Consider the following 57,671-nt stretch of genomic DNA (forward strand, 5'->3'; position numbering starts at 1 on the left):
CAGAGCCTCCACTAGATTAGGCCGCCGATCTGCTCAAAACCTCTGACGACGGACAGTTCAATCTGGATTTGCGCTTCTTTAAGGCTGTAGAAGGCGGGGAAAGGATGTTCGAGGTAAGCTTGTCGGGCGTCTGCAGTGAGTGCTGTCGTTTCAAGTCGGATGCACCGCAACTTGGATTAGTGGCTGATCATCCAAGGGCGTTTTGATGGAAATGTCTTGCTGCCGTCCGCCTGGTATACCGCACTTGAGCGAAAATTTCCTTTTGATCCAGAACAGCAAGAACAGCCGGCCGGATGACGCTTTCTTGTCTCCCGGTTAACATCCTCACGTTCCTGTTTTGTCGAAAAATTCGGGTTGTGCCGCGAGGTTTCGTTACGTTGATGTGCCTGCCTGTCGCTTGTTGATAGTCCTGACATGTTGGGAGCCTGCAGGATTGCGCGCGGGGCTACGGCCTTGCAGGCCGGGCAACTGATTGGAGCATCATGCTCAGACATGGGACGGCGAGCTGAGATCGGCCCACAGGTTGCGCAAAGATAGTCATAAACGGGCATGGGTTCGTCCTGAACAAACTGATCGCTTGAAGGACCGGAGCAAGCCGGACGACTTGCTCCGGTTTGGTGATGTTGTGACAATCGTCAAAGGTCCGGTGCAAGCGGAACGTCGACCGAACCGTCAAGATACTTGGATGGTCCATCCGCGCCGGGCATCATGTCAAATTCGAAGACATCTGTTGGCAGCCAAAGCGTTGCGCAGGCGTTCGGAATGTCGACGACACCCGAAATATGGCCCTGAACGGGCGCGGTGCCCAGAATTGCGTAAGCCTGGGCGCCGGTGTAGCCGAATTTTTTCATATACTCGATCGCGTTAAGACATGCCATGCGATATGCGATATGGACGTCGAGGTAGTGCTGTGTCCCTGCTTCATCCACCGAGATGCCTTCGAAAATCAAATAGTCATCATATTTCGGCGTAATCGGCGACGGCTTGAAAATCGGATTCTTGACACCGTATTTCGCAACACCGTCCTTGATCAGACTAACGCGGATGTGCAGCCAGCCCGCCATTTCAATAGCGCCACAAAAGGTAATCTCACCATCACCCTGGCTGAAATGAAGATCACCCATCGAAAGACCGGCGCCATCGACATAGACAGGGAAGTAGATCTTTGAGCCACGCGACAGATCCTTGATGTCGCAATTGCCGCCGTGTTCGCGTGGCGGAACGGTACGGGCAGCTTCTGCCGCTGCGGCTTGCTTTGCCTCTCCCTTCAACTGGCCCATATGAGCTGACTGGGTGTTCGGCAGTGCCGCCAGCGCAGGAACGCGGTCAGGATCGGTGTCGAAAAGTGCCTTTTCGCGTGTGTTCCACATGTCCAACATCGATCGATCCGGCAGGCAACCGATCAAACCGGGATGAATAAGGCCCGCATATCTCACGCCAGGTACGTGGCGCGAGCGAGTGAACATGCCTTCTATGTCCCAGATCGATTTCTGCGCCTCCGGAAAGTGTTCAGTCAGAAAACCACCGCCGTTTTGCTTCGAAAAGAAGCCATTGAAGCCCCAGAGCATTTCTTCCTTGGCACCGATGTCCAGAATATCGACCACAAGAAGATCGCCAGGCTCCGCACCCTTTACGCCGATCGGGCCGGAAAGATAATGAACCTGTTCGAGTTCGACATCACGCACGTCTGCGGCGTCGTCGTCATTCTTGATCTGACCTCCCGTCCAGTCGTAGGTCTCAATCCTGAAGTCGTCGCCCGGTTCCACCCAGACCGCAATCGGAATGTCCGGATGCCAGCGATTGTGAACCTTTTCATTTGTATGCGGCGACTCGCTCAAGTCCACCGAGATCAATGTATCTGCCATTGGGCTACTCCTCATTAATGCGTGTGGTATGGGTTTTGTTGATCGTGTATTGGGATCAAACCGACAGGAACGCGGCGACCTTTTCCTCGTCGACGCTTTCTCGCGGCTCATCGTGCACAAGCCGCCCGTTCTCAAGAACGAGCACGCGGTCAGCGACGTCGAGGGCGAAGGACAGAACCTGCTCCGATACGACGATGGAGAGCTCGCGTTCATCGCGGATACGCTTCAGAACGCGGGCCATTTCGCGGATAATCGACGGTTGGATGCCTTCGGTCGGTTCATCGAGCAGCAGCACCTTCGGATTGGTTGCGAGTGCTCGTGCAATGGCGAGCTGTTGTTGCTGTCCCCCTGAGAGGTTGCCGCCACGACGGCTCTTCATGTCGAGCAGCACGGGAAACAACTCGTATATGTCTCCAGGAACTTTGCGTCTGCCGCTGAGGGACAGGCCGGTCTCGATGTTTTCCTGCACGGTCATCGTTGGGAAAATCAATCGACCCTGCGGCACATAAGCGATGCCGTTTGCCACGCGCTCGTAGCTCTTCATCGTCGTGACATCGACACCGTCGACGGCTGCTGCGCCATCCTTGGTCGGAACGATCCCCATCAAGGATTTCATGAGCGTTGTCTTGCCCATGCCATTGCGTCCCATGATGGCGATAATTTCGCCAGGGGCGACTGTGAAGTCGAGGCCATGCAGAACTTCGCTCTGGCCGTAGGCGACGTGGTAGTGCGCAACATTCAGCATTGGAGCCTCCTAGTGGCCGAGATAGACGTCGATGACATTCGGGTCTGCTTGCACCTTGGCCATGGAACCTTCAGAAAGGATCTTTCCCTGGTGTAGAACGGTAACTCGGTGGGCGATGTCTTCGACGAACTTCATGTCGTGCTCAACCACCATCACGGAGCGGCCTTTGGTGATCTCGTTCAAAAGCTTCGCGGTCTGCTTGCGCTCCGAAACGCTCATTCCGGCGACCGGCTCGTCCAGCATTAGAAGCTCAGGGTCCTGGATCAGCAGCATGCCGATCTCCAGCCACTGTTTTTGACCGTGGCTGAGAAGAGCCGCTTGCTTGTCGAGAAGCTCGTTGAGGAAGACCATTTCGGCGATTTCATGAACACGGATCTTTACGTCCTGGTCTCTCTGAAATGTCAGTGCACCCCAGACGCTTCGTCCCCGCGGGAAAGAGAGTTCTAGGTTCTCGAAAACCGTCAAATCTTCATAAATGGACGGATTCTGGAACTTGCGGCCGACCCCTTCGCGAACAATCTCGTGTTCGCGCATACTGGTCAGTTCCTTGTTACGGAATTTGATCGAGCCGTCTGTTGATCTGGTTCTACCGCATATGAGGTCGAGCACAGTGGTTTTGCCGGCCCCGTTCGGGCCGATGATCACATGGATCTCGTTCTCGTCGACGTAAAGGTTGAGATCGTCAACTGCTTTGAAGCCATCGAAGGAGACCGTAAGATTTTCAATCGACAGCAGAAAATCGGTGTTGTTGTTGAGCGTATTCACTTGTACCTCCTATTCTGCAGCTTTTGCAGTCGTTTCGGCACCAAAGCCTGAGGATGGGGGAGGAGCAGCGTCGGTGCGGCTGTTGCGCTTGCCGGCAGAAACGACGCGGTCCACGAGAGGTGCAAGGTAGGACTGGTAGAGACCCGACAAACCATTCGGAAACACCAGCACCACGGCGATGAACAACCCGCCGAGACCGAAGAGCCAAAGTTCCGGGAATGTCTCGGAAAAGGTCGTCTTGGCCCAGTTGACAAGCAATGTCCCGTAGACGGCCCCCAAGATGGACAACCGGCCGCCGACGGCACAGAAAATCACCATTTCGATCGATGGAACGATGCCGACGAAGGACGGTGACATGAAACCGACCTGAAGCGTGAACATCGCTCCGCCAATTGCCGAAAAAACCGCTGCGAAACAGAAGACGAAGATCTTTATGTTGGAAACGTCATAGCCGGAAAAGCGGACGCGATCCTCCTGATCGCGAACTGCCACGAGCAATCGGCCGAGTTTACTCTTGAGCACGATCTGACTGAGCAACAGGACGCCGACCAGCAGAGCACCGTTGACATAGTAGAGGATATACTTCGCGTCATCTGTGCGGATGTCCCACCCCTTGAGTGTTCTGAGGTCGGTAATCCCGTTTACGCCGCCCGTATAGCCTTGTTGACCGATAATCAGGATGGTCAGGATTGCAGCGATCGCCTGGGTGATGATGGCGAAATAGACGCCGCCAACACGCCGTTTGAACATCGCCGCGCCGATGATGAAGGCGAAGACGGCAGGCACAACGATGATTGCAAGCAGCGTGAAAGTCAGGCTGTTAAAGGGCTCCCAGAACCAGGGCAACGCCGTGATCTGGTTCCAGTCCATGAAGTCGGGAATGCCCGGCGTCGACTGGATAGCCGTCGCCTCGGGCGTCGAGGACTCCAGCTTCAGGTACATGGCCATGCAGTAGCCACCTAGTCCGAAGAATACTCCCTGGCCAAGGCTCAAAATTCCGCACTTGCCCCAGCACAATACAAGGCCCACTGCCACAAATGCATATGTGAGATATTTGCCGAACAAGTTCAGCCGAAAGATGTCCATTGCGAGCGGCATAACAATGAAGAGAAGTGCCGAAACGACAAGGATGCCTAGTAGCTCTTGCCGGGACATGAAGGACTTGTTGCTTGTCATCAGAACCTCCTCAGCGACGGATTTTGAGTGAAAACAAACCCTGAGGGCGCAACATCAAGATGCCGACGACAGTCAGGAGGGTCAGGACTTTTGCCATTGAGCCTGACAAGAAAAACTCCATTGTCGACTGCGCTTGGCTGATAGCGAAGGAAGAGGCGATGGTTCCAACCAGGCTGGCGGCTCCACCGAAAACAACAATGAGGAAGGTGTCGACAATGTAGAGCTGGCCGGCTGTTGGTCCTGTGGACCCGATCATTGTGAACGCGCTTCCCGCAATTCCCGCGATGCCGCAACCGAGTGCAAATGTGTTTCGATCAACCTTTTCGGTATTGATACCGACAGCACCCGCCATGACCCGGTTTTGGACAACCGCACGGGTTTGCATGCCCATCCGCGAGCGGAATAAAATGAAATAGACGGCGATGGCGATGACGAAGGTCAGGACCATGACAAAGATGCCGTTGATGGGAATTTCGATAATGTCAGTCAGCGGCACGGAACCAAGCAACCAGTTCGGCAGCGTCACTCCCACCTCGCGTGCGCCAAAGATCGACCGGTAAGCCTGTTGAAGAATGAGGCTCAGGCCCCATGTCGCCAGCAAAGTGTCGAGCGGTCGTTTGTACAAGTGCCGTATGAGCGACCATTCAACGAGCGCACCGAGCGTTCCGGCAGCCAGAAATGCCAGTGCCATGGCGAAGAAGAAATAGATACCAAAGAGGGCTGGAAGGTAGGCTTCAAAAAAATTGGAGCACAAATAGGTAACGTACGCGCCCAGAATCATGAACTCGCCGTGCGCCATGTTGATCACGCCCATCTGTCCGAAAATGATCGCAAGCCCCAGGGCCATCAACACGAATACGGAAAAGAGGATTAGCCCGGCAAATCCCTGCATGGCGAAAATGGACCCGAGTTCTGTCCAGGTATAGTCGGCGAACATTGCGCACGTCTCCATGTTCCGGGGCAACGCGTTAGGCGAAGCTCCCTAAGGATTTGGTGAAGGAAAATGACTGATGCGGCGCTGCGTGTGCTGCTTTCACGCAGCGCCGGTTCGGATTGCTTGTCTAGCCGACAGGCACTCCAGTTCCTCGGGAGAAGCCTGATCGAGGCTTACTGATAGCCTTCCGGGAATGGATCCGGTTCCATCAGCTCAGCTGTCTCGTACACCAGCTCGTATTGACCGTCGGGTTTTGCCAAACCTATCCGCGTCTTGGACCACAAATGATGGTTCTCGTGAACTCGGACATAACCTTCAGGTGCAGTCGTCAGCTCAATGCCAGGCGACGCGAGGCGGACTTTGTCAATGTCGAAACTGCCGGCTTTTTCAACAGCAGCCTTCCAGAGCCAAGGACCAAGATAGGCGGCCTGTGTGACATCGCCGATGACGATATCGTCGCCCCACATTTCCTTGAATGACTTGACGAATTCCATGTTGTTTTCATTGTCGAGCGACTGGAAATATTTCATCGCGGCGTAAGCGCCTTCGATGTTCTCACCACCAATGCCTCGAATTTCGTCCTCGGTCACGGAAATGGTCAGAAGCAGCGGCTTTTCCTTCGTCATGTCGATGCCCGCAGCCTTGAGCTGTTTGTAAAAGGCGACGTTGGAACCGCCGACGACAATCGCGTAGATGACATCGGGCTTTTTGAGCTTGATCTTGTTGATCACCGAATTGAATTGGGTGTGGCCAAGGGGATAATACTCCTCACCGACGACCTTGTGACCGAGTTTTTCAATGTGTTTGCGCGCAATCTTGTTGGATGTCCGCGGCCAGATGTAATCAGAGCCCAGCAGATAGAAGCTTTTGGCACCTTTTTCCTTCGCTACCCAGTCAATCCCGGCGATGATTTGCTGCGTGGCTTCCTGGCCCGTGTAGATAACATTCGGCGATTGCTCGAGACCTTCGTAAAACGTCGGATAATAAAGCATACCGTTATACTGCTCGAAGACTGGCAATACTGCTTTGCGCGAGGCCGAAGTCCAGCAGCCGAATACTGCTGCGACCTTATCATTCACCAGCAATTTCTTGGCTTTTTCTGCGAATGTCGGCCAATCTGAAGCGCCGTCTTCCTGTGTGTATTCTATTTTTCGTCCCAATACGCCGCCCATGGCGTTGATCTGCTCAATTGCCAACTTTTCAGCCTGCACCGATCCCGTTTCGGAGATTGCCATTGTGCCTGTCACGGAATGGAGAATGCCTACCGTGACCGTGTCATCAGTGACGGCAAGTCCTGTGGTATTCACTTCGTCAGCGAATGTGGGGGCGATGGAACTGCTCGCAGCAAGTATTGCCGCAGCCGCCGTCCCGGCAAGGAGTGACCGCCGGGACAACCGGCTTTGAATAACGTCTTTCACGCGTCGCATACTTGGACCCCTGTCTGGTTTGAAGTTGTAGCAGGGCTCCCTCGAGCGCCGCTGCATGGCCTAAATCTCTCCGAAAATTGTGCAGTGCCGCAATGCGTCAGTTGCTGTGGGTCAATTGACTGATTCCCTGATCTGTAAATTCATGTCAGAGTATTTGATTGCCTAGTAGCGTGATAAAATGGAGTATTCTAAAATGAACAAATAAAATACTGTTTTAGATCATGTTTAGTTTTGCCGCTTTCAGGAAAATATTTCAAAATTATAGAACGTAAAAAATATAATTGCCAAAACAGGCATGAAAATTGCAAAAATAAACGGAATACAAAGATATTTGTTTACGTGAGAGCATTTGTTGCTGCGAGATTGAGCGAGGAAGTGCGATCATAAGGTTGCAATGCACAAAATCTGAGCGACAAATTGAACGGCGACAGCAAGGCGGGGGTATATGGCAGGTTATCAACGAGTTGTCCGCTCGCGCAGAACGTATAACCAATGGGTCGCAAACCAGACCTTGGAAGACTATGCCCTGCGCTTTACGGCAAAGAGCGCCAGACGCTGGTCACCCATATGGGTTGCGAACACGGCACTCGGTGCCATTTCGTTTCTCGCTCTCGAGGCGATTGGAGCTGCGATTACATATAACTATGGGTTCTCCAACGCAGTCCCCGCCATACTGTTCGTCGGCTTACTCATTTTCGTGACCGGATTGCCGATATCCTACTATGCAGTAAAGTACGGAGTAGACATTGACCTGCTGACCCGGGGTGCAGGATTTGGGTACATAGGTTCAACTGTTACTTCGCTGATCTATGCAAGCTTTACTTTCATTTTTTTCGCGTTGGAAGCGGCGATCATGGCAACGGCACTCGAGCTGTTCCTGGGGATCCCGCTCAATATCGGTTACCTGATCTGTTCATTGATCGTTATCCCGATGGTGATTTACGGGATCACGCTGATCAGCCGTCTGCAGGTCTATACGCAACCTCTTTGGATCATTCTCCAACTGGTTCCATTTGCGTTCCTGGCATGGCAGGGGGTGGCACCCATTGAGGACTGGCAGCGTTTTTCGGGCCGGTTTGGCAATGAGGATGGCCAGTTCGAGCTCTTCTATTTCGGCGCTGCCAGCGCCGTGCTGTTTTCACTGATCGCCCAGATTGGAGAACAGGTCGACTTCCTTCGATTTCTGCCTCGGCAAAGACAGGGACGTCGTGCCAGTTGGTGGTTCGCGCTTCTAGCGGCGGGTCCAGGCTGGATTGTCGTCGGTATATTCAAATTGCTGATGGGGTCGTTTCTTGTCGTTGTCGCGCTTCAGAGCGGTCTCGAGCCAGACAAGGCCGTTGAACCGACACACATGTATCTGGTCGCCTTCAGCAAGGTAACCACACCCGAAGTCGCGATTGCTCTGACCGGTATTTTTGTTGTCGTGTGTCAGATCAAGATCAACGTCACCAACTCCTATGCCGGTTCGATTGCCTGGTCCAATTTCTTTTCCCGGTTGACACACAGTCACCCGGGCCGGGTTGTCTGGCTCGTTTTCAATGTCGTCATCGCTCTTACTCTGATGGAACTGGGGGTCTACAAGGCCCTCGAGCGGACACTGGGGCTTTATTCGATTGTCGCCGTGGCCTGGATCGGTGCACTGTTCGCCGATCTTGTGATCAACAAGCCCCTGGGCTTGAGCCCGCCTTACATAGAATTCAAGCGAGCCCATCTCTACGATATCAATCCCGTTGGGCTTGGTTCGATGACCGCGGCCAGCGTTATCGCATTTGTTGCCTACTCCGGCTTTTTCGGCCAGACGGCACATGCGCTCGCAAGCTATATCGCTCTGTTCACTGCAATCTTGTTGGCGCCGTTTATCGCCTACGTGACCAAAGGGCGTTTTTACATCGCCCGGGAAGCTGTGGAATTGGTTTCGAAAACCGGCGAGAAGAAGCAGAAGATCCAGTGTTGCATCTGTGAACACACGTTTGAGCACGAGGATATGACTCATTGCCCCGTTTACACGGGTCCAATCTGCTCCCTGTGTTGCTCTTTGGATGCCCGATGTGACGACGATTGTAAGGAAAATGCCCGATGGGGCGACCAGATTTCCTCGTTGCTGCATGCCATGCTGCCTTCCCAGACCGCCGCATGGCTCGGGTCGCGTGTGGGTATTTATCTTGGGGTCATGCTGATCTCAACGGCCTTGCTTGGCGGGATCCTCTATCTCGTTTTTGTGGAAGCGGGGACGCAACCGACATTGGATGGGAAGCAAGGCGTCGCGAGAGCCTTGACCCAGGTATTCTTTATATTGTTGCTGATCTCCGGGGTCATGGCATGGCTTTTCGTTCTGGTTCATGAAAGCCGAAAGTTCGCCAATGAAGAGACCCGGCGTCAGACCGGCCTGTTGATGAAAGAGATCCGGGCGCACAAGCGAACCGACTCCAAACTTCAGAAAGCCAAGGAAGCGGCCGAAGCAGCCAATCAGGCCAAGAGCAGATACGTGGTGGGAATCAGTCACGAATTGCGCTCTCCTCTCAACGCGATCGCGGGCTATGCGCAGCTGTTGCGCAAAGACCCTACGATCCCTGCGCATCGCCGGGATGCGGTCAAAGTCATTCAGCACTCCGCCGACCATCTGGCCGGTCTGATTGAAGGGTTGCTCGACATTTCAAAGATCGAGGCAGGTCACCTGACCATTTATCGGGAACGCTTTAACCTGCATGAGTTTCTCACCCAGATCGTTGACATGTTTCGATTGCAAACCGATGCGAAGGCGCTGAAATTCGCGTTCCTGCCCGCCGATAATCTGCCGCGATTTGTCTTTGGTGACGAAAAGAGGTTACGACAAGTTCTGATAAACCTTTTGTCCAACGCAATAAAATCGACGGAACGCGGGAGCGTAAGCCTTGTTGTGAACTATCACAGCCAGGTCGCCGAATTTTCGATCGTGGATACTGGTATAGGCATTGCCGAGGAAAATATTGATCGCATCTTCAACCCGTTCGAACGGATCGAAGAAGAAGGCAGTGCAAGCGTGCCTGGAACCGGCCTCGGTTTGACGATTACCAAGCTGTTGAGCGAAATCATGGGTGGCGACATTCAGGTCCAGAGCGAAAAAGGAGTGGGCAGTACTTTTAAGGTGCGCATTCTTTTGAGCGCAGCCAATGCTCCCAGGGAAGCCGTGCAGGACGAAAAGCGCGTCAGCGGCTATGAAGGCGCGATCCAGACCGTGATGGTCGTTGACGATGACGCGGCTCAACGGTCTCTTATTCAAGACTTCTTAAATCCGCTTGGTTTCAAGGTTCTGACTGCTGCCAGCGGCCAAGCCTGTCTGGAAAATGTCGAGACTGAAAGACCGAACGTATTTCTCCTAGATATCAGCATGCCAGGCATGAGCGGTTGGGAACTCGCAAGAATGTTGCGTGAAAACGGTCACAGCGATGCGGTGATCATCATGATATCCGCAAATGCGGACGAGAGCGGTCGCGATCCCCTGCATAGGATTTTTCATGATGACTATCTGGTGAAACCCATCCGATTGCAGGATCTCCAGGACAAGCTTCAACAAGGCCTGAAGCTCGTCTGGCGGACGACGCCGTCCAAGGAGCGCGCACAGTTACATTTCCCGACTTTGGCTTCCGGGCAAGTATTCCGTGAAAACGCCCTACCTTCCATAGAAAGCCTGGAAATGCTGAAACAACTGAGCAGCCTCGGATACGTTCGCGGCATTCGCGCCAAACTTGACGACATAGAGGCACATGAACCGAATGCAGCAGACTTTGTTGACCATATGCGCCGATTGATCCGCGAATTCGACCTCACTCAATATGACAAGGTACTGGAAGGGCTTGGACATGATCATGAATGCTCCTAGTCCAAGTGAAACCGTTCTTGTAGTTGACGATGCTCCTGCGTCCCTGGGCATGCTGACCAGTGCATTGGAAGAGGCCGGTTACACAGTGCTGGTGGCTCAGGATGGCCGGAAGGCGATCGACATCGCCACCAAAGTGACGCCAAGCGCAATATTGATGGACGCTGTCATGCCGGAACTCGATGGTTTCGAGACCAGCAAGCAGATAAAGCGGCACGAAGCGCTTCGCGACGTGCCGGTACTCTTTATGACCGGACTAAGTCAGACAGAACATATTGTGCGAGGATTGGAATCTGGCGGAGTAGACTACATTACAAAGCCGGTAGATCCGGAAGAACTGATTGCAAGACTGCGTGTTCACATTGCGAATGCGCGAAATTCACACAGTGCGCATGTGGCACTTGATGCATCCGGGCGTTTCTTGGTTTCAGTCGATCTTTCTGGAGCGATCTGTTGGGCAACCACGCAAGCCATGGCTCTAATCGACGACAGTTGGCGTCAAGGCGAGGTCCCCTCTGGTCAATTGACACAAGACACAGTCGAATGGCTGCGAAATTACCTCATCGAAGCAGGCAGGGGTGCGCATGTCTCCAATGATGTCGTGACCACCATGGGCGGTACAAAACTGCGTTTCAGTTATGCCGGGCAAATCAGTTCCGGCGAACATCTCCTGCGGGTTGCAGAAATGGTCGACGGCCGGCCCTCCGACATCTTGAGAAAGTCATTTGACCTGACCGAGCGTGAGGCCGAGGTCCTGATGTGGATCGCAAACGGAAAGTCCAACAAGGAAATTGCGGCGATACTTGAGATGAGCCCGCGAACGGTGAACAAGCATCTTGATCGGATATTTGGGAAACTTGGCGTGGAAAATCGGACTTCTGCCGCCGTCATCTCGTTAAAGCGTCTTCTGGAGAGTTGAGTTCCTTGCGCGCGACAACTGCTCGAGACCGCTGATGCGTTGAAGACAAGTGATCGCTTTGGCCGTCATCAATTCGTTTCCATTCGGGCGGCAAGCGTTTGTTTGTTGCGATTTGTTGCGTTGTCTGCGCAAGGCCGATGCTTGCGCCACCGGCTGGCATTTCTTGCGGATACCGAATTTCGAAAATGGATGGAATGCTTCTACGGTTAAATTGACGGTGATTGACGCGATTGTTCCGCAAGGGCTGATAGAGTTGAAGTTGCGATGAATCACCCGGGAAGATCTGAACACGACCTTCCAACTCCAGGGCAATGAACCGGAAATTTATGAGAAGGTCATGGTGCCGCTCTGGTTAGGTCGTTGATCTTCTTCGCATTTCAGTCCGACGTGTTCCTGACCAGTCGCAATCTCAATAACCTGCTGATCCAATCCAAAGTGACAGGGATCATTGCACTCGGTTTGGTTTTCGTTCTGCTCACCGCAGAAATTGATCTTTCAGTCGCGGCGATCCCCGGAGCCGCAGCGGTATTCATGGCCAAGATGGTTGTGGATACCGATCTACCGATTCCCCCCTGCCATCCTCCTCGGTGTGGGAATCGGTTTGCTGATCCGTATGCTGCTGGTCGGTTACACGATGGGGATCCGCTCCGAGCGTCGGCTGTGCGACGAAGTCCATCTCAATCTTGGCCTACCGCCGGTTTTGCCGCCTTGATCTGCGCGATCCAATACCGGACCACTCGACTTTCTCGAAGAACCGCCACGGACGGTTCCGGGACAGTGATCTGTTGCGGCATGTCTTTGAAACGGTCGTGGCCCGTTGCATTGAGGAAGGGTTGGTCAGTGGGCAACGACTTGCGGCCGATGCCAGTCTGATCCAGGCAGATGCCAACCGGCAGAATTCCATACCGCAAGCGGACTGGGAGCCTGACAAGATTGATCCTGCCGATGCACCGCGTGCAGTGCGGGAATATCTGGAAACGCTGGATGATGAAGCCTTCGGCGCAGCCAGTCCGGTGGGGCCTAAGTTTACCTCTCATTCCGACCCGGCAACCCAGTGGACCGGCGCACGCGGCGGCCCTGCTTACTTCGTTTATTCCGCAAACTATCTGATCGATACCGATCATTCGATCATTTTGGATGTCGAAGCCACGCGCTCAATCCGGCAAGCCGAACTCGGCGCGGTGCGCACCATGATAGACCGGTGGACGACAGGTTTGATCTGACACCCGAGCGCCTGATCGCTGAACCCGCCGATGGTGCTGGCCACATGCTCGATTGGTTGGAGCGTCAACGCGGGATCGCCCCGCATATCCCGGTTATCGACAAGTCCGCGCGCAACGACGGGACCTCGCCACCGGAACTCAAATGTTCCTTCAAACATGCGAAACACGGGGGTTTTTCAACGGAATTGGCTCGAAGCAGGCTTTCGCTGCAGATGGAACCAACAGCAACAACGCGGACAAATCCGTCGTTCAGTAATCACAAAAATCAAGCCGTTCAGCTGCCCTTCATCATGCCCCATGCATCGCGAGACATTCGATAGCTTGCCCAAGCGGGGTTTAATAATCCCAGTCGCAAGTCATCAACCACCTGAGCCTGAACATCTTCGGATCGCGAAAGTGCTTCGGGTAGCGCTGAAATAAGTTGCGCTACTGCAGTTTCAGGCTCAAGCAAGTCTTCTGCCGCAAGTTGCCCGATCCGTATCGAACATTGCCGGAGAGTCTCGTTGAACTCATCATTTTGGAGCCTTGACGCCCGCCAAAGATCAAAGTCCAGGACCTCCAGCATCCGCTGCTCACCAAATGTATCCCTGAGAGTATGTCGTTCGGCTGGCACGAAACCCAAACGGCGTTGAACTGCATCGCTCGCCGGATTCAGTTTGGGCCAGACACGTGTGTAGATCGCTTCTACGTCAGATTTCTCAAACACTTGTTGGCAAAGCAAGATCGAGGAATCGCCCGAAACGCCATTTCCCCAGTATGCTCGAGCGATTGCAACAAAGGTCGCAACTGAATTTTTTGGAAGTCCCGGTGCGACAAACACACCGCGTATTCCGACAAACTGATTGTCATTGGCTGCGTCGCGGATGGTCCAAAGACCAGTGTACACCGGATTGCCAGAATTGTTTTTCCCGTCAGCTGCAAGATTGTCAATCCATGCGTCCGTCGCAGCCAATGCACCTTCGGGCGACGATACATTGTGGACAAGGGTTTTGGCTACTTCGACGTCTCCAAATATGTGCTCAGCAACCTCCAATCGGTCCTCTGCCAAGCTGGGTCGGATGAGAAATCCTGAACGATGGAGACTGGCTTCCAACTGTTTTCCCCTTTCCAGACCAGTCTGTTGCAAATCAAACTCATGGGTCAAGTTCGAGGAGCAAGAACACCAACAACGGGAGTCCGCTTCGAACTCGAAGCAGGCTTAATGCTGCAATCCGCACAAGGGCTGCACTGCGGACGGAATGCCCCTTCGCTGCGGCTGCGCCAACGGCTGCCTTTGCTCTGCTGCGGAAGAAAGGTCCTCCGCAGCAAATCGAAATCAGGCATTGATAAACGCCAGCAGATCGGCATTAACAAGGTCGGGATGCGTAGCAAAGAAACCGTGTGACAGACCTTCGTAGGTCTTCAGCGTCCCGTTTTTCAGCAACTTGACCGCCTTGTGTGCTGAGTTGGCAATCGGCACAACCTGGTCATATTCGCCGTGCATGACCAGAACAGGCACATCGATTGCTTTGAGGTCCTCTGTCTGATCAGTCTCAGAGAAAACCTCGATACACTGATAATGCGCAGACGCGCTGCCCATCATGCCCTGGCGCCACCAGTTCTGGATCTGGCCCTGACTGACTTCGGCACCGTCGTGGTTGAAGCCAAAGAAGGGACCGGACGACACATCGAGGTAAAATTGCGCACGGTTTGCGATCAGGGCTGACTGGAAGCCGTCGAACACCTCCATCTGAACGCCATCAGGATTGGCGTCCGTTTTCAGCATCAAGGGCGGGATGGCCCCAAGCAAAGCGGCCTTGGCCACCCGTCCCGCTTCGGCGCGCGCTACGTATCTGGCAGCTTCGCCGCCGCCAGTGGAATGGCCGATATGAACCGCATTTCGCAGGTCCAGTTCCTGGATAAGTTCGGCCACATCGGCGGCATAGGTATCCATGTCATGGCCGATATCCGTCTGGTTAGAGCGGCCATGCCCGCGTCGATCATGGGCGATGACGCGGTAGCCCTCGGAGACAAAGAACAGCATCTGGTTGTCCCAGTCATCACTGCTCAGCGGCCAGCCATGGTGGAAAAAGATGGGTTGAGCGTCCTTCGGACCCCAGTCCTTGTAGAAGATTTCAGTGCCGTCGGTTGTTGTGAAGGTCGACATTTCTAGAACTCCTTTGATTTCACGTTGTGTTTGTGCGCACGCGACCGTCGACAGAAAGGTTGCTGTGGAAGCGACTGCACCGGTCAGCAGCACCTCTCGTCGGGTTGGTTCAGGTTAGTTTTGGGTAGGTTTAGCCATCTTGGTGCCTTTCATGAGCTTCGGTCAGGCAGCGACCTGCACCACCATTTCCACCTCTATTTGCAAGTCGGGACCGGCCAGTGCGGCAACGCCGATGCCGGTGAGGCTTGGCTGTGCGCCACGCAGAAAGCGCATGATCTCGGTCATCGCGATCTCTTGCGTCTCGGGCCGTAGGTCGGTCACGTAGATACGCATCTGAACAATGTCGTCCGGCGATGCTTGCAGTGCATCCAGCGCCCCTTGCAGGTTTGCGACCACGACTGCGGTCTGCTCTGCCAGAGATGCGGGCGCGGGCGTCCCATCGGCACTCCAGGCTACTTGGCCAGACACGAACGCCAGAGGCGCAGGATGTGTGATGGAAATCTGGGAATACCCGACATTACCTGCATCAGGCAGGGCGGGCGGGTTCATACGATCAATTGAAGCGGACATGTGTTTCTCCTGTTTTGGCTGTCATGCCCAAAGACATAGATCTGCAGCAGAGCGAACAGGGTTCGCCTCAGTAGCGATCCGTGTGCTACACTTTGGGTCAATGACTGGATCGAAGGTGAACGATATCCTTGTCTTTCTCTCGGTGGTCGAAACCGGGAGTTTCGTTGCTGGCGGCAAGGCATTTGGCCTGACGCGTTCAACTGCAGGGAAAGCGGTCGCCAGACTGGAGGACAGCTATGGGGTCCGGCTGCTGAACCGCACCACGCGCGCGCTCGATCTTACCGAGGAGGGCCGTAGCCTTTATGAGCATGGACAGGCCGTCCGGGCGGCCATCGAGGCCGCCGATGAAAGTGTCGCGGGCAATCCCACCACGCCGCGCGGCACGCTGCGGATCACTGCGCCAGATGGCCTTGGACGTCGCTTGTTGCTTCCAACTGTCTACCGCTACCTGGAGCATTGGCCACAAACGCAAATCGAGATCAGCTTCTCTGACCGCGTCGACAACGTTGTTGAAACCGGCTTCGACCTTTCGATCCGCATTGCGGTGAGTTCGCCCGAACAGGGTTTCGTCGTCCGGACGCTCTTGAGAAGCGAGACGCTGTTTTGTGCCGCTCCGTCCTATTTCGAGACGCGCGAAAGGCCATTGAACGCAGAACAACTGAGCCGCCACGACCTTCTACAGTTTGCAAGCGGACATGAGCGGCAAAGCTGGATATTGCACGAGGAGGACGAGACGGCGTTCCGCGTCCAGGGACGCGTTCGCCTGAGGTGCGACAGCGGCGAAGCCCTTCGAGAAGCGGCACTGGCAGGGCGCGGTATCGCGCTGCTGACGCGGATCATGGTGGGCCAGGACATCGCGGAAGGCCGCCTCGAACATGTTCTGCCGCGCGTGAAGTTCGGCGCGGTTCCTATCGTCGCCCTCTTTCCACACAAGCGTCTTCTCGACGCGCGGGTCCGCCGTTTCATTGACATGCTGAGCGAAGATCTGCGCAAACAAGACGCTGATTAGGGTGCTGACCCATTGTATCGCAGCCCCTGAATCAACAGATCGACCATGCGGCGAATGTGGGCTGCCCCATCCGCGCCAGACGCAACAGAAAGGTTCCCGATGGCGCGAAGCAAGTCGTAGGGCTCAACGTCACCACCGATGTCTCCCGCATCCGCGGCTTGATTGAGCAACGCGGCGAGGGCGGGTTCAAAATTCTCGCGAAAGTAATCCGGCAGCGTCGCAAAGGCCGGGTCACCGGAATGCAGGGCGGACGCGAGCCCCTTCTTCGTCGCGATGAACTGCGTATAGCGATGCAGCCACAAGGACAGAGCGTCGCACGGGGGATGCGTGTTGGCGAGGGTGGTCGCTTCGGCCACGCAAGCGTCAACCTCGCGGCGAAAGACGCCGGCGATCAAATCTGACCGCGTTGGAAAGTTGCGATAGACGGTGCCGATTCCCACGCCTGCCCTCTCGGCAACTTCGCGAACCGGAGCATCAACACCGGATGTCGCAAATACCTTCTTGGCAGCCTCCAATAGGGCGTCTGTGCTGCGCTGTGCATCGGCGCGCACCCTTTTTTCCTTTGTCATCGCGGGCTTTGCGCCATCGGCTGGAATTGTTGTTTCGTCGCTCAATGAATCCTCCAAGAACAATCAAACGGAACGCTGATCCGTTAAATATTGACAATCGGAACATCGTTCCGTATCTGTATACGGAGCGTCGTTCCGTTTATTTACTTCAACACGACGCACTTGACCAGTTTTTTTGCCAGAACGGACAATGAAACCATGAACAACCTCATCACCGACGCCCGTCATATCCCAATCAATGACCCGACGCAGACCATTTCCATCAGCCCCGTGACGTTGGAGGCGCCAGATCGCTGCGTGCCTTTGGAAATGCGCATCACAGCGCCCGCAACGGGGCGCAACCTGCCGATCATCCTGCTGTCGCACGGGCATGGGCCCTCGCTTTATATTCCATCAAAGGACGGCTATGGCCCGCTTGCGAATTTCTATGCCGGGCATGGATTTGTTGTGATCCAGCCAACCCACGTGAATGCAAAGGTCGCCGGACTGCCCTCCGACGCGCCGGGCGGTCCGCTGTTCTGGCGCTCGCGTGTCAAGGACATGTCGATAATCCTGGATCACCTTGATGACATCGAGGCTTTGGTTCCCACCATCGCCGGACGCCTTGATCATAGAAAAGTCGCAGCAGTAGGGCATTCCTTGGGCGGGCAGACCGTTGGTATGCTGCTTGGCGCGCGGCTGACCGACCCAAAAGACCCGGAAGCAACAGACGTCAACATGATCGAGCCGCGGATTACGGCCGGCGTCCTTTTGGCCGCCCCGGGAAACGGTGGTGACAGCCTAAGCGATAACGCAAAGGAAAACTATTCGGCTCTGAACCCGGACTTCTCTCATATGACTACACAAACTCTGGTGGTTGCCGGTGACGCCGACGTGGCCGCACACCTCACGGTGCGTGGCGCGGATTGGTACAAGGATCCCTTCCGCGAGAGTCCCGGCGCGGACGCGATGCTGACCCTGATTGGCGGAAAACACGGGCTCGGTGGCGTTTCAGGCTATGATGCCAAAGAAACAAGTGACGAGGACCCCGACCGCATGGCAGTCGTCCAGCGCATGACATGGGCATACTTGCGTTCAGCGTTTGACGACAAGGACCAATCGTGGGCAGAGGCATGCAGAGCATTGAAACGCCACGCCAGCGCGCACGGCTACGTCGATTTCAAGTAGCCAAAATAGCCCATGGAAATTCGGTTGCGTTTCTCGAACAGGTCCGGAGTACCCCGAATGACACTGCTAGAAGCAAGGCATGTCGGGAAGTAAAAGGGCCCGCAAGTCTGTGGTTTTCCGTGAAGCCGACATCCGTGCATCGCGCAGCATCGGTGACTATGGGCTCGTTTCCGACTTTCCCCGCGATGGATACTAGCGACCGCTCCGGGCCGTGAGCGACCAAATTCACAGGAGGGCGGGGAGCGGACTTTTGCTGTGCGTTGTTGGAATGTCCGAAACTGGACCGCAATCGGATTGGTGATAGAAGGAGCCTTGCATGCCAATGCTGGTTTCTGGAAAGGGTGCTCAGAATAGGCTTAAGTCGTAGTAGAATTTTGGCCTTCTTTTTTTCACTCGATGCGCTTCGGGACAGACCAGCGACAATCTATGAGCTCTCAGATCCAACATTTTTGGATGAAGTCCGATCGACCTCCAAATCGTTGAGTGGCCTCAAATCTGATTTGCCGAGCCAGCCTGTTCACATGCTTGTGCCGCTTTGGCCAGTGCCTCATCGGTCTGCTCAAGATCTTCTTCGGTGAGAGCCAGGTGTGCATAAAGCTTGCTGTCCGGCTTGAGGATGCCATTCGACCTGAGGTTTGTGTTGAATGCCTTCGATTTTGCGGTGTCGTTGTTGAACATGTCCCGGTAACTCCTGACGGGGCGGTCAGTGAAAACCACGTCAAACAGCATCGGTTCACCAACAATCTTATGTGCCACGCCGGCTGCTTCCAGGTGGGTTCTGAAACTCTGCATGAGCCTCTCGCCATTTCGGCGCAGGGTCTCGTATGCACCGGAACGTTTCAGAATTTCCAGTGTTTTGAGGCCGGCAACGCTTGCAACAGGATTCCCGCTGAGCGTTCCGACCTGGAATGTGTACCCCTCCGCTCCGACCAAAGATTTGTCGAAGTGCGCCATTATTTCAGACTTTCCTGCAATCGCGGCCAGGGGAAATCCGCCGCCGATGATCTTCCCAAGCGTACACAGGTCGGGTACCACCCCGTAATATTCCTGGGCACCGCCATACGCAAACCGGAAGCCGGTTACAACCTCGTCAAATACGAGAACGATGCCATGCTTCGTGGCAAGATTGCGCAAGGCCAGCAGAAACCCTTCCTCAGGCGGGATCAGGCGTTGCAAAGGCTCCACGATAATGCAGGCAATCTCGGCGGCGCGTTCCTCGATCAGCGAGGTTGCGAAGGCGACGTCGTTGAACGGGGCAATCAGCATATTGTCGCGAACGCCGTCCGGAATTCCGGCAGAGTCTGGGACCGCCTGCGGAAAATTGACCAGCTGTGTTGGCGCGAGACTCATCAATGCTTCGCCGGACATTCCGTGATAGCCACCTTCGAATTTCAGGATCTTGTCGCGTCCGGTATGCGCCCGCGCAAGGCGCATGGCATACATGTCCGCCTCACCGCCTGTGGAGACATACCGCACCTGATCTGCACATGGCACCGCTTCCACCAGCACCTCCGCCAGCTCGATGCCGCGTGCATTGCTGGTGAAGAACGTCAGGCCCTTGCCCAGCTGCTCCTGAACGGCCTCCAGTACTTCCGGGTGGCCATGGCCCACCAGCATCGGACCCGAGCCGATGAGGTAGTCGATGAACTCGTTTCCGTCCTCATCCCAGACGCGTGATCCTTTGCCTTCGCGAATGATGAGGCCCGGATCGAAATTGCCGAAACCGGCCGCGGGCAACACCTGCGCCGCGCGGTCTTTCCAATCCTGTTGAGAGATCGAGGTTTTCATGGATACGCCCTCCTCAGGCGGCAATGGAAAGAACAGGCACCCCGAGCGCATCCGCATCGGGCCAGACACCGAGGCCAGGTCCGACCGGCGGCGAAATCCGCCCCTTGGAGCGAACGGGAGCATCGGCATCAATACGCGGGCTGACATAGCCCGACAAATCACAAACGTTCATGATGGCTTTCGGCGGTGTAGCGGCCGCAACATGCAGCGCCGCCGCTGTTGCCACATCCGAGCCCCAGGTGTCCTCGATACACATCCGGGCACCAAAATAGAGGCAAAGGTCCCGGGCCCGTCGAAGCTCAGAGATGCCACCGAACTTGCTGAGCTTCAGGGCGACAGCATCCATGCACCCCAGTTCATAGGCCTTCAGGAGCGTTGCCGTGTCGTGAGCATTCTCGTCCAGCTTCATCGGCAGGTTTGTCGCGTGTCTCACGGCCGCGCATTCTTCAAGTGTTGCACAGGGCTGTTCCAGCATGATGTCGAGATCTGAGACAGCACGCCCGACACGGGTGGCATCCAACCGGGACGCACCGCAATTCCAGTCGCCATAGACAAGAGGGCCAGCACCGGCGGCTTCCCGCACAAAACGCAGGCGTGCAACGTCTGCCTCCCAGTTGTCATCAGCTCCGAGCTTGACCTGGATCTGGCGCATGCCGGCAGAGATCGCTTCCTTTGCGATCCGGGCCATCTCCTCCGGCGCGATGCAGGTTATGGAATGATAGAGCGGCAGGTCCTGGTTCTGTTGACCGCCCAGAAGCGTATAGACCGGCACACCGCAGGCTTTTCCCGTCAGGTCCCAAAGCGCAATGTCGATCGCGGACTGCGCGTATGGGTGGCCCAGAAGATGCGACTTGCAGGCCGCCATCAGGGCGTCCACGCCCACGGGGTTGGCACCGATCAGCACCGGCGCCAGTTCCTCCAGAGCCGGAGCGACCCCGTTGGCATAGGCCGGCAGGTAATGCGGGATCGGGCAGACTTCACCCCAGCCGGAGATCCCCTGGTCGGTTTCGATCCGGAGCACCATGCTGTCGACCGTTGCGCAGGTTTTGCCCGAGGCCATATTGTAGGTCTCGTGGCTGGTCAGCGGCACCCGCCACAGTGTTAGTCCGGAAATGCGGAAATCGGGAAAGTTTGTCACTACTCGCCTCCATAAACAGCAACGGGGTCTCCAAGAAGGCCCGGGTCCGGATTCAGTCCGACACCCGGTGTTTCGGACAGTTGAACAAGGCCGTTTCTGTTCCGCCCGCCCTGGTCGGGCACGGGGTCGCGCGACAGGTGCGCGTGGCAAAGCCAGCTGGCCAGCCTGTTGACCTCTGGCGTTGAAGCTGCCAGATGCAGGGCGGTCGTATCTGCAAAGGCACTGCCGCCGGTATCCTCGATATGCATCTGCCAGCCGACGGAAACACCGAAGTCGCGTATCTGCCGGGCCCTTGTCAGGCCGCCGACACGGTTGGGTTTGACCTTGACGCCCTGGCAGGCGTTGCGTCTCCAGGCATCCAGATGGTCCTGGAAGGTGTGCAGGCACTCGTCCAGCATGATCGGTTGGGGCACTTGCGCTGCGACCACAGCACACTGATCCAGGGTTTCACAGGGCTGTTCGATCCAGTCCCTTGCACCGACCGCATTCAGAACCTGCAGCGCAACGCCAGGGGTCCACGCCCGGTTGACATCGAAAGTGACTTGTTCGCCCTCTGGCAGGGTCCGTGAAATGGCTTCGATGCGTTCAATATCGGCTGCAAAGTCACTGCCTCCGATCTTGGCCGAGTGGGTTCGGTAACCTAGCTCGCTCGCTGTTCTGATATCGGCGATCATCTCCTCCGGTGACCCGGTAGAAATGGAAGAATTGATGTCCACCGGCGCGGCAGCTTCTGCACCCAGGAGACGCCAGAGCGGTTGGCCACTTGCTTTGCCGAGCAAATCCCAGCAGGCAATGTCGAGCGGTGACTTTGCGTAAGGGTGCCCCGGCAAGGTGACGTCCATGAGCCGATTGATGTCGTCCAGCGCCCTTGGGTCACGCCCGATCAGCGCCGGTGCGAGCAAACCAAGAGCCGCCCGCAAACCCGATCCGTGCGCCGGTAGATAGGTGTGCCCCCACGGGCAGCCTTCCCCCCAGCCGACCAGGCCCGTGTCGGTTTCAAGGCGCACGAAGGTGCTGTCGATTTCCTCGAATTTCAAACGGCCGCCGGAGAGCCAATAAGGCTTGGAAAGAGGCAGGGACACGGCCCAGACAGAGATGCGGGAGATCTTCATGGCAACACCACGATGTTGCCCGTGTGTCTCTTCTCGATGAACGCGGTCTGGGCCGCATGAAATTCCTCAAGCGGATAGGTTGCCGCCAGGACCGGCCGGACTTCGCCGCGCTCGATGTAACCGACCAGGTCATTGAAGATATGCGGTTCAACGACTGTCGAGCCGGTAAAGGTCAGGTCACGCAGGTAAAATGTCCTCAGATCGAAATCGACCATCGGGCCCGCAATTGCGCCGGAGCAGGTGTAGCGGCCGCCACGTTCCAGGGCATCAATCAACGTGCCCCAGTACGAGCCGCCGACAATGTCGGCGACAACAGAGACAGTGTCATTGCCAATCGCTGTCTTGAGCGCCGCCTTCAGATCCCCTGGAGTCCGTTCCAGAACAACTTCGGCTCCGAGTGCGCGTAGGTCGTCATGTTTTGCCGGAGACGCCAGCCCGACAACAGTGGCGCCACGCCGTTTGGCCAACTGGACCAGGGCCGAACCGACCCCTCCGGAAGCACCGGTGACAAGGACCGTATCATCCCCACTCACATTGGCCCGGCTGAGCATGCCTTCGGCAGTGGTGTAGGAACAGGAGAAGGTCGCCAGTTCCGCATCGCTCAGCGAAGAATGGATGGCAGCTACATTGCGCGCATCAACCTTGGCATATTGGGCGTATCCGCCGTCGCATTCCGACCCGAAGTATCCCGTCTTGTCCCGGTTGAACGGGTCGTCCCAGCCGCGCAGCCAGCAATCCACCATGACGCGCTTTTGCAGAAGATCCTCCGGCGCACCATTGCCAACAGCAACCACTACACCGACGGCATCTGCTCCTTGAATGCGCGGAAATGTTATCGGCCGACCGCCCCAGGTTGGATCGCTTTCGTCTACCTCGTCATAAGCGCCGCCGGTTGTCGCGTCAGACACGGTTTTGGAGTACCAGCCCGAACGCGTGTTGATATCCGTGTTGTTGAGACCACAGGCACCAACCCGGATCAGGACCTCGCCTGGGCCCGGCACCGGCACCGGCCAGTCTTCATGCCAGACCAGTTGATCGAGACCGCCATGCCCTTCCAGAACAATGGCATTCATGGTTGCCGGTGCGTTCATTCAGCAGCCACTCCAACCGGTGCATCCGTGCGTGGCAGAATGCTTTCTGGATCATAGGCCGGGACGTCCAGCACGCGGGCCTTGCGGGTCCCGTTCATGATAACGACTTCGAGCGTCTTCCCGGGAATGGCAGCTTCCGGTTTGACATAGGCAAAGGCCAGGATCTTGCAGACGGTATGCCCATAGGCGACCGAGCTCGTCGCGCCAACGGCTTCACCATCGAGCAGGACCGCCTCACCGCCGTGACCATCCTCAATCCCGTCCGGCTCGATTTCCAGGTAGACGCAGACCCAGGGAAGCGCTTCAGACCCGGCACTTTCTTCGGTTTCCGCTTTTCCCAGAAAGTCGCCTTTGTCCAGTTTGACGAAACGCATCACGTCGGCTTCCGGTAGCGTGACTTCGTTGGTGAGTTCACCGGCTCCCTTGAAACCCTTTTCAAGGCGCAGCGCATTCATCGCAAAGGAGCCGTAGTCCGTCAGGCCGTGCGGTTCGCCCGTTGCACAGAGCGTGTCATAGACGGCGAGCATATCTTCGCGCGGAACATGTAACTCCCATCCCAGTTCACCGGCGTAGGACATGCGGAAGGCCCAGAGCTTCCGGCCTGCAACTTCAATTTCCTGCGCGGTCAGCCAGCGGAAGGAATGGTTGTCCAGAGGTGCCAAGGTGTTGGGTTGCAAGATCTCGCGCGAGAGCGGTCCGTTGAGCGCCATGGCTCCCCAATCGGTCGACAGATTACGCAAGGTGACGCCGTCCGCATCAATGTTCTGTGCAAGGTGATCCAGCAGTCTCTGTTCAAAGAACGCGGCACAGACCAGATAGAAACGATCCTCTGCCAGTCTGACCACCGTCAGCTCCATCTCGATGCGACCGCGACGGTTCAGCATTTGGGTAAGCGCAATACCGCCCACCTTCTTCGGCAACCGGTTGGCGACCAGCCTGTCAAGGCTGCCCTCTGCATCAGGCCCCGACACTTCAATCTTGGTGAAGGCCGAAATGTCCATGATCCCGGCGGTTTGACGGACCGCACGCATTTCCTCCGCGACGACGTCGTGCCACGCAGCGCGTTTGAAGGAGTAATAGTCGCGCTGCTCCAGGCCGCCACGCGCAAACCAACGCGGTCGTTCATGTCCAAAGACTTCCTCGTAGACGGCGCCCTTTTCCCTGAGGCGTTCGTATAGCGGGCTTGGCTTGATCGGACGGCCTTCGAGGCGATTGAAATGCGGGAACGGAATCTCGTGACGAAGACAATAATCTTCCTTCGCCTTGATTACCTGCCAGTCCTTGTCGGCATAGTCGCCGAACCGGCGCGGGTCGAATTCGCGCATGGAAATGTCCGCCGAACCATGCACGATCCAGCGGGCCAGCTCGCGCGTAAGACCTGGTCCCCAACCGATGCCGATCTGTGTGCCACAGCAGCACCAGTAGTTTTTCACGCCGGGCGCCGGTCCAATGAGCGGATTGCCATCGGGCGGGTGCGAGATCGCACCATGGACCTCGCGCTTGATACCGAGTTCGGCGAAAATCGGCATGCGGTCCATGGCGTTCTCGAGCCACGGCATGATCCGGTCGTAATCGGCCTCGAACAACTCGTTTTCGGCTTCCCAAGGACAGAAATCCTGCCAAACTGTGTTCGGGTTTTCCTTTTCGTATATGCCGATGAGACCCGACTTCTGCTCCATGCGGATGTAACCCGACACAAGCTTGTCATCGCGGATGACCGGCAGTTCCTTGTCGAGTTCCAGGAATTCGGGCACGGTATCCGTGACGATATAGTGGTGAGTCATGGAGGTCATTGGAAGCTGCAGGCCACTCCACTCGCCCATCTGCCGGGCGTATGTGCCACCGGCATTGACGACGTGCTCACAGGTGATGTCCCCGAGTTCGGTGGACACTTTCCACTCGCCGTTCGGCTGCTGCTTGATATCAGTGGTCCTGCAGCGGCGAATGATCTTTACGCCGAGCTGCCTTGCGCCGATTGCCAGGGCTTGCGTGATCCCGGACGGGTCGGCGTGACCGTCGTCGGGCGTGTGCAATGCCCCGAGAACACCATCAAGATTATAGAACGGGTGCGACTCCCGGATGCGATCCGGTCCAACCAGCTCCATCGGAAACTTGAGGGCCCGGCCGACACTCATCGTGTGCCGAAGCCAGTCCATCTCATCTTCGGAATAGGCAAGCCGGAAAGACCCGCAGCCATGCCAGGTGACCGACTGACCCGTCTCGGCCTCCAGCGCGCCGGAATAAAGATCGATGTTGTAGCCGACACATTTACCGAGCCCGAAACTTGACGTGGAATGGGTGATCTGGCCCGCAGCGTGCCACGTCGAACCCGAGGTCAATTCCGCCTTTTCCAGGAGGACGACATCACTGCAGCCCTCATGCGCCAGATGATAGGCAAGGCCACACCCCATAATGCCACCGCCGACAATGACGACACGTGCCTGAGACGGCAATTTCGAGGTTCCTGTATCCGCCACGACGTATCTCCCTGGCCGGTGATTTTTCGATGGACAGCGTAATTGTACAAATGTACTCTCGTCAATCATGAATGATATGAACGTACCAAAACCTGATCTGAAGGCCCCGCAAACGGTTCTGGAAGAACTCGCATCCGAACTGGACGAGCTCACCCCGGAACTGCGTAAGGCCGCTAGTTATGTGCTTGAAAACCCGAATGATGTCGGCGTGAGTTCAATCCGCGAGATCGCCGACGCTGCCGGTGTCAAACCAAACACCTTTGTGCGCATGGCACGTTCCGCCGGGTTCGAGGGTTATGAGGATTTCCGGCATCCCTTCCGGGAAGCGATCCGCAGCAGGGGGACCGATTTTCCCGATCGCGCCCGCTGGCTGCAGTCGCTTGCCAAGGGTGGTCAGCTTGGCGAGTTGTTTGCCGAGATGGCGGCCTGCGCGATCTCGAACATCGAGAATACCTTTGCCTCAACCAATGCCAACGCGATGAAGGCGGCCGCCGACGCCATCGTCAATGCACGGCATACCTATGTGCTTGGTGTCGGCGTCAACAATTCCAACGCCCGCAACTTCTCCTACCTTGCGGACATGGCCGTCGACACGATCTGGACCATCCCGCGCATGGGATCGGTCGCAACCGATGACCTGGCGAGGGCGGACAAGAACGATGTCCTCCTGGCCATGACCTGCAAGCCCTACAGGACGGATGTTGTCGCCGCTGTTGAAGTCGCGCGGGAACAGGGGCTGACAATCATCGCGATATCCGACAGCCCCGCTTCGCCCATTGTTGTAGGCAGCGATCATGCCTTTGTCGTCGATGCGGAAACACCACAATTCTTTCCGTCATCCGTTTCGACGATTGCCCTACTCGAAACACTGCTTGCGCTTGTCATTGCCGATGCGCCCGAGGAAGTCGTGGCCAGCATCGAGCGTTTTCACAATCGGCGTCACGCCATGGGACTTTACCAGGAAGAGTGGAAGGACCGCTCATGAACGTTCACAGCCAGCTCATTCACTCGCTTGAAGCACATTATTATACCGACCCTGCGCATTTTGAGGTCGAGAAGGCGGGATTGCTGGCGCGAACGTGGCAATTTGCGGGTCACAGCTCGCTTCTGGAAAGACCCGGTGACTATTTCACCATTGATATCGCAGGTGAAAGCATCGTCTGTCTGCGGGACAGGCAGGGAGAACTGCACGCCTATTACAATGTCTGCCAGCACCGGGCTCACCAGCTGGTGCAGGGCGAAGGCAATACCAAACTTCTGGTCTGCCCCTATCACAGCTGGACCTATGAACTCACCGGCCGCCTGCGTTCCGGGCCCAATGTCCGGTCCGTGCCGGGCTTCGATCGCAAGCAGATATGCCTGACCTCTGTCCGTATCGAGGACTTTTGCGGCTTCCTGTTCGTGAATCTCGATCCTGACGCCAAGCCGATGGACGACTGGTTTCCGAATGTCCGAAATGAACTTCAAGCCTTCGTCCCGCATATCGACAGGTTGCGGCCGCTCGAATGGGTGGAAATAGAAGAAAACTGCAATTGGAAAGTCTCCGTCGAGAACTATTCCGAATGTTACCACTGCCCCATCAACCACCCCACTTTCGCCTCGGGTGTCGTCAAGCCCGAGACCTATGACATCCAGCCACAGGGTTATTGCCTGCGCCACACAACAGAGTGCCAGAATCTCGAGCGCATGACCTATGACATTGATCTGGAGTCCAACGAGCACGCCGGCGACTACTCTTCCTGGTTCCTGTGGCCATTGTTTTCCTTCCAGGTCTATCCCGGCAACATCCTCAACACCTATCACTGGCGTGCAGTCGACGTGGACCACGTGGCGGTCTGGCGCGGCTGGTACACGATCGATGGCGTTGATTCAGACGTGGTGCGCCGCCTCGCGGTTCAGGACCGGTCAACAACCGTGGAGGAAGACATCTATCTGGTGGAATCCGTTCACAAAGGCCTGCACAGTCGGGGCTACAAGCCGGGACCACTCGTTCTCGATCCCGGCTGCGGCGTGAACTCTGAACATTCCATCAAGACTTTGCAGGCCTGGATGCGGGAAGCCTGATGTCCCAAGCCGCCGCCGCCTCGATGAACATGCCGCAAAAGTGGACGCCGGAGCAGAAACTGTTTCCGCATCAGGCCGGCTTCACCTGCCCGCCTCACGATTGGGATGCGGCTCCCTCGGACTTCCTTTTGCATTTCACCCACGCTTTCCTGATCCGGGACCCGGCGCTGACAATCACCTCCATGTATGCCAAGTGGCCGGAATTCGATGCTGCGGAAGTCGGCTTCCCGGAGCAGCGTGCCCTCTATGATTTGCTCACCGCGCTGAACGGAACGCGACCCACGGTTGTTGACAGTGGCGACCTGCTTGAAGCACCCGCCCTGACGGTCAAGGCTTTTTGCGAAGCGGTCGACATTCCCTTTATCGAAGACGCCCTGAGTTGGGAGCCCGGAGCCGACACGGGACAATACAGCTGGTGGGACGGCGGTTCCTTTCATGCCAACCTGAAGAACTCGACCGGCCTGCGTCCCCAGAAGCGGAAATATGTCGAGATCGCCGAGGCGCTTGACCGGGTGCAGCATGTCTACCGGCGCATGAAACCTCATTGTGACCGGCTCTATGCAAACAGGACCAGACCTCAGTGACAGAGATCCCCGCCTACTCGCGCAATTACATCGATGGCGACTTTTGCGACGGCGGCGCCGGTCGGCTGGCCGTTCTCGACCCTGCAACGGGCGAGCCCGTGGCGGAACAGGCACTGGCGGATGCTGCGGATGTAGATCGTGCTGTTGCCTCCGCGAAGGCCTTCAGCGAGACAGGTGGCTGGTCTGGTCTCCGTCCGGTGGAACGCGGCCGGATCGTGCGCCAGATGGGCGACTATCTTCTTGAGCGCATCGACGAGATTGCCCCCGTCCTTACCTGCGAGGCCGGCAAACCGCTGTGGGAGGCCCGCCTCGAAATCGAGGGCGCAGCGCGTTATTTCGAGTATTACGGCAATCAGGCCGAGACCATGGAGGGGCGGTCGATCCCGCTTGGCGACGGCTATTTCGACTTTACCACCCACCAGCCGTTCGGCGTTTCCGCGCAGATCATTCCCTGGAACTATCCGATGGAAATGACGGCGCGCTCCCTGTCTGCCGCCCTGGCTGTCGGATGCGCCGTTGTGGTCAAGACGCCAGAACTCGATCCCTTGACCAACCGGTTCATTGCCGAAGCCGCGATTGCCTGCGGCTTGCCCAAGGGGGTCTTGCATATCCTGTGCGGTCTTGGGCGGGAGGCAGGGGCAGCGCTGGCAGCGCATCCGGATGTCAACCAGATCGTCTTTACCGGTTCGGTCGCAACCGGTGTTTCCATTGCAACAGCAGCAGCCCGCAACGTCGTGCCCTGCGTTCTGGAACTGGGAGGAAAGTCCGCAGCAATCGTTCATGACGACGCCGATCTGGATGCCTTTTTGTCCGATATGCGCTGGGGGATCTACTTCAATGCGGGTCAGGTCTGTTCCGCCATGTCCCGCGTGATCGTCCAGGAGAAGGTCCACGATCAGCTTGTCGAGGGAATGGTCGATCAGGCCAGAAGCCTGACCGTCAGGCCCGGGCTGGAGTTTCCGGACTTCGGACCGAACATGGGCCCGATGATCTCCGAAGCGCAATGCCAACGGGCCACTGGTATGGTCAGCGACGCCGAGCGGGAAGGTGCACGCATCGCAGCTGGTGGACATCGCATGAACCGGCCGGGCTATTTCCTGGAACCGACTGTCCTTACAGATGTCACACCGGACATGAAGATCGCTCAGCAGGAAGTGTTCGGACCGGCACTTTCCGTTTTGAAATTCCGCGAGGATGACGAAGCCATTAAGATCGCCAACAGCACCCCCTATGGGCTTGTTGCCGGTGTCTTCACCTCAGATCTGGACAGGGCGATGCAGGCCTCCCGGCGCCTTCGCGCAGGACAGGTCTTCGTCAACGAGTGGTATGCGGGCGGTGTCGAAACACCTTTTGGCGGCTTTGGCAAATCCGGCTACGGTCGGGAGAAGGGTCGCGAAGCCCTTCTGAATTACGTTCAAACCAAAAATGTTGCCATCAAGCTGAGGTGAATTATGGACCAGGATCTTTTTGAAAAAGGCCTTGAACAACGCAAGGCCACTCTGGGAGCCGAATACGTCGAAAAGAATCTGGAAGCAGCAGACGACTTCACCCGGCCGTTCCAGGAAGCCATGACGGCCTGGTGCTGGGGTTTCGGTTGGGGGGACGACGTGATCGATGCCAAAACCCGCTCCATAATGAACCTTGCGATGATCGGGGCGCTGGGCAAAATGACCGAATGGGAGATCCATTGCAGGGGCGCGATCAACAATGGTGTCACCAAGGACGAGATCCGCGCGATCATCCACGTTGTCGGCATCTATTGCGGCGTTCCGCAATCCCTGGAATGTTTCCGCGTCGCCAAGAAGGTTCTTGAAGAACATCGAGGTTAACCGGGCTTGGGTTTGCCACGCTGGCGTGCGGTCAGGGTACCTGATGAGCCCAAACCAAAAGTCCGCTGTTCAGTAAACGACCAGTGAGCCATGAATAGTCAAAATTGTTGCATAAAACCGTCGTTTGGTGACGGAGCGAAAGTCTGCAGCGGGCCAAAAGTCCCAGCACACGGACACCGCTGCGATGTCCGCTTTGTTGATCCAACTGCCAAAACCAGACAGTCAGCAGTCGGCCCCAAATCTGCCAATCATCCTTCACGCCTGTTCCATACCAAGAATGCCGTTCCTTCTTCCTCAAAAAGGGCTGCCCGGATTGGATTGGAAATACTTGGATCGTCCAACAGCACGCTTAGGCACTCTCTGGACTGCTGGTCGTTGGTCTTCGATTTCCACGCAGCGCCAAATTCAGCGCGACCGCCGTAGACCTGGAAATCCGGCGCACCTTCGGAACCTTTCTTGTCATTGGCGACAATGTTGATTTTGACGTTGATGGTTAGCGTTCGGATTGTGCCCTTGTAGCCGTCTTTGGTAGCGGTGAAACTTCCGATTGTTGCCATCATAGTGTCTCCTAGGATTGGTTCGGAAAAGATTGAGATTGCTGTTCGGCAAGTTGTTTTCGCGCTCGCCTGAACCCGGCGTCTATCTCCATAAAGGACGCGTGCATGAACGGGATCAGGTAGGACACAATTTCCTTTTGTCCGTAAGCCTGACGGTAGATTTCAGCGCAGTCGTTCAGCGCAACTTTGAGCTCCGCATCAGCGGTGAAGGTAATTTTCACGGCTTCACGGTCAGGGAGCTTTGAATAGCCCCGCGTTTTCTAGACGCCATCGGCTTTCATTTTCTGCTGCCGTTCGAACTCTACGGGCGACAGTATCCCGTTTTTGACGTGTTTGCGCATTGGGTTGTAGAACATCTCGATGTAGTCGAACACATCCCGCCTCGCGTTTTCGCGGGTTTTGTAGGTTCGTCGCCGCACCCTTTCCCGCCGATCGCGACCTGATCGGCTTCGACTTTGCCAGCAGTGAAGTCAACGAGGCGCTCGTGCGCCAGCTTCACCGCTGCGAGTTCATCGAGCAGGCTCACAATGCCGTCTTCCTCGGGGGACCCGGAACCGGGAAGACGCATCCGGCAACAGCGCTCGGTATCCAGGCCATCGAACATCACCGCGAGCGTGTCTGCTTCTTCTCCACCGTTGAACTCGTCAATGTGCCGGAACAGGAAAAAGCCCAGGGCAAGGCGGGACAGATCGCCAACCGACTCGTTCATTCCGGTCTTGTCATCATCGACGAGCTGGAATACCTGACGTTCAGCGCATCAGGCGGTGCTCTGCTCTTCCATCTCCCGAGCAAGCTCTATGAGCGCACCAGCGTCATCATCACCACCAACCTGAGCTTCTCGGAATGGGCCGCCGTCTTTGGCGATGCCAAGATGACCACCACGCTGCTCGACCGGCTCATCCATCACTGCCACATCCTTGAAACCGGAAACGAAAGTTTCCGCTTCAAAAACAGCACCGCAAATCAGGCCGACAACGAAGGGAGGAAACCAAAATCTTGACCTCAGCGTAACTGCCGTTCCATACGCAAAAGGCGGGTCAATTCCCGGTGGAAATACCGGGTCAGTTCTCAGTGAAAATCACCAGTCCGGAAATCCCCGACGACGGACAAGCTCCCCAAATGGGAAAAATCTGTCCAACACAGAAACTTGCGACAGGCACGTGAATGGCAACATTGGTCGGAAGCTGAAGATGTTGTTGCCAACTTTCGCAAGCAAGCTCAAGGGCCAGACGCCAACTAATCAGGCCGCAAGGCGCGCTTCAATGTCCCTGATCGCGCCGAGAAACTCAGCGATTTCCGGCAGCGTGTTGTAGTGGCACAGCGAAACTCGCACGCAGTCAGCTAGCCCCAGTGGCTCCAGCACGTTGCCGCTATAGTGGTCTGCCTTGCGTGTATGGGTGCGAATGCCCTGCATGTTGAGGGCGTCCACCACATCCGGCGACGCAATACCGGCAACTGCAATCGACACCAGGCCTTCGCGGGCCGGATTTTCGACCCCTGCGATGATCTTGACGTGCTGTAGATCCTTTAGCCCTGGGAGATTGCCGGTGCCGTGGATCATCGCGTCGACAAGGAACCTCTCGTACTGATGGATCGCGCGTCCCGCGGCCTCTATCCTGGCGCGGCGCTCCGTCGCCGGCGACACCTCACCGCCCAGCCATTCAAAATAAGCGACAACATCGGAAATGGCCGCATACGCCCCTGCGTCGCGGGTGCCGAATTCCCAGCCGGTCGCGGGAGCATCGATGAGCCTGTCATGAGGGAGCGCGCTTAGCCTGTCGGAAATCCACGCGATCCCATAGCCGTGCCTTGAAAAGACCTTGTAGGGCGAGATCGCATAACCATCGATATCGTAGCTGTCCAGGTCGAGCTGCCCGTGGGCGGCGTGTTGAATTCCGTCGACAATGATAACGCAGTCCGGAGCAACTGCGCGGATCGCCCTGGATATCGCAGCGACATCCAATGCCATTCCTGACACCGGAGACGCATGCAGGATCGTGGCGAGCGCAACATCCGGGGTCATCAACGCGGCATAGTCCCCAGCGGTGACCAGTCCGGTCTCATCGTCGTGCGGGACATTCACATAGCTTAGTCCTGCGATGTCCGCCCAGCGGCGTGCGGCGCTGCGGGTTGCCGGATGCTCGATCGACGAGCCGATAACCTTCGCGCCTTCCGGCGCGTTTACGCAGGCCGTTCTGATCAGCCGGAACAGCAGCTCGGTGCCGCTTTCGCCGGCAAGGAACTGCCCGGAAGAGGCATTCATGAAGAGCGCCAGATCGGCTTTCGCCTTGTCGATAGTGGTTTGAGTCGCCTGACCTGCAGGATTGATCCGGCCAGGATTGTCCGGTAACGCGGCGTGGAAAGACGAAGTCTCGACGACGGATTTGAGGGTCAGAGCGCCGCCGGCATTTTCGAAGAAGATGCGCGGTCCCTGGAACGGACAACTGTCCACGTGGGCGAAGCGGTCCCTGATTGCGGCAATCAGGGCGGTGTCGTTCTGAATCATTTTATAGTCCTGAAATTTCTAAAGAGCCCGGCTGACGATGGTGCGGCACAGCTCCGCGATGCCGCTATGACTTTGTCGGGGAAAGCCGTCTACACTGTCGTCGATGATTCCGTGGGTGGAGTTGATCAGACCATTGGCAACCATTGTGTCCAGCAAAAGGGCTTCCCGTTCCGGGGTGTGCAGCAATGCAGAGCTGCCCGCGCGCGCCGCCATGGCGGCACAAATCGCGGTGCACGCCCAGTTTGAGCAGGCTCCGGTGACCAGGACATCGCACCCCGTGACCGCCCCGATGCCGCCGCCGCAGCCGCATTGGCAGCGGTCGCCGTAAGGAACATGCTTACGGACATGTTCCGCAACTTTCCCCATACCGATTTCATTGCCGCCATCTCCAACAGCCACCACCGGAATGCCGCGGTCCAGTGCCTCGTCGAACAGGAAATCCACACGCGCACGGCCCATGCCATAATCGATGCCGCGCATCGAATGGTAGATGCCAAACTCGTTGCGCCCGACGCGCTCGGTTGAAAACAATAAATCCGGCTTCAGTTCGTCGAGAAGAGCTGCCGCTTGTGCCTTTCCGGCCTCGTCTCCGGTCGGATAGGTCCGCATTACGATAGTCGCGAGGCTCTTGTCTGCTCGTGCGATGCCCGCCTGTTCCAGCGTTACCGGAAATAGTCCCGCTGCCTGCATGACATTGCGGATCGCCGTCAAAAGTGTGTCTTCGCAGAGCATCACAACTGTCGCGTTGCGCCCAAGCACAAGCGCGCGGGCAACGGCCGCCGCACCGGAGGGGCCATCATTTTCGCCAAGATGAGGCGTTATCCAGGCTCGGGACACCGAACCCGTCGTCATGACAACCGTTCCACCCTCAGCCACAGCCATCAATTGATCGGCCGCTGCCCCGATGAGAGAACCGCCCTGGAGATCCCGGGCGGCAACGAACAGATGCTCAACGCCCCGTTCACCCATATCAATGTTGACGAGTTGGTCGAGCCGGGCGTCCAGCCGCGCGGTGAGTCCGTCTTGCGACATTCATGTGCCTCCAAACAACAACTCTGAGAACCAGTCCGCGTCCTCGAGGTGATTGGCCGTTTCGGTCATGGCGGCCTCAAGGCACTGAGCGATCGCCGAGACACCGCCTACACGTTTCAGCGCACCGGCAGTCGGTTTGAGTCGCAGGGATACGCGCCCTCCAGGTTGACCATGCGTGTTGACCGTGACGATGCCAAGCGTCTGCAGCATGAGCATGCCGATCGCCGCGGTGGTCTCGGCGGGAACACGGGTCGAATATTCGGTGCCGGCAACTTTCAAAACATGCGCATGGGCATCTTCTTCGCTGATTTTCGGTCCGAGCGGCGAGCGCGTAACAGCCCCGACACCGAAAACGCTCTCGAGCGCGTCCGCGAGGAGTTGCCCGTCTTTCACTTCCGCGATCAGAAGGTCCGGTGTGAAGGCCATCAGGGAACGCATCGCTCCAACGGCCACCGGCGCCCGCGCCTCCATGCCAAGTTCCGAGGCCTTTGCGGCAACAGAGACTAGTGCATCGGCCTCTCCGCAGAGGACGCCCGCCCGGGGACCCGGCAAGCCCGCCTTGTCGGTGTTGGTGATGACAAGATCAGCACCGAAGGAAAGAGACGGTGCTCCGTCATGGAGAACCGGCCTGAACCGCGCGCCATAGGCCTCGTCCATCAGAACGCGGGATTTGGCTGCCTTGGCCAGTCGAACTGCCTGCAGCGTTACGCTGTCGGCCAGCATCGAGAGTTCGGACGTTACTGTCGTGATAATCGTCAGGGACGGCAGGCGTGCTTCGAGCACCTTCTTGAGTTCCGGAATTTCGTAGACTTCGATCACCGGAACACAGGCAAGCCGAGCTCCCCGGCCAACCGACGCGTGAGACCTGTCTCCGGAAGGAACGAGCGAGACGACTGGCCGTCCGTCAGACAACGCCAGAACAGCAGCGACAATGCCCGCGCTCGTCCGGTTTACCACAGTCGCTTGTTCATGCCCGCGCCCGCCGAGATGGTTGATCGAAGCCTTTCTGAGATCTTCACCAAAAAGCCCTGGCCCGACCCATTCCTCGCACAGCTCCTGCACGTCCTCCAGGCTTACCGGATAGTAACGCAGATTGCCCGTGAAGACGCCGATGCGCTCCACGCCGTTGCGAGCAACGAAGTCCGCAGCAAGTTTGCCGGCATGTCTCAGGCGCCGCACCTCGTCGGCAGATGATCTCAGCAACTCGCCTCTCGCGTAACCGACGCCTGGGTCGAGCGCATTGCCAAACCGGTCGGATGTCATGCACCGGGCTCCACATTGACCGTGACGCATTTGCGATAGGTATAGGCCTCCAACGCGCCTTCGATGGAGTATTCGCTGCCTGTCCCTGACTGCTTGGTACCACCGTACGACATGCCCGGGATCTGGCCGCCGCCCTGATTGACCTGAATCCAGCCCGCATCGATCGCCCGCGTCAGACGGGTAATCCGGCTGAAATCATGCGTGAAAATAAAAGCGGCGAGCCCGTAATGCGTATCGTTCGCCATCTCGATCACTTCGGCTTCGCTTTCAAACGGAATAGCGGCCATGACCGGCCCGAACACTTCTTCGCGGGCTATCCGCCAGGTGTTGTCAACACCGGCGATAATTGTCGGAACCGGATTGAAACCAGCCGGGTCTTCAGCCGGAATCCCGCCTATCAGGAACTCCGCCCCCTGTTCCGCAGCCTCCACCACATAGGCCCTGATCTCACTGTAGCGCTCTGAATTGACAACAGCTCCCATGTCCACATCCGGGTCGAGCGCATCGCCGACTCTCAACGCCGCCGACTTTTCCGCAATCCGCGGCATCAGAACGTCCCAGACGTCCTTATGCACGAACAGTCGGGAACCGGCGGTACAACTCTGGCCCTGCCGCGCAAACCGCATGGCGTTGGCAACCTGCTGGGCAGTCGCATCAAGACGCTCGTCTTCGACCGCGTCGGGAAAAACAATCGTTGGCGACTTGCCCCCCAGCTCGAGCGTTAGTTTGGCGATACGGTCAGCCGTTGCATGCCCGATCAGTTTGCCGACTTCGGACGATCCGGTGAAGGAAACCTTGTCGATACCCGGATGCGATGCCAGGGCAGCGCCCGCTTCTTCTCCCAGGCCGGTGACCACGTTGAAGACACCCGGCGGGAACAGGCCATCTGCCAGCTCGGAGAGTTTCAAAATGGCGAGTGGTGCATCTTCGGCGGGTTTCAGCACAAGGCAATTGCCTGTCGCAAGCGCCATTGAAATCTTGACCGAACCGAGCTGCAGCGGCGAGTTCCAGGGAATGATCGAGCCGACGACGCCGTGCGGTTCGCGGGTAGAGTAACTGAAAACCCCCGGTCCGAGCGGTAGTGTCTCACCTTTTTGCTCGACCGCAACACCACCGTAATATTTCAACACGCCAGCGGCCCCCGTCGCTTCCCCGCGCGACTGGGTCTTGATGGCGTTGCCGCTTTCCGCAGCAAGGACACGCGCGACTTCTTCCGCATTTTCTTCAAGCCGGCGCCCGAGTTCTGCAAGCAACTTGCCGCGCTCGCTTGCCGGTAGTGCCCGCCACGCCGGCAGAGCCTTCCGGGCTGCCTTGACGGCAAGGTCGATCTCAACCGACGTACCGCGCCCGACGTCACAGATAGGTTCCCGCCGTGAAGGGTTCTCGATGGTGAGCTTGCGCCCGTCCATCGGCCGGTGCCAGGCTCCATCGATGTAACTTCCGGCAAGGCCCGCTTCAGGCAGTTTGTAGTCGAGCAGCGCCATGGTCAGTCGGTCCCTGTCGTTTTTGTCTGCTGTTTCAGCGCGGTGAAATATGAAGAAAAGTCGAGATCCCCTCCGGTCGCTTCGGCAAATCGCGTGAAAGCGCGCGCCGCTTCCGCACCGAATGGCGTGACTTGCCCACTCATCTGCGCCGCCGCCTGGGCAAGACGGAGATCCTTGGCCATGAGGCGCGCGGCAAACCCCGGCGCGTATCCGTTCGAGGAAGGTGCAGCGGGAACCACGCCGGGGATTGGACAACGATTTTCAAGGGTCCAGCTTTGCGCGGCGGCGCCTGCGCACAATTCGTAAAACTGGTCGGCATCAAGCTTGAGGGCCTCTGCCAGCGCGAAGCCTTCGAAAACGGCCATTGCGGTGATACCGCAAATCATGTTGTGGCAGGCTTTTGCCGCCTGGCCAGACCCGGCAGCTCCAAAATGGGTAGTCTTCTTGCCGAGGTTTTCAAGCAGGGGCCGAGCCAGCGAAACGTGATCCGCGTCACCCCCGACCATGAAACTCAACTCACCGGCCCCGGCAGCCTCCGGTCCGCCGGAGACCGGCGCATCGATCTGCGCAAATCCCTTCTCCACCGCCAGTTTATTCAGGGTCCTGGCGGTTTCCAGGTCAATGGTCGAGCAGTCGATCAAAACGGCACCCGAGTGCGCATTGGACAAAATTGCCCCTTGATAGACATCCATCACCTGCGGGCCTTCGGGCAACATTGTTACGACGGCATCGACGCCGGAGAAATCCGCTTGCTGAGGCGTCACCGCCCCCGAAAACCGGTCACGTGCGCCTGGGTCCAAATCAACGCCGGTCACTTCATAGCCTGAACGTGACAAGTGCAAAGCCATAGGTGCGCCCATGGCTCCGAGACCGATGATGGCGATGTGTTTCAGCGGATCCATATCAGACCCTGCCACGAACGACGGCCCAGGCATCATCGAGCGCCGCCTTGAAACGGTCTGCGGCGATCTCGATTTCGTATTCCTTGATGATCAGCGGTGGCATGAAACTCATTCTGTCACCGATCGCTCTTAGGTAAAGTCCCCGATCATGGGCGAAGTTCTGAACGAGCTCACCTACTTTCCAGGAAGGGTCGAACGGTTCGCGCTTTGTGGCGTCCTTCATCAGCTCGAGACCGCAGAACAGACCGACGCCGCGCACTTCGGCGACCAATGGGTGATCTGAAAGCGCGCGACAACGGGCAAGAAAAGTTTCGCTGACCTTGCGCACATGGCCGACAAGGTCGATTTCATCGTAGATGTCGAGCGCCTCCAGCGCGACAGCCGCTCCCACAGGATGGCCAGCATAGGTATAACCATGCCCGAAAACGCCGACTTCATCGGAGTTTTTCATCATGTCGGCATACATCTCGTCCTTGAACATCAGAGCGGAGATCGGAAAGAAGGCCGCTGAAAGCGCCTTGGCGCAGGACACCATGTCTGGTTTCAGCCCCCAGGTTTGCGATCCCCAGAGATTGCCGGTGCGGCCGAAACCACAGACCACCTCGTCGGCCACAAATTTGATGTCGTATTTGCGCAGGACCGCCTGCATCGCGTCCCAATAGCCTTCAGGCGGCATCAGTGCGCCACCACCGGATATTGCCGGTTCAGCGAAAAAGGCCGCAACGGTTTCCGGGCCTTCGGACAGTACCAGGTCCTCGAAGTGTGCTGCCATACGATTTGAAAATTCGATTTCGCTCTCACCGTCAATGTGGAAGCGATAATAGTTCGGCAGTTCCGTATGCTTGAATTCCGGCAGTGGCAGGCCGAACTTCCTATGCATGTGCGGCTGACCGGACAGCGAAACGGTCGCCACCGTGTTGCCGTGATAGCCGCGAACCCGCCCGATGATCTTCCTGCGGTTCGGGTTGCCGTTGGCGGTGTTGGTATACCAGAGCAGCTTGATTGCCGTGTCATTCGCCTCCGATCCCGAGCACTGGAACATGACGCGGTTCATGCCGCCGGGAGCCAAGCCGATCAGGCGCTCGCCCAGCTCCGCCACCCGTGGATGCGACCTGTTGTAGAAGGTGGGTGCGAAAGGCAGGGTGTTCATCTGGCCCATCGCCGCATCGGCCAGCCGCTCATTGTGATAGCCGAGACTGACACAGCCAAGGCCGGAAAACCCGTCGATGATCTCCCGCCCCTCGCTGTCGTAGATAAAAACGCCCTTACCATGTGTGATCATGGTCGGCCCTTTTTCAGCATGCTGGCGCAGGTTCGACTGCGGGTGAACGTGATGGGCGATATCCGCTTTGATCGAATGCTTGGCGTCGGCGTTCATGTCGGGCTCCAATCGAATTCACCGATCCGATTTCGCACCCACCTTGACTGAAAACCAATCTCGAAGTTTTCTCACTTTCGTGAATCAATTTCAGGCTACTCGATGAAACCTCTACTCGATCTGCGACATCTACAACTGATCCAGGCCATCATTGAAACAGGACGCATAACCGACGCGGCTGAAAAGCTCGGCGTTACCCCGTCGGCCCTGTCGCACCGCTTGCGCGAGGCGGAGCGCCGGCTGGACGTGCCGCTGTTCACACGGATGCACAAGCGCCTGCGCAAGACACCGGCGGCCGAACACATGGCTGTTGTCGCGGAAAGGATCCTGACTGACCTCAGTCGCGCGGAACAGGACGTCAGGCGCATGAACGCCGGTATCCAGCACGTCGTGCGCCTGTCGGTCGAAGCCTACAGCAACTATCGCTGGTTGCCTTCCTTCATCCGGTATCTCAAGGCGCGGACCGACGGGATCGATCTTCAGATCATGGCCGGTGCCAGAAGCAATCCGCTCGCCGGAGTCCAGAACCGGCATATCGACATTGCGGTGGTCTCAGGCAATGTCACCCAGGCAGGACTGTCTGCCATCCCGCTATTTGAAGACCCGCTTCTCTATATCATGTCGCCGACGCACAGGCTCGCTGACCGCGACTTCGTCGAGGGCTACGATATCGTCGGCGAACCCTTCATAACCTATACAAAGGTGCCCGAACCCGACCGGGAATTTGCACGCCTGTTTCGCCCCACTGACAGCTATCCTCAATGGGCGGCGACGGTTGAACTGCCCGAAGCCATTGTGGAACTGGTCGCCTCGGACCTTGGAACAAGCGTGCTTTCGAGCTGGGCGCTTCAGACCGCGCTCGACGAAGGACGCATTGTCGGCGCACGTGTCACCGAGGAAGGCGTGACCGTGCCCTGGTGCGCGGTCATGCGCACCGAAGACATGGACGACGACGATCCCATCCACAGCGTTGCCAGGCTTCTGGCCGACTGGTGCCGTGAGCCGGATGCAGGATTCCACCTAAGATAGCGGTGCAGGGTCTCAGCCGCGCATTCTTGAGTTGGACGGATCATAAAACCCGCGCGCACTTGCGAACGCATCAACCGCACGTCCGGCCACCAGGATCCGATAATCGTTGGCGACCAACTGCTTCAGTGAAACACCCTCGGGCCAGGTCACGTAGCCCATACCGATCGCTGACCCGGTTGACCAGCCGTAGCTTGCGGACGTCAATCGGCCGACGATTTCACCGTCCCTCACAATCGGTTCCTTGCCGAAGACCAGCGCATCCGGGTCAGCAAGCCGGAACAACAACAGCCGGGAATCCGGACCACTCTTCCGTCTCGCCAGGATCGCTTCCTTGCCCCTAAAATCCGTTTCGAAATCGCAGGCAAAGGTCAGTCCCGCGTCCACCGGGCTGTCGAAGGGGCCAACATCGTGTCCCCAATGCCGGAAGCCTTTTTCGATCCTGCAGGAGTCGACCGCCATGCCGCCGCCAAGCCTCGGTGCTTCAGGTGAAGCGGCCAGTGTCTCAAAGACGTGCTGCGCAAACTCGCAAGGAACATGCAATTCCCAGCCAAGTTCCCCGACATAGGTTATCCGCTGTGCGCGAACAGGTGCATAGCCCACATGGATGTTCTGCCAGCTGGCAAACGGAAATGCGTCGTTTGTAAGGTCAGTATCTGTCAGTCCTTGAAGGAAGTCTCGCGAGCGCGGCCCCATGATGGCCAGTGTCGCTTCCGAGGACGTGATGTTGGCGACACTGACGCCGGTTTCCAGCAAAGACGTCTTCAACCAGTATTCTGTCTGAGGCTCAGCTCCCGCCGACGCCATCACCAGATATTGATTCGCTGAAAGGCGCGCAACCGTCACGTCGGCTTCGATCCCGCCCTGGTCGTTGAACATGTGAGTGTAGATCAGCACACCTGGCGGTGCGGACATATCTGCTCCGCACAGGCGCTGCACCTGTTGTTCCGCATCCGCGCCTTCTACCAGAAATCGTCCAAAGGTCAGGTCGATCATGCCAAGATCGGTCCGCAGCGCCTCATGTTCATCACGCCATGCATCGAACCACGGCTGACGGCCAAACCCATCGGTGAATTCGGCCCCGTAGACAAGCGGCCTCTCCCAACCATTTGCACTGCCGAATTGCGCTCCAGCGGCCTTCAGATGTGCGAAGTAAGGTGTTCGGCGCAGGCCGCGCGCCTGGTCCTTGCGCAGGTATGGCCAATGCATGGCGTAGGCATGGGACAGCGTCTCGGCCGCCTTGACCGCGGTGTAATTCGCCGCATTCAGACCGGGCACGACACGGCGGCTGTCGACATCGGTCAGATCCATGGTCATGTGACCGGCCATTATCCACTCGGCCAATGCCTTGCCGGCGCCTGGCCCGTTTTGAATGCCGGTGGAATTAAACCCGGCCGCTACCCAAAGACCCTTTATCTCGGCAAACGGCCCGAGGTAGTGCCTCGCGTCTGGTGTGAAGCATTCCGGACCGTTGAAGAATTTTCTGATCCCTGCATCTGCAAGTGCGGGAACCCGCTCCATCGCCGCTTCCAGAACCGGATAAAGATGCTCCTCGTCACAGGGCAGTTCGTCAAACTCGAACCGGTCAGGAATGCCACCTTCAGGTAACCATGGCGTTGCATTCGGCTCCGAGCAACCGATCAGCAGTTTGCCGGCATCTTCCTTGTAGTAGGCATACTCGTCCATAACCCTGAGGACAGGCAGATCGCCGGAAAGCCCCTCAATCGGGTCCGTGACTACATAATAGTGATTAGTTCTGTTCAGCGGCACCTGAACGCCATGCGACAGTCCAAGGTCCCGGGCCCACATACCGGTGGCGTTGACGACGTGCTCGGCCCGTACCATCCCTCTTTCCGTCTCGACGCCGGCAACTTTGCCTCGTTGCACAACGACGCGCTCGACCTTGCAATCTTCGAAAATCTGTGCCCCGCCGGCTCTTGCCCCCTTGGCGAGGGCCATGGTCGTGTCGATTGGATTTGTATAGCCGTCTCCGGGATACCAGAACGCGCTTTGCGCTCCGTGCGCCGACAACAACGGCCATCTTTCCACGGCTTCTGCAATGGAGATTTCTACCGCCCGGATACCGCAGCCATGCGCGTAGTCAACCTTGCGCCGCAATTCTTCGGTGCGCGCCTCGGTCAAGGCAAGCGTGATCGAACCGTTGCGCTTAAAACCGGTGTTCTGGCCCGTCTCGCTCTCAAGGCGCTCCATGAGATCGAGACCATACCTGGCAAGCGTACACATGACCGGAACGGCCTGGGTCTCGCTGACAAGCCCGGCCGCATGCCAGGTCGTGCCACTGGTCAGTTTCTTGCGCTCAAAGAGCGCAACGGACCAGCCGGCCCTGGCCAGGTGATAGGCGACCGCACAGCCAACAATCCCTCCGCCGACGACGGCGACCTGAACATCCGTTGGAAGGTGTTTCACCATTGGTCGCCTAGCTCTTCAAGCGAGTGTTTTCTGGATCATAGAAAGGTAATGTGGTCACCGTAGCGCGCTCAGGGCTGCCCAGAATTTCGATATCGAAGACCTCACCTGGCTCAACATCGATTGTGAGGTATCCGAGCGCAATTCGCCTGCCGATGCGAAAGCCGGTGCCGCCGGAAGTGACATAACCGACCGGTTTGCCTTCCCTCAGGATCGGTTCGGATGACAGTGGATCGGGCCCGTCATCGTCCAGCACAAACCCGGCGAAATGGTAATCCTTTGGCTGTTTGACTTGTTCAAGAAACGCTTCGCGACCAACGAACCGGTCTTTCTTCTTGCTGACGAACCGGTCGAGCCCGGCGTCGAGCGCCGTATACTCGATGCCAAAATCCGCCCCCCAGCCGTGGTAGCCCTTTTCAATCCGCATCGCGTTGAGTGCGTAGGAGCCAAACTGCACAATTCCTTCACTTCGCCCTTCACGCATGATCGCGCCATAAACCGTTTCGAGATCTTCACTGCGCATGTGAAGCTCCCAGCCTAGTTCGCCAATGTAGGAAACCCGAAGGGCAATTGCCTCCGCATCGGCAATCGTAATCTCCCGCACCGACATCCATGGAGCCGCGTCCCTTGAAAGATCGGCATCGGTCAATGGCTGCAGGATATCGCGCGATTTCGGTCCCATGACCATCAGGGCTGCATCGAAGGCCGACCCGCGTCGCAACGACACTCCCTCCTCCGGAAGGAATTGGGTCATCCAGTCATGATCACGCTGATCGGCAAGCGTCGGGCCGCAAAGCAGGAACCTGTCCTCTGCCAGCCGCGCGATTGTCGCTTCCGACCAGACCTTGCCTTTTGGTGTCAGCATGTAGCTCAGCTTGACGCGGCCGACTGCCGGCATCGCGCCGCAAAAGACATGATCCAGGAAATCGGTCGCGCCCGGTCCTTCCACCTCGTAGCGGGTGAAGCCGCCATGGTCCATGACACCGGCACGATCGCGTAAGCCTTCGCATTCTGCGCGGACCGCCTCGTGCCAGACCTCATGATGGAAGGAGAGTTCGCCGTCATCTTTGGCTACATCTGTCTCGAACCAGAACGCACGCTCCCAGCCAGCGACCTGACCGAAAACGGCACCTTGTGCTTTCAATGTGTCATAGAGCGGCGTCCGCCGGACCGGACGGGCCGATTTCCAGATCCGGTGTGGATAGGGGATGGCGTACTGGTGCTCATAGAGCTCGCTTGCCCGCTTCGCAGTGTAATCGAAAGTCGCCCAGTCGCCGAAGCGGCGCGGGTCCCAATTGGACATATCCCATTCCGGCTCACCCTCGGTTATCCACTCCGTCAGGGTTTTGCCCGCTGCCGCCGAATGAGTGATGCCGACCGGAAAACAGCAGGCATGATAAAAGTTCGGCAGCCCGAAGGCCGGCCCGCAAAGCGGTGCTCCGTCCGGACTGTAGGGGATGGGTCCATTGATGAAGCGGCTAACGCCGGCCTCGCCCAGGATAGGCACATGGCTGAGCGCCGCCTCAAGCACCTTGGCGATGTCATCGATACTATCGGGAAACAACTGGTTGGCGAAGCAGTCAGGTGTTCCGTCCAGCCAGACTGGACGCCCTTCGTGGCCGTAAGAGCCAAGCAGGAGGCCGTTCCGCTCGCGGCGGAGGTAATACATGATGTCCGGATCACGCACGAGCGGGAAATTCTTCGGGTCGGCCTCCAGCTCCGGTAGACTTTCAGTCACCAGATACTGGTGCTCGAGTGTCACTACCGGCAGGCTTTGTTCGACCATCTCGCCGACCGCACGGCCATAGTAGCCGCTGGCATTAACAACGCTTTCACAAACCACATCGCCCTTGTCGGTCGAAACATGCCACTCACCGCCGGGCTGGCGCGTTATGCCGGTTACTTGCGTGAAACGCGCGACTTCCGCACCAAGATCACGCGCGCCCTTGGCAAGTGCCTGGGTCAACTGACTCGGATCGACGTCACCCTCGTAAGGATCAAAGATGCCCCCCATGACGCTCTCTCCGGACCTGAAATAGGGATGCATCGCATCCATCTCAGCAGGCGAAAGCATCGCAAGATCGTAACCGAGCCCCTTGGAAATACCGACCAGATGGCTGAAAAAGTCGATGCGCTCGCGCGTGTGCGCTGGCCAGAAGGCTCCCGTATGGCGATATGTGATCGGATAACCGACTGTTTCGCCGAGATCCTTGTAGAGTCGCCAGGCATAGTTCCCGGCCCGCATCCCGCCCCAACTGTTGGCATAGGTCGGAATGTTGCCAGCCGCGTGCCAGGTGGAACCGCTGGTAAGCTCGTTTTTCTCGATCAGCAGGCAATCGCTCACCCCTGCCTTGGCCAGATGGTAGAGGACTGAAACGCCGACGGCACCGCCCCCGATGATGACAACCTGAGCGTGGGTTTTCATGGGCTAAAGCCGTTCTGAAAGATGAATTGGTAGACGCTCGCGCAACGCGGCCTCGATGTCGCCTGGCAAATGCGTCGGCGCCGGCAATGCCTCGATTTCCGAAACCCGGGCGATCGCCTTGTCCCAGACCGTCAGGGCTCCAGCCTCCAGCCAGTCGCTGACGCTCTGACGGTCGCCGAGGCTCGGATAAAGATACTCCTTGGTCATGAGATCCAGGGTCTGTGCGGTTCCAAGGAAGTGCCCCTCGCCGGTCACCACCTGTTCAATCATGTCGAGATCGATAGAGCCGTCGAGCAATTCGACGCCGCGCACCGTGCGCATGATTGCGCCGCACATGTCATTGTCGATGACAAGTGCTTCCTTGCTGGCAACCATGATCGAGCCGAGCATGCCGACACTGAGGTTGATCATGTCCGCGCCTGCCTGCGCAGATAGCGCAATGGTATAGCCCTTTTCATAGCCCGATTGCGCATCGGCGGTCTTGGCGTCAGTCATGCCGGCGGAGACTGTGGAAGGAAGTCCGAGGTTCAACAGCAGTTGGGCTGCAGCCGCATTGGCCACAGCGGCCTCGCCGGACCCGCCTGTCATTGCCCCTGTCCGCAAGTCGGAAACAAACGCCAGAAACGCAAGAATGCAGGGGAATCCGGGTTTCATCATGTTGACCAGCACCAGCCCTGCCAGCGACTCGGCAAGCCCTTGCGCCAGAGCACCAGCGAGAGCGGCCGGGCTCGTCGCCCCGGCCTGCGCAGCAGAACAGATCTGCAGCGGCATTCCCAGACGGACACATTCCTGCATGACCCCGCAGGCCTCTTCAGCAAGCGTCAGCGGTGGCACAACGTGGCAAACCGAGGCAAAGCAGAAGGGCTGCGCGGCAAAGGATGTTTCCCCCAGAGCCGCATCAAGCATTCCGACCACCGGCGCAACATTGGCCGGTTCAAAGAAGCTCGTTCCGATGGGTTTGGACGTTGCCTTCAGCCCCGCAAAGGCCGTGTTGATGTCCAACACAAAAGGATCGGTCATGTCTCGGGCGACAACGGGGCGCAGCGAGTAGTGAATGTTGTCACATGCATCGACGACACGCATCAGGGAATAAAGATCTTCAAGCGTGCTGTCGCGAAATATCTCCGTTGCCGCCTCCAGAACCTGGACCGCCGCCCCGCCTGTGCCGATGTGAACGCGGCCGCCGCCGACCTCGATCCCGCGCTCCCGTAGAAAGCCTGGCAGCTCCACGCGTTTGCACGCGCGTTCAATCATGTCCTCAACAAGAGCCCTCGAAAAGGTGATCCGTCCGTTGCTGCGTTCTCCCGCACCGTTCTCGAGCGCCAGCGATCGAATGTCAGGAGGTGCACCGCCGACGCCGATCTGTTCCAGAATTGCGAAGGCCGAATTGGTAATGTCGATCAGCTTTTCAGCCGTCAGCGGAGCGAAGCGTCCGCCAACCTGCGGTTGAAGCGGCGTGGCTCTTACACTGCTTGCCTTGCGTTTCAGTCTTGACCGGCGCATCGATGACTTTCCGAATTCACTGCAATGGATGGAGTGTCCCCGAAGAGTTCCTTAAATCCAATTCAAAAAAAAGCGGAATTAGATGAATCAATTTCACGTAATTCGCAACGCAAACCATTTGGGCGAAACTGTCTCGCGCACCCGAAAGCGCTAGTCAAAACGAGCTAATTTTGTGATCGCTGCGGGTCACAGCTGCCAATTCCACTACGTTTCAAACTGACCTGCTTCCAATGATTGGGGCCGTTTGAGGTGAGACTTTTCTCGTAAAGTGCCAGGCAAACATCGGCACACTGATTGCGTATGCCATCCTGGTCTTTTCGCTGGTTTATCTGTTTGCTGCAGGACAAGACATTGGCCCTGCTGGAAAGGAGCTCATGGACGGACTCTATTCCAGCTTTGTGCTCCTGACTGTTCCGTTATTTATCGTCACTGCAAACATCATGAACACAGCTACGATCAGCGATCGTCGATCAGCTTCTGCAGATTTACGTCGCGCTTGTCGGTCGCTTTCGTGGCGGGCTTGCGGGCTACGCAGCTGATAGAGGGAAACAGGTTGGCACAGTGGTTTTCCAAAGGTTTGATGGACACTGGCAACAAACCCGACGTTTATCCGTTTCAAATCAGTTTCTTGCGAGAAAACAAAACCACCACAAAGTGGAAACCACTGGGTTGGGGGTAGTGACTGTAGCGGTCCTCCGCTACCAATTTCAGCCAAGACGATCCTGCTTAATCAAGTATCACACCCGGAGCGGCAGAACGAAGCGTTCAGCCGCCGTTTCAGTCTTTCGTAATGCCTTTTTCAAAGGTGTGGTCGGGGTAACCCAATATCGCTCCGATCAAAACGATCACTTTTTCCGGAGTTTCCCGACGCCAGAGTGCCAGATCCAGCTGTGCATAAAGGGCTTCACAAAACCAGGACAAAGTTTGTGATCAGCCCTCTTACACTGGAGACAAACTCAAAAATTCGCAATCAAATCGGACCGGTTTTAAGGGTCAAGACCAGGGGTGACTGCTTCGATTACTATTGCAGTCGCGGCTCAAAGGTCCTCGACGGTGCTGTCAGCAGCTTTCTTCACGAGAGCCTTGATCTTTGAGAAAGCCATCTCGATCGGATTGAGGTCGGGGCTGCAGGGTGGCAGGAAGAACAACCGCGCGCCTGTGACTTCCATAGCGAGGCGCATCGCGACGGGTTTGTCGGCAGGCAGGTTGTCCATCTCGACGATGTCTCCCAGCTTCAGCGTCGGAGCCAGGATCTGCACGAAATAGGCCAGGAATGCTGTACCATTCATGGCCCTCCCAGCGTCACCGGCGCTGTGATCCCCGACAACCGGCAAGGCGCCACGAATGTCGTCGTCTTCCAGTGCCCACGTGGAACCGGTGCGCGACACCGTTCACCGCGCGGCGAGCGCCCGTGAGTTCGAACCATATTGGTGGAGATGCCAGTCTCGTCAATGAACACCAGACGCCCTGGATCGAGATCGGGCTGAGCCTCGAACCAGCTCTCTCGCCTGCGCTTTACATCCGCGCGCTCCTGTTCGCTGGCATTCGCTGTCTTTTTTGAACGTGAGAGCATTACGAGCCAAGAAGCAATCATCAGAACTGGTCGATGTTTTCAGACCGAATTTCTTGTGTAGATGGTCCACGATTTCCGCGAGAGTGATATCGGGCCTTGCCTCTGTCAGCTCAAGGATCTCATCACGAACCGCCTCAAGCGGACTGCGCGGCGAACGAGGCCCCATCTCTCAACTCGATGCGGCCGGTGCGCCGACAACGCTCCACCCATCGGATTGCCGTCGCTTTCTCAACACCGAACAGCTCTGCTGCGGCCCGACGGGACATTCCACCTTCAACGACATCAATCAAACACTTGCGTAAGTCAATCGACAGAGATTGATCAGCCCCAAGGGTTGATGGAAGCGCGCGCCTCCGCAGCGGCGGGTAGAAAAGAATCTTGTACAACAAGCTCTCTTGTCCACGGCGCGGCGATCGAAAGGTTAGGAAATCGCGATCAGGAAAGCATGTCCTATTTCTCTCTCGCCGAAAATTGTCCCCGCAACGCTCTTCAAGTATATACTTGAGAGCCGACGGTTCGCGCAACGACAACGAGCACAAGCACCTTTGACCAAGTCCCTGCACAAGAAAATTCTCGACGATGTTCATAGCAAGATCGTGACCGGCGAATGGCCGGCGGGTCACCGAATACCTTTTGAGACCGATCTTGCAAAACACTATGGCTGTTCGCGCATGACAGTGAACAAGGCCTTGAGCCAGCTGTCCCGGGCCGGCCTGCTGGAACGCAACAAGAAATGGGGCACCTTTGTCAAGGAACCGCAGACACTGTCGGCAGCGCTGGAAATCTCCGATATCCGCAAGGAGGTCGAAGATGCCGGGAAAACCTACAGTTACACACTACTTAGTGACACGATCAGAGCCTCCACTGATCGGGAAGCGCAGCAGCTTGACCTCTCCAGAAGCGACCCGGTGCGAGACATCACATGCCTGCATTTCGCTGACAGCGAGCCGTTTTGCCTGGAGGAGCGGATTATCAATGTCGGCATCGTTCCAGGCTTGAAAGAGATCAGCTTTGACAGCGTCTCGCCTGGCCTTTGGATGTTGAGGAACATTCCCTGGAATATCGCCGAACACCAGATCCATGCGCTCGCAGCCGACGGCACTATCGCGGAAATGCTCCAGGTTCCCGATTGCTATCCATGCCTCGTCGTCGAACGCAAGACCAGGCAAAACGAAGGGTTTGTGACCATCGCCCGCCTGTTCTATCCCGGCGACAAGCACAGACTTGTCGCAAGTTTTACACCGACCGGTGCCGGTTAGAACCATGAGCGCATAGCTCTGAAGGAACGTGGATGCTTAGCGGCAAACACCTTTGATAACAGCCGGTGATGTGAAATCCCGCACCCCTCCTGTTCCAGACTTACAACACCTGGAGTGTGCCCGCTGCCGAAGCGCCACGACATCCCCCTCCCCTCCGGCACAGGTTCACCGCTGGAGAAGAACACCTTTCGGCTGAAACGACTCAGTCTGCCCCAGGCTTGCCGCTATTGGAAAATTCAATCAGCGTCTTGATGCCAGTCGCTTTACCCGAGCATATCCGGTCGTATTCTGCCGGTGTGTCTTCCGGCGAGATCCTGTGTTCAATGAGGGGTCTGAAGCGATCGGGATGCCGTTCAAGCAACTCCACAGCGCGGGGCAATTGATCTTTGAATGCATGGCAACCGACAAGTGCCAGCTCCCTTTCAACTGCGCCGACAGGATCGAACGGAAACGTTCCGGAACCAATTCCGACCATCGCCAACGTCGATCCGCTCAGCTTCGCTGCCAGATTGCAAATGACCTCCACGTTGCCGGTCGTGTCGATCACGTGGCGTACGGTTTTCCCGGGCAGGCTCTCGAACTGGTTGAAGGCCGCAAGATCGACCGGATACCCCGCACATGCCGTTGCAACGGTTTCAACGCGGAGGCGGTCGCGATCACATAAGAGGAGCGGCCGTTGGCAAAGAATATCGGAAACCACCGCAATCAATGCGCCAATCGGCCCGCAGCCGACCACCAGCAACGGATCATGGTTTTCGATCCGAACCCGATCGAGAGCATGAAGTGCGACTGCCAGCGGCTCGGAAAGCGTTGCAATATCCAACTCCATCGCGGGATCACAGGCAAGGACCAGCCGGTCAGGGAGCGTCGTGAAATCGGCAAACCCGCCGTCGATGCTCTCACCGACAAATCCCAGCTTGCTGCACAGATGATTGTTGCCTTGCAGGCAGTTGACGCATTTCGTGCAATAGTCCCTGGAATCGGCGACAACCTTGTCACCGACAGACACTCTGGTGACCCCTTCCCCGACCGCATCAACCGTCCCCGCAAACTCGTGACCGGCGATCGATGGCCGACAGGAAATCCATTGACCTGTCTTGTAGTTGTGAATGTCCGACCCGCAGATGCCTGCAAAGGCCACCTTGATCCGGACCTCGCCCCTGCCCGGCGCGGGTGCCGGATCAACATGCTCAAACCTAATGTCCAGCGGATCATGCAGTCGCACGGATCTCATGCAAATCACCCTTCCAGGTAAGGGTCGCGCATCTCCGACACGGCATTTTCATGCGATGAAAAACCTTCGTAATGTGCAAGCACCCTGGAATGCTTCGCCATTTCGGCATAGGCAGGACGGGTTACGTAGCCAACGGAACTGCACTTCACGAAATCATGCACCGACAAGGGACCATAGGTCCGTGCACCGCTGCTGGTCGGCAGAACCGCATTCGGTCCAAGTGCGAAGTTTCCAATGCAAACAGGGGTGTGCGGCCCCATCAGAATCTCCGCGGCTTCGGTTATGTGTCCCAGATGCTCAAAGGGTTCCGTCGACAGCAACTCAAGATGTTCGGGCGCATAGTCGTTGATGAAACGGTAGCTTTCTTCCACGCCGGAAGTGAGCACAACGCCCCCATTCTCGCCGCACAGCACCGCTCGCGAAAACTCGACCCGCTGTTCAGTCATCTTCGACCAATGTTCCGGCAAGGCCGCAAGCGCCTCTTCGGCAACGCGTCTCGAATGGGTCACCAGATAGGCGGAGCTGTCGGGCCCGTGCTCGGCTTCGATGAGAAGGTCAAGCGCCGCAAGACCGCCATGTACCGTATCATCTGCAAAGATAATCGCTTCTGAGGGACCAGCTGGCAGGCCGGGATCAATGACGTTCGACAGCAATTGTTTGGCGGCCACGACCCAGGGGCTGCCTGGCCCCACGATCTTGTGTGCCGGCCTCACTGTTTCGGTACCGAATGCCGCGGCCGCCACGGCCTGCGCGCCGCCGCATTTATAGACCGTCTCGACACCTGCGATCCGGGCGGCCACGAGGGTCGCCGCATCGACACCGCCATCCGGCGTTGGAGGTGTGAAGATCGCCAATTCGGGAACCTCCGCCACCACGGCCGGAACAGACGTCATCATGGTGACCGAGGGAAAGGCCCCCTTGCCGCGCGGAACATAGAGCGCGACGGAGCGGATCGGTGTGTACCGGTCCCCGGCAAATGCACCCGGCTTGATCTCCTTGAACCACATCGGTGCCGGTTTTTGTTCCTCGTGAAAGCTGCGGATGTTGGCAATGCCATGCCGGATCGCCTCGATGACCTCGGCATCGACAGCATCGAATGCGGCGTCGAACTCCGCCTCGCCGACCTTCAGCGTCGCAGCGGTCAAGGATGTCGCGCCGTCGAGATCCCGCCCGAAACGCACAAGCGCTGCATCGCCTTCCGTTTTCACCGCCTCGATGATCGGCTTGGCTCTTTCCATGAAACCGGAGAGATCCGCTTCCGAGCGGCGCAGAAGATCTTGATACGCTTCGGAACTCACGCTGCTGAGTTCATGGAAGGATATTTGAGACATAGACCCACACCTTTCGAGCGCCAACCGGCGTTACTTGGACTTCAGGAACACTTCCAGACCGACGATCCTGTCAAGAATAATGATCGCCAGCGCAGCGACCGCGATAAAGACGACGGACACCGCCGCAAGGTCGGGCGTTATGATTGCCCGGATCGAATTGTAAATCTGAACGGGCAGCGTCACGATCCGCGCATCAACGAGCAGCAGGCTCACCAAGAATTCATTCAGCGAAAGAATGAACATCAGCAACGCCCCGGTGATCACTCCCGGCGTGACCGCCGGCAGCGTCACGTTGAAAAAGGTTTGCAACGGACCCGCACCGCAGCTTTGTGCAGCTAGCTCCAGATCCGGATCCAGCGACGCGGCACTGGAGGACACAGCCCATATCATGAATGGCAGGTTGATGACCGCCGTCGCGATACCGATCGGCCAGAGGCTTCCCAGAAGTCGCAATTCGCCGAAGAGAAGCATCAGGCCGATGCCCGACCCGATGAGGGGCACAGTGAACGGCAACAGCAGATAGATCTGCAGCGCTCCCGCCCATTTCACCTGATACTTGGACAGGGCAATCCCCGCGAGCGTTCCGGCGGGCACCGACACGGCAACGCAAATACAGGCAACAATGACAGAGCGCAAAAACGCCTGCTGAAGATCGCGCTCTCCCAGTATTGCCACGTACCACTTGAGGGAGAACCCGTCGGGTGGAAAGTCTATGATGTTGCCGGCCGTGAAGGACGCTCCGAGAACCACCAGTGTCGGCGCGGACAATGCCACGACGCACAGGATTGCCACGGACCAGAAGACAATTGTTTGCGTGGGTGAGCGATTCATTTCCGGTTCGCCCCCAAGGCCAGCGTCCCGGCACCGAATACCGCAAAGATAAGGCCGACAGTCATTGATCCCACGGCAATAAGGATAAGCGTTAGCGAAGCCCCAAAGCCCTGATCGGACGTCCTGAAGAACTGGTCGTAGATCGCGTTGGCGACGAAGTCCTGCGAACCACCGCCCAGAATGGCTGGCATGGCAAAGTCTGTCAGCGACAAGGTCAACACAACCACACCGGCGCCGATCAGGCCGGGCCTTGCCATTGGCAAGACCACATGGAAAAGCGCTCTGACCCAGTTGGCACCGAGAGACGTTGCAGCCGCTTCGATATCTTCGGGAATTGCCGTCAGAGCAGGCGCCAGCATCAGGACACCGAAAGGCAGCATGTATTGAACAAGTCCGAACAGAACCGCCGGGTAATTGAAAAGAAGACGCAGCGGTTCAACGCCAACGAGAGCAAGCGCATCGTTAACGATGCCCTGATTTCCAAGGATGATCAGCCATCCATAGGCGCGCACGACCTGACCGATGAAAAACGGAAGAAACAGCGCGACAAGAAGGAACTTTCTGAGCAACGCGCTTGATGTCCTCACCATCACGTAGGCGTACGGAAAGGCAAGCAGCAGCGTAACCGCGGTTACGATGACAGCGCCAACAAGGCTGCGCCAGATGATTGTCGCCGTGAAACTCTCCGAAAAGGCACGCTGGTAGTTTTCAAGTGTCCAATAGTCGGAAAAGAGGAACGTGCTCCGGTCAAGTACGCGCAGAGACGAATCTCCTATGTAAAGCAGACCGACCGCGAGCGTGCCGACAAGAAGGACAGCTGGCGTCAGCAACAGGTAGGGCGTCAGCCGGCCGCCGCCTCGAGGCAGCACAAGGGCGAAGGCCGCCTCCAGCACGTCCATGAAACGCCAGCTGATCGGGTACGAAGTCTTGTATCTGCGCATAAAGAGCTCGAATGGGTGGGATGCCGGGCAGGCCTCACCTGCCCGGCTGGTACCAGTTTTATTGCGTTCAACCCTGCATGATCTGCTTGAATTTCGAGAACCACTCGCTCTCGTTTTCCACCTGGATCTGGCCCGAAATACGGATCAGGCGTTCGAAATCCTCGGGCTTGGTCGGGTAGGACGGATCTCCAGCCAGACCTTCCGGAGGTGTCAGCCCGGGCACAACACCCGGCAGTCCGAGCCCGTCCAGCCAGACCTGCTGGTTTGCTTGGGTCAGTGCTGAATTGATGTACTCCCTGGCCCAGTAAAGATCGGATTCGGAATGACCTTTCGGAATCCACAGACCATCCGTATCGAACTTTGCGCCTTCTTCGGGAACCGTCCAGGCTATGTCGACACCACTTCTTTTCGCACCGAGCGCATTCGTGGAAATCGTGCACGCAGCATCGATCTCGCCTCGCTGGAACCAAGTGACGAAATCCGGATCCTCACCGAGCAACGGGTTCTGCGCCTTGATCTTTTCAACGAACTCCCAGCAGGCATCCATGTTGCCCGGGATATCCTCGAGCGCACCGCCGCCCGCGACCTGCGCCGGGAAATGAAAGCCGATACCGTCGTTGTAAAAGGCGATCCGGCCCTTGAATTTCGGATCGAGAAGATCGTGATAGGATTTCGGAGGCCCATCGGGGAAGGCTTCCGGACGATAGGCCAGAACATAGACGTAGCCGTAAGTGTTGACGATCGGATAACCGTCCACGCCGACCGGCTTCGCAAGATCGGTGGTGCCCGAGAGGTTGGACAGGTCGGACAGATCTTCGCAAACGCCCCGGAGGGCCGACTTGGTGGCGTTCGTCGTCGTGTCCCAGTTGATATGAATGGGCGGTGTGCGGTTCTGCGCAACCGCGGCCCAGACTTTCGGCTGGATTTCATTATCCTCCGTCAGGTCGTGAATGATGCGGATGCCCGTTTTTTCGGTGAAGGGATCCGAAACGCCATTCTTGAGCGCTTCCACCCAAGGACCACCCCATGCACGGATAATGAGTTCGCTCGGCTTGTCCGGTTCAGCCGCCCGCAGCACAGAGGGCATCGAAACAGACGCGAGGCCGGTTGCGCCGACAGCGGCCGATGCTTTGAGAAGAGATCTTCTGTTCAGTTTTCTTTCAAAGTTCATTTCGTTCCCCTTTTCATGGACTGACGGCACTTTATCGCACCTTATTGTTTCGCCGGGAAAATCTGCAGATCCCGGTTCTTCCACCCTATGTGCACGAGGGCGCCCGGTTCGAGAGCGCTCTGATCGTTCCGATCGTGATGAATAATTTTCAGCGACTCGCCGCCGAGTTCCGGGACCTCAACCTCGTACACATGGCGTTCACCTTCAAAAATCGCGTCCAGAACGGTGCCCCGGAAATCGGCATCAAGTCCCGCCATCGACTGTTCGGCTGAAGCAATACGTATCTGTTCCGCTCGTATCGCCCCCTTGATCGGCGTTCCATCTTCCAGGGCAACGGCCCCGCCGTGAACGCCCATCAACTCGACATTGCCGAACCTTGCAGTCGCGTCAGCGCTGGTAACCCGCGTAAGGATGCCAGAAAGGTCGTTGGTCACACCGATAAAATTGGCAACAAAGGGGTTGCTTGGCATCCTGTACATCTGCGTCGGCGCCGCATTTTGCTGGATTTCACCATCATTCATCACGATGACCTGGTCGGAAACGACCAGGGCTTCGCGCTGGTCGTGAGTCACGTTGATCGTGGTGACGCCGAGTTCCTTCTGTATTCTTCGGAATTCAAGCTGCATTTCTTCCCGCAGCTTCCGGTCAAGGGCGGCCAGCGGTTCGTCGAGAAGAAGAAGATCCGGTTCGAACACCAGCGCCCTTGCAATCGCCACGCGTTGCTGCTGACCACCCGAGAGTTCATGAATCCTCCGGTTTTCGAAGCCGTCCAGCCGCACCAGCTTAAGATACTGCGCCACCCTGTCCGGGATCGTGCGCGCATCGAAGCGACGCATCTTGAGGGGAAAGGCCACGTTCTCCGCAGCCGTCATGTGCGGAAACAAGGCAAGCTTCTGAAAGACCATGCCGATCGAGCGCTTGTTCGCCGCCACCGCTCGAACTGAACGGCCGTTGATCAGGATTTCGCCACTGGAGGGTGTCAGAAAACCGGCGATCAAGCGCAGAAGTGTTGTTTTTCCGGACCCGGACGGGCCAAGGATCGTCAGGAACTTGCCGTTCTGAAGTTCGAAGCTTGCGTCTTTAACAGCTTTGAACGTTCCGAACGTCATCTCGACGTTTATAGCCGAGACTGCCGCCGCTTGGATTTCAGTCACTCTTTGCTGCCTTTGTGCATCGCGAGACTTGACAGGTCTGGTCTGCCGATACGCTATGTATATACATGAAATCGAAATTGCGAATTCTTGTCAAGACACGTGAGCCCTCTCCGGAGCGTATGCCGCCAGGCACCCTCCCGTTGGGTCAAATTGCGGCAAGAAATCCGCCGTCGATCCCCAGGCATTGCCCCGTGATGTATCGCGAGGCATCGCTGGCCAGGAACACGACCGCACCCTTGAGGTCCTGCGCATCGCCAAACGTCCCGAGCGGGATTTTCGCGAGCATCGCGGCCTTCCACGCATCATCCTGATAGAAGACATCCGTCAGCTCCGTTCGAAAGTAACCTGGTGCAATCGCATTGACGCGAACCTTGTGCGGTGCCCATTCCGCGGACAGGGCCCGGGTCATTCCAAGCAGCCCGGACTTAGATGACGTATAGGGCACTGCGGTTGGCACACCGACATAAGACGTCAGGGAACAGACGTTGATGATAGAACCGCCACCGCTCTCAAGCATGTGTCGAGCCGCTTCCTGGGCGCAGAAAAAAGCACCTTTCAGGTTGATCGAATTGATCCGGTCCCAAAGAGCCTCATCGACGTCGAGAGACGGACAGACCTCCTCGTAGCCGGCATTGTTGATGAGAATGTCCAGGCGACCCACATCTCTTGAAAATCCGGCCACTGCGGATTTCATAGCTGGGACATCCTGAACGTCCAGCTGCATATTAAGCGCTGTTCCCCCGGCTTTCTCCACGAGCGATTGCGTCTCCTCAAGGGAGCCCAGGATCCTCGATGTGATCGCAACGGTGGCTCCGGCCTCCGCCAAGCCCACAGCCATCGCCTGTCCGAGGCCCCGGCTTGCGCCCGTCACCAGTGCGCGTTTGCCCGTCAGATCAAAATTAGCCGGTGCCATGGTCTTGCTTCCTTCTGGTTCATGCTATTATGTATATACATAGACGCTTTCAAATCAACTGATCCCCGTCTGAAACGAGCACGAGCCCGCGATGACCGATCTGGACAAGATAATCAGGCCAAGCCTGAAACAGCTTCAACCCTACAATTCGGGTCTGTCCATGGCGGCGGTCCAGAAGCTTTGCGGACTTGCGGAAGTAAACCGCCTGGCGTCGAACGAGAACCCTTTCGGACCTGCACCAGACGTGCTGGAATATATCCGCAAGCAGCAGGATCATTTGCACATTTATCCGTCAAGCGAGGCATCC

At 57.3% G+C, this 57,671-nt stretch carries 47 protein-coding genes and 4 pseudogenes (1 of these 51 running past the window's edge); 15 read left to right on the top strand and 36 right to left on the bottom strand.

Translation table 11 applies throughout. The features are described 5' to 3' along the window. Positions 1-176: 176 nt before the first annotated feature. From LA5095_RS32205 to urtA, 7 genes are all read right to left on the bottom strand, one after another. Entirely contained in the window at positions 177-551 is a 375-nt protein-coding gene (locus LA5095_RS32205; RefSeq protein ID WP_082443005.1) for an FmdB family zinc ribbon protein, read from the bottom strand. Positions 552-635: 84 nt separating this feature from the next. Beyond that, positions 636-1,865: a formamidase gene (fmdA, locus tag LA5095_RS29665; RefSeq protein WP_055391588.1), complete on the bottom strand. Its 1,230-nt coding sequence runs from the start codon at positions 1,863-1,865 to the stop codon at positions 636-638. 55 nt (positions 1,866-1,920) lie between these two features. Continuing rightward, positions 1,921-2,610 (bottom strand): urea ABC transporter ATP-binding subunit UrtE, encoded by a 690-nt coding sequence (urtE, locus tag LA5095_RS29670; RefSeq protein WP_055391589.1) that lies wholly within the window; start codon positions 2,608-2,610, stop codon positions 1,921-1,923. Positions 2,611-2,619: 9 nt separating this feature from the next. Then, on the bottom strand, positions 2,620-3,375 hold the full coding sequence (gene urtD / locus LA5095_RS29675; RefSeq protein WP_055391590.1) for an urea ABC transporter ATP-binding protein UrtD: 756 nt from the start codon (positions 3,373-3,375) through the stop codon (positions 2,620-2,622). A 9-nt stretch (positions 3,376-3,384) separates the two neighbouring features. Further along, a complete protein-coding gene (gene urtC / locus LA5095_RS29680) occupies positions 3,385-4,551 on the bottom strand; it encodes an urea ABC transporter permease subunit UrtC (RefSeq protein WP_055391591.1) in 1,167 nt (388 codons plus the stop codon). A 10-nt stretch (positions 4,552-4,561) separates the two neighbouring features. Then, a complete protein-coding gene (gene urtB, locus LA5095_RS29685; protein ID WP_055391592.1) occupies positions 4,562-5,488 on the bottom strand; it encodes an urea ABC transporter permease subunit UrtB in 927 nt (308 codons plus the stop codon). A 170-nt stretch (positions 5,489-5,658) separates the two neighbouring features. Then, positions 5,659-6,912: an urea ABC transporter substrate-binding protein gene (gene urtA, locus LA5095_RS29690; RefSeq protein WP_055391593.1), complete on the bottom strand. Its 1,254-nt coding sequence runs from the start codon at positions 6,910-6,912 to the stop codon at positions 5,659-5,661. Positions 6,913-7,357: 445 nt separating this feature from the next. Here urtA and LA5095_RS29695 point away from each other — a divergent pair, with 445 nt between their 5' ends. From LA5095_RS29695 to LA5095_RS29705, 3 genes and pseudogenes are all read left to right on the top strand, one after another. Continuing rightward, complete coding sequence (locus LA5095_RS29695; RefSeq protein ID WP_055391594.1) at positions 7,358-10,771, top strand: hybrid sensor histidine kinase/response regulator; 3,414 nt, start codon at positions 7,358-7,360, stop codon at positions 10,769-10,771. Further along, positions 10,758-11,687, top strand: a complete 930-nt coding sequence (locus tag LA5095_RS29700; RefSeq protein ID WP_082443007.1) for a response regulator transcription factor — start codon at positions 10,758-10,760, stop codon at positions 11,685-11,687. The genes LA5095_RS29695 and LA5095_RS29700 overlap by 14 nt, the downstream gene beginning before the upstream one ends. Before the next feature lie 601 nt (positions 11,688-12,288). Further along, positions 12,289-13,035 (top strand): annotated as a pseudogene (locus LA5095_RS29705) (transposase); the annotation flags it as partial. A 149-nt stretch (positions 13,036-13,184) separates the two neighbouring features. Here the strand turns inward: LA5095_RS29705 and LA5095_RS29710 are convergent. The 3 genes from LA5095_RS29710 to LA5095_RS29720 all read right to left on the bottom strand — a co-directional run bounded on the left by LA5095_RS29710 (position 13,185) and on the right by LA5095_RS29720 (position 15,626). Then, complete coding sequence (locus LA5095_RS29710; RefSeq protein WP_055404508.1) at positions 13,185-14,003, bottom strand: GNAT family N-acetyltransferase; 819 nt, start codon at positions 14,001-14,003, stop codon at positions 13,185-13,187. A 222-nt stretch (positions 14,004-14,225) separates the two neighbouring features. Further along, the gene (locus LA5095_RS29715) at positions 14,226-15,056 is read right to left on the bottom strand and encodes an alpha/beta fold hydrolase (protein ID WP_055391651.1); all 831 of its coding nucleotides are present in this window, start codon (positions 15,054-15,056) and stop codon (positions 14,226-14,228) included. A gap of 162 nt (positions 15,057-15,218) precedes the next feature. Then, positions 15,219-15,626: a RidA family protein gene (locus LA5095_RS29720; RefSeq protein ID WP_055391597.1), complete on the bottom strand. Its 408-nt coding sequence runs from the start codon at positions 15,624-15,626 to the stop codon at positions 15,219-15,221. A gap of 115 nt (positions 15,627-15,741) precedes the next feature. On the opposite strand from LA5095_RS29720, the gene LA5095_RS29725 reads away from it, so the two are divergent. Beyond that, positions 15,742-16,635, top strand: coding sequence for a LysR family transcriptional regulator (locus tag LA5095_RS29725; protein WP_199485862.1), 894 nt, complete (start codon positions 15,742-15,744; stop codon positions 16,633-16,635). On the opposite strand, the gene LA5095_RS29730 is transcribed toward LA5095_RS29725, so the two are convergent. Further along, positions 16,632-17,249, bottom strand: coding sequence for a TetR/AcrR family transcriptional regulator (locus LA5095_RS29730; RefSeq protein WP_199485863.1), 618 nt, complete (start codon positions 17,247-17,249; stop codon positions 16,632-16,634). The genes LA5095_RS29725 and LA5095_RS29730 overlap by 4 nt on opposite strands. A 153-nt stretch (positions 17,250-17,402) precedes the next feature. On the opposite strand from LA5095_RS29730, the gene LA5095_RS29735 reads away from it, so the two are divergent. After that, entirely contained in the window at positions 17,403-18,371 is a 969-nt protein-coding gene (locus tag LA5095_RS29735; RefSeq protein ID WP_055391653.1) for an alpha/beta hydrolase family protein, read from the top strand. 489 nt (positions 18,372-18,860) lie between these two features. On the opposite strand, the gene LA5095_RS29740 is transcribed toward LA5095_RS29735, so the two are convergent. Genes LA5095_RS29740 through LA5095_RS29760 form a run of 5 tightly spaced genes read right to left on the bottom strand, consistent with a single transcriptional unit; the run spans position 18,861 to position 25,977 of the window. Then, on the bottom strand, positions 18,861-20,159 hold the full coding sequence (locus LA5095_RS29740) for an aspartate aminotransferase family protein (RefSeq protein WP_055391599.1): 1,299 nt from the start codon (positions 20,157-20,159) through the stop codon (positions 18,861-18,863). Positions 20,160-20,172: 13 nt separating this feature from the next. Next, complete coding sequence (locus LA5095_RS29745) at positions 20,173-21,297, bottom strand: mandelate racemase/muconate lactonizing enzyme family protein (RefSeq protein ID WP_055391600.1); 1,125 nt, start codon at positions 21,295-21,297, stop codon at positions 20,173-20,175. Then, positions 21,297-22,409 (bottom strand): mandelate racemase/muconate lactonizing enzyme family protein, encoded by a 1,113-nt coding sequence (locus LA5095_RS29750; RefSeq protein WP_055391601.1) that lies wholly within the window; start codon positions 22,407-22,409, stop codon positions 21,297-21,299. Before LA5095_RS29750 ends, LA5095_RS29745 begins: the two co-directional genes overlap by 1 nt. Next, the gene (locus LA5095_RS29755) at positions 22,406-23,500 is read right to left on the bottom strand and encodes an alcohol dehydrogenase family protein (protein ID WP_055391602.1); all 1,095 of its coding nucleotides are present in this window, start codon (positions 23,498-23,500) and stop codon (positions 22,406-22,408) included. Before LA5095_RS29755 ends, LA5095_RS29750 begins: the two co-directional genes overlap by 4 nt. Beyond that, positions 23,497-25,977 (bottom strand): FAD-dependent oxidoreductase, encoded by a 2,481-nt coding sequence (locus tag LA5095_RS29760; protein WP_235808908.1) that lies wholly within the window; start codon positions 25,975-25,977, stop codon positions 23,497-23,499. Before LA5095_RS29760 ends, LA5095_RS29755 begins: the two co-directional genes overlap by 4 nt. Before the next feature lie 76 nt (positions 25,978-26,053). Here LA5095_RS29760 and LA5095_RS29765 point away from each other — a divergent pair, with 76 nt between their 5' ends. The 5 genes from LA5095_RS29765 to LA5095_RS29785 are packed head-to-tail and all read left to right on the top strand — an operon-like array spanning position 26,054 to position 30,454. After that, positions 26,054-26,962, top strand: a complete 909-nt coding sequence (locus tag LA5095_RS29765) for a MurR/RpiR family transcriptional regulator (RefSeq protein ID WP_082443006.1) — start codon at positions 26,054-26,056, stop codon at positions 26,960-26,962. Next, positions 26,959-28,041: an aromatic ring-hydroxylating oxygenase subunit alpha gene (locus LA5095_RS29770; RefSeq protein ID WP_055391604.1), complete on the top strand. Its 1,083-nt coding sequence runs from the start codon at positions 26,959-26,961 to the stop codon at positions 28,039-28,041. Before LA5095_RS29765 ends, LA5095_RS29770 begins: the two co-directional genes overlap by 4 nt. Further along, the gene (locus LA5095_RS29775; RefSeq protein ID WP_055391605.1) at positions 28,041-28,625 is read left to right on the top strand and encodes a sulfotransferase-like domain-containing protein; all 585 of its coding nucleotides are present in this window, start codon (positions 28,041-28,043) and stop codon (positions 28,623-28,625) included. Before LA5095_RS29770 ends, LA5095_RS29775 begins: the two co-directional genes overlap by 1 nt. Then, positions 28,622-30,073, top strand: coding sequence for an aldehyde dehydrogenase family protein (locus LA5095_RS29780; protein ID WP_055391606.1), 1,452 nt, complete (start codon positions 28,622-28,624; stop codon positions 30,071-30,073). Before LA5095_RS29775 ends, LA5095_RS29780 begins: the two co-directional genes overlap by 4 nt. Positions 30,074-30,076: 3 nt before the next feature. Further along, positions 30,077-30,454, top strand: coding sequence for a carboxymuconolactone decarboxylase family protein (locus LA5095_RS29785; protein WP_055391607.1), 378 nt, complete (start codon positions 30,077-30,079; stop codon positions 30,452-30,454). A gap of 248 nt (positions 30,455-30,702) precedes the next feature. Here LA5095_RS29785 and LA5095_RS29790 read toward each other — a convergent pair whose 3' ends face one another. The 3 genes and pseudogenes from LA5095_RS29790 to LA5095_RS32975 all read right to left on the bottom strand — a co-directional run. Further along, complete coding sequence (locus LA5095_RS29790; protein ID WP_438646568.1) at positions 30,703-31,014, bottom strand: DUF736 domain-containing protein; 312 nt, start codon at positions 31,012-31,014, stop codon at positions 30,703-30,705. Positions 31,015-31,022: 8 nt separating this feature from the next. Then, positions 31,023-31,241, bottom strand: a pseudogene (locus LA5095_RS29795) (DUF2274 domain-containing protein); the annotation flags it as partial. A gap of 30 nt (positions 31,242-31,271) precedes the next feature. Continuing rightward, positions 31,272-31,442 (bottom strand): annotated as a pseudogene (locus LA5095_RS32975) (IS3 family transposase); the annotation flags it as partial. Here LA5095_RS32975 and istB point away from each other — a divergent pair. Continuing rightward, positions 31,427-32,011: pseudogene (gene istB, locus LA5095_RS29800) on the top strand (IS21-like element helper ATPase IstB); the annotation flags it as partial. The pseudogenes LA5095_RS32975 and istB overlap by 16 nt on opposite strands. A 240-nt stretch (positions 32,012-32,251) precedes the next feature. On the opposite strand, the gene LA5095_RS29805 reads toward istB, so the two are convergent. From LA5095_RS29805 to LA5095_RS29830, 6 genes are read right to left on the bottom strand one after another with little or no spacing between them, the layout of a single operon-like run. Further along, entirely contained in the window at positions 32,252-33,517 is a 1,266-nt protein-coding gene (locus tag LA5095_RS29805) for an aminotransferase class V-fold PLP-dependent enzyme (RefSeq protein ID WP_055391609.1), read from the bottom strand. Positions 33,518-33,535: 18 nt separating this feature from the next. Next, on the bottom strand, positions 33,536-34,549 hold the full coding sequence (locus LA5095_RS29810) for a glutamate cyclase domain-containing protein (RefSeq protein WP_055391610.1): 1,014 nt from the start codon (positions 34,547-34,549) through the stop codon (positions 33,536-33,538). After that, complete coding sequence (locus tag LA5095_RS29815) at positions 34,550-35,812, bottom strand: PLP-dependent aminotransferase family protein (RefSeq protein WP_199485864.1); 1,263 nt, start codon at positions 35,810-35,812, stop codon at positions 34,550-34,552. It abuts the gene before it with no gap. After that, positions 35,809-37,296: an aldehyde dehydrogenase family protein gene (locus LA5095_RS29820; RefSeq protein WP_055391612.1), complete on the bottom strand. Its 1,488-nt coding sequence runs from the start codon at positions 37,294-37,296 to the stop codon at positions 35,809-35,811. Before LA5095_RS29820 ends, LA5095_RS29815 begins: the two co-directional genes overlap by 4 nt. Before the next feature lie 2 nt (positions 37,297-37,298). Continuing rightward, positions 37,299-38,198: an NAD(P)-dependent oxidoreductase gene (locus LA5095_RS29825; protein ID WP_055391613.1), complete on the bottom strand. Its 900-nt coding sequence runs from the start codon at positions 38,196-38,198 to the stop codon at positions 37,299-37,301. Position 38,199: 1 nt separating this feature from the next. Next, complete coding sequence (locus LA5095_RS29830; RefSeq protein WP_055391614.1) at positions 38,200-39,576, bottom strand: aminotransferase; 1,377 nt, start codon at positions 39,574-39,576, stop codon at positions 38,200-38,202. A gap of 102 nt (positions 39,577-39,678) precedes the next feature. Here LA5095_RS29830 and LA5095_RS29835 point away from each other — a divergent pair, with 102 nt between their 5' ends. Beyond that, on the top strand, positions 39,679-40,605 hold the full coding sequence (locus LA5095_RS29835; RefSeq protein ID WP_055391615.1) for a LysR family transcriptional regulator: 927 nt from the start codon (positions 39,679-39,681) through the stop codon (positions 40,603-40,605). A 12-nt stretch (positions 40,606-40,617) separates the two neighbouring features. Here LA5095_RS29835 and LA5095_RS29840 read toward each other — a convergent pair whose 3' ends face one another. The 4 genes from LA5095_RS29840 to LA5095_RS33585 form a co-directional block, all read right to left on the bottom strand. After that, the gene (locus LA5095_RS29840; RefSeq protein ID WP_208992918.1) at positions 40,618-43,029 is read right to left on the bottom strand and encodes an FAD-dependent oxidoreductase; all 2,412 of its coding nucleotides are present in this window, start codon (positions 43,027-43,029) and stop codon (positions 40,618-40,620) included. 10 nt (positions 43,030-43,039) lie between these two features. Further along, positions 43,040-45,454: a GcvT family protein gene (locus LA5095_RS29845; RefSeq protein ID WP_055391617.1), complete on the bottom strand. Its 2,415-nt coding sequence runs from the start codon at positions 45,452-45,454 to the stop codon at positions 43,040-43,042. 3 nt (positions 45,455-45,457) lie between these two features. After that, a complete protein-coding gene (locus tag LA5095_RS29850) occupies positions 45,458-46,957 on the bottom strand; it encodes a trimethylamine methyltransferase family protein (protein WP_055391618.1) in 1,500 nt (499 codons plus the stop codon). Between the two features lie 1,037 nt (positions 46,958-47,994). Continuing rightward, positions 47,995-48,345 carry a transposase gene (locus LA5095_RS33585; RefSeq protein WP_408010536.1) on the bottom strand — a complete coding sequence of 117 codons (351 nt, stop codon included), beginning with the start codon at positions 48,343-48,345 and terminating at the stop codon, positions 47,995-47,997. A 23-nt stretch (positions 48,346-48,368) separates the two neighbouring features. On the opposite strand from LA5095_RS33585, the gene LA5095_RS33590 reads away from it, so the two are divergent. Both LA5095_RS33590 and hutC read left to right on the top strand, forming a co-directional pair. Continuing rightward, positions 48,369-48,518 carry a hypothetical protein gene (locus tag LA5095_RS33590; protein ID WP_408010533.1) on the top strand — a complete coding sequence of 50 codons (150 nt, stop codon included), beginning with the start codon at positions 48,369-48,371 and terminating at the stop codon, positions 48,516-48,518. 557 nt (positions 48,519-49,075) lie between these two features. Next, on the top strand, positions 49,076-49,789 hold the full coding sequence (gene hutC / locus LA5095_RS29860; RefSeq protein WP_055391619.1) for a histidine utilization transcriptional repressor HutC: 714 nt from the start codon (positions 49,076-49,078) through the stop codon (positions 49,787-49,789). Between the two features lie 202 nt (positions 49,790-49,991). Here the strand turns inward: hutC and LA5095_RS29865 are convergent, their stop codons facing one another. The 7 genes from LA5095_RS29865 to LA5095_RS29895 form a co-directional block, all read right to left on the bottom strand. Further along, positions 49,992-51,023 carry a zinc-dependent alcohol dehydrogenase gene (locus tag LA5095_RS29865; protein ID WP_055391620.1) on the bottom strand — a complete coding sequence of 344 codons (1,032 nt, stop codon included), beginning with the start codon at positions 51,021-51,023 and terminating at the stop codon, positions 49,992-49,994. Positions 51,024-51,028: 5 nt separating this feature from the next. Continuing rightward, positions 51,029-52,354: a histidinol dehydrogenase gene (gene hisD / locus LA5095_RS29870; RefSeq protein ID WP_055391621.1), complete on the bottom strand. Its 1,326-nt coding sequence runs from the start codon at positions 52,352-52,354 to the stop codon at positions 51,029-51,031. 30 nt (positions 52,355-52,384) lie between these two features. Further along, positions 52,385-53,185: an ABC transporter permease gene (locus tag LA5095_RS29875; RefSeq protein ID WP_055391622.1), complete on the bottom strand. Its 801-nt coding sequence runs from the start codon at positions 53,183-53,185 to the stop codon at positions 52,385-52,387. Next, a complete protein-coding gene (locus tag LA5095_RS29880; protein ID WP_055391623.1) occupies positions 53,182-54,126 on the bottom strand; it encodes an ABC transporter permease in 945 nt (314 codons plus the stop codon). The genes LA5095_RS29875 and LA5095_RS29880 overlap by 4 nt, the downstream gene beginning before the upstream one ends. 67 nt (positions 54,127-54,193) lie before the next feature. Beyond that, positions 54,194-55,297, bottom strand: a complete 1,104-nt coding sequence (locus LA5095_RS29885; RefSeq protein ID WP_055391656.1) for an ABC transporter substrate-binding protein — start codon at positions 55,295-55,297, stop codon at positions 54,194-54,196. 41 nt (positions 55,298-55,338) lie between these two features. Continuing rightward, complete coding sequence (locus LA5095_RS29890; RefSeq protein ID WP_082442999.1) at positions 55,339-56,406, bottom strand: ABC transporter ATP-binding protein; 1,068 nt, start codon at positions 56,404-56,406, stop codon at positions 55,339-55,341. A 190-nt stretch (positions 56,407-56,596) separates the two neighbouring features. Next, entirely contained in the window at positions 56,597-57,364 is a 768-nt protein-coding gene (locus tag LA5095_RS29895) for a glucose 1-dehydrogenase (protein ID WP_055391625.1), read from the bottom strand. A gap of 91 nt (positions 57,365-57,455) precedes the next feature. On the opposite strand from LA5095_RS29895, the gene hisC reads away from it, so the two are divergent. Next, positions 57,456-57,671, top strand: partial view of a histidinol-phosphate transaminase gene (gene hisC / locus LA5095_RS29900; protein WP_055391626.1) — the start only. The gene runs 942 nt beyond the window's last position; the window shows 216 of its 1,158 coding nt (coding positions 1-216); it begins with the start codon at positions 57,456-57,458; the stop codon falls past the right edge of the window.

Source organism: Roseibium album, from assembly GCF_001404515.1.
Taxonomy (GTDB): Bacteria; Pseudomonadota; Alphaproteobacteria; order Rhizobiales; family Stappiaceae; genus Roseibium; species Roseibium album.

Excerpts from the sequence above, each read along its gene's own strand:
- LA5095_RS32205 (WP_082443005.1), bottom strand. The coding sequence starts at position 551 with ATGCCCGTTTATGACTATCTTTGCGCAACCTGTGGGCCGATCTCAGCT.
- fmdA (WP_055391588.1), bottom strand. The coding sequence starts at position 1,865 with ATGGCAGATACATTGATCTCGGTGGACTTGAGCGAGTCGCCGCATACA.
- urtE (WP_055391589.1), bottom strand. The coding sequence starts at position 2,610 with ATGCTGAATGTTGCGCACTACCACGTCGCCTACGGCCAGAGCGAAGTT.
- urtC (WP_055391591.1), bottom strand. The coding sequence starts at position 4,551 with ATGACAAGCAACAAGTCCTTCATGTCCCGGCAAGAGCTACTAGGCATC.
- urtB (WP_055391592.1), bottom strand. The coding sequence starts at position 5,488 with ATGTTCGCCGACTATACCTGGACAGAACTCGGGTCCATTTTCGCCATG.
- urtA (WP_055391593.1), bottom strand. The coding sequence starts at position 6,912 with ATGCGACGCGTGAAAGACGTTATTCAAAGCCGGTTGTCCCGGCGGTCA.
- LA5095_RS29695 (WP_055391594.1), top strand. The coding sequence starts at position 7,358 with ATGGCAGGTTATCAACGAGTTGTCCGCTCGCGCAGAACGTATAACCAA.
- LA5095_RS29700 (WP_082443007.1), top strand. The coding sequence starts at position 10,758 with ATGAATGCTCCTAGTCCAAGTGAAACCGTTCTTGTAGTTGACGATGCT.
- LA5095_RS29715 (WP_055391651.1), bottom strand. The coding sequence starts at position 15,056 with ATGTCGACCTTCACAACAACCGACGGCACTGAAATCTTCTACAAGGAC.
- LA5095_RS29720 (WP_055391597.1), bottom strand. The coding sequence starts at position 15,626 with ATGTCCGCTTCAATTGATCGTATGAACCCGCCCGCCCTGCCTGATGCA.
- LA5095_RS29735 (WP_055391653.1), top strand. The coding sequence starts at position 17,403 with ATGAACAACCTCATCACCGACGCCCGTCATATCCCAATCAATGACCCG.
- LA5095_RS29740 (WP_055391599.1), bottom strand. The coding sequence starts at position 20,159 with ATGAAAACCTCGATCTCTCAACAGGATTGGAAAGACCGCGCGGCGCAG.
- LA5095_RS29750 (WP_055391601.1), bottom strand. The coding sequence starts at position 22,409 with ATGAAGATCTCCCGCATCTCTGTCTGGGCCGTGTCCCTGCCTCTTTCC.
- LA5095_RS29755 (WP_055391602.1), bottom strand. The coding sequence starts at position 23,500 with ATGAACGCACCGGCAACCATGAATGCCATTGTTCTGGAAGGGCATGGC.
- LA5095_RS29765 (WP_082443006.1), top strand. The coding sequence starts at position 26,054 with ATGAACGTACCAAAACCTGATCTGAAGGCCCCGCAAACGGTTCTGGAA.
- LA5095_RS29770 (WP_055391604.1), top strand. The coding sequence starts at position 26,959 with ATGAACGTTCACAGCCAGCTCATTCACTCGCTTGAAGCACATTATTAT.
- LA5095_RS29775 (WP_055391605.1), top strand. The coding sequence starts at position 28,041 with ATGTCCCAAGCCGCCGCCGCCTCGATGAACATGCCGCAAAAGTGGACG.
- LA5095_RS29785 (WP_055391607.1), top strand. The coding sequence starts at position 30,077 with ATGGACCAGGATCTTTTTGAAAAAGGCCTTGAACAACGCAAGGCCACT.
- LA5095_RS29790 (WP_438646568.1), bottom strand. The coding sequence starts at position 31,014 with ATGATGGCAACAATCGGAAGTTTCACCGCTACCAAAGACGGCTACAAG.
- LA5095_RS29805 (WP_055391609.1), bottom strand. The coding sequence starts at position 33,517 with ATGATTCAGAACGACACCGCCCTGATTGCCGCAATCAGGGACCGCTTC.
- LA5095_RS29810 (WP_055391610.1), bottom strand. The coding sequence starts at position 34,549 with ATGTCGCAAGACGGACTCACCGCGCGGCTGGACGCCCGGCTCGACCAA.
- LA5095_RS29815 (WP_199485864.1), bottom strand. The coding sequence starts at position 35,812 with ATGACATCCGACCGGTTTGGCAATGCGCTCGACCCAGGCGTCGGTTAC.
- LA5095_RS29820 (WP_055391612.1), bottom strand. The coding sequence starts at position 37,296 with ATGGCGCTGCTCGACTACAAACTGCCTGAAGCGGGCCTTGCCGGAAGT.
- LA5095_RS29825 (WP_055391613.1), bottom strand. The coding sequence starts at position 38,198 with ATGGATCCGCTGAAACACATCGCCATCATCGGTCTCGGAGCCATGGGC.
- LA5095_RS29830 (WP_055391614.1), bottom strand. The coding sequence starts at position 39,576 with ATGAACGCCGACGCCAAGCATTCGATCAAAGCGGATATCGCCCATCAC.
- LA5095_RS29835 (WP_055391615.1), top strand. The coding sequence starts at position 39,679 with ATGAAACCTCTACTCGATCTGCGACATCTACAACTGATCCAGGCCATC.
- LA5095_RS29845 (WP_055391617.1), bottom strand. The coding sequence starts at position 45,454 with ATGAAAACCCACGCTCAGGTTGTCATCATCGGGGGCGGTGCCGTCGGC.
- LA5095_RS29850 (WP_055391618.1), bottom strand. The coding sequence starts at position 46,957 with ATGCGCCGGTCAAGACTGAAACGCAAGGCAAGCAGTGTAAGAGCCACG.
- LA5095_RS29865 (WP_055391620.1), bottom strand. The coding sequence starts at position 51,023 with ATGAGATCCGTGCGACTGCATGATCCGCTGGACATTAGGTTTGAGCAT.
- hisD (WP_055391621.1), bottom strand. The coding sequence starts at position 52,354 with ATGTCTCAAATATCCTTCCATGAACTCAGCAGCGTGAGTTCCGAAGCG.
- LA5095_RS29875 (WP_055391622.1), bottom strand. The coding sequence starts at position 53,185 with ATGAATCGCTCACCCACGCAAACAATTGTCTTCTGGTCCGTGGCAATC.
- LA5095_RS29880 (WP_055391623.1), bottom strand. The coding sequence starts at position 54,126 with ATGCGCAGATACAAGACTTCGTACCCGATCAGCTGGCGTTTCATGGAC.
- LA5095_RS29885 (WP_055391656.1), bottom strand. The coding sequence starts at position 55,297 with ATGAACTTTGAAAGAAAACTGAACAGAAGATCTCTTCTCAAAGCATCG.
- LA5095_RS29890 (WP_082442999.1), bottom strand. The coding sequence starts at position 56,406 with ATGACGTTCGGAACGTTCAAAGCTGTTAAAGACGCAAGCTTCGAACTT.
- LA5095_RS29895 (WP_055391625.1), bottom strand. The coding sequence starts at position 57,364 with ATGGCACCGGCTAATTTTGATCTGACGGGCAAACGCGCACTGGTGACG.